The organism is Caenimonas koreensis DSM 17982 (assembly GCF_009646335.1).
GTDB lineage: Bacteria > Pseudomonadota > Gammaproteobacteria > Burkholderiales > Burkholderiaceae_C > Ramlibacter > Ramlibacter koreensis.
Genome location: NZ_WJBU01000006.1, coordinates 285480 through 334891, shown reverse-complemented (window position 1 = coordinate 334891; position 49412 = coordinate 285480). Strand labels below are relative to the sequence as shown.

The 49412-nt window shown below is 63.8% G+C and carries 44 protein-coding genes (1 of these 44 only partly in view); 11 read left to right on the top strand and 33 right to left on the bottom strand.

Features of this window, described 5'->3' with window-relative positions:
* Nucleotides 1-158: 158 nt before the first annotated feature.
* Entirely contained in the window at nt 159-908 is a 750-nt protein-coding gene (locus tag GHT07_RS08265; protein ID WP_153584588.1) for a hypothetical protein, read from the top strand.
* Between the two features lie 48 nt (nt 909-956).
* Here the strand turns inward: GHT07_RS08265 and GHT07_RS08260 are convergent, their stop codons facing one another.
* From GHT07_RS08260 to GHT07_RS08235, 6 genes are all read right to left on the bottom strand, one after another.
* A complete protein-coding gene (locus tag GHT07_RS08260; RefSeq protein ID WP_153584587.1) occupies nt 957-2102 on the bottom strand; it encodes an acyltransferase family protein in 1146 nt (381 codons plus the stop codon).
* Between the two features lie 11 nt (nt 2103-2113).
* The gene (locus GHT07_RS08255; RefSeq protein WP_153584586.1) at nt 2114-2983 is read right to left on the bottom strand and encodes a sterol desaturase family protein; all 870 of its coding nucleotides are present in this window, start codon (nt 2981-2983) and stop codon (nt 2114-2116) included.
* A gap of 383 nt (nt 2984-3366) precedes the next feature.
* Nucleotides 3367-3984 carry a type IV toxin-antitoxin system AbiEi family antitoxin domain-containing protein gene (locus GHT07_RS08250; protein WP_153584585.1) on the bottom strand — a complete coding sequence of 206 codons (618 nt, stop codon included), beginning with the start codon at nt 3982-3984 and terminating at the stop codon, nt 3367-3369.
* 88 nt (nt 3985-4072) lie between these two features.
* Nucleotides 4073-4921 carry a fumarylacetoacetate hydrolase family protein gene (locus GHT07_RS08245; protein ID WP_153584584.1) on the bottom strand — a complete coding sequence of 283 codons (849 nt, stop codon included), beginning with the start codon at nt 4919-4921 and terminating at the stop codon, nt 4073-4075.
* Between the two features lie 36 nt (nt 4922-4957).
* A complete protein-coding gene (locus GHT07_RS08240) occupies nt 4958-5704 on the bottom strand; it encodes an SDR family NAD(P)-dependent oxidoreductase (protein WP_153584583.1) in 747 nt (248 codons plus the stop codon).
* Nucleotides 5701-6459: an SDR family oxidoreductase gene (locus tag GHT07_RS08235; protein WP_323740840.1), complete on the bottom strand. Its 759-nt coding sequence runs from the start codon at nt 6457-6459 to the stop codon at nt 5701-5703. Before GHT07_RS08235 ends, GHT07_RS08240 begins: the two co-directional genes overlap by 4 nt.
* A gap of 99 nt (nt 6460-6558) precedes the next feature.
* On the opposite strand from GHT07_RS08235, the gene GHT07_RS08230 reads away from it, so the two are divergent.
* Genes GHT07_RS08230 through GHT07_RS08220 form a run of 3 tightly spaced genes read left to right on the top strand, consistent with a single transcriptional unit; the run spans nt 6559 to nt 9869 of the window.
* On the top strand, nt 6559-7272 hold the full coding sequence (locus GHT07_RS08230; RefSeq protein ID WP_153584582.1) for a FadR/GntR family transcriptional regulator: 714 nt from the start codon (nt 6559-6561) through the stop codon (nt 7270-7272).
* 10 nt (nt 7273-7282) lie between these two features.
* Nucleotides 7283-8797, top strand: coding sequence for a UxaA family hydrolase (locus tag GHT07_RS08225; protein ID WP_153584581.1), 1515 nt, complete (start codon nt 7283-7285; stop codon nt 8795-8797).
* Nucleotides 8798-8807: 10 nt separating this feature from the next.
* A complete protein-coding gene (locus GHT07_RS08220; protein WP_153584580.1) occupies nt 8808-9869 on the top strand; it encodes a malate/lactate/ureidoglycolate dehydrogenase in 1062 nt (353 codons plus the stop codon).
* Nucleotides 9870-9877: 8 nt separating this feature from the next.
* Here GHT07_RS08220 and GHT07_RS08215 read toward each other — a convergent pair whose 3' ends face one another.
* From GHT07_RS08215 to GHT07_RS08190, 6 genes are all read right to left on the bottom strand, one after another.
* The gene (locus tag GHT07_RS08215) at nt 9878-10753 is read right to left on the bottom strand and encodes a class I SAM-dependent methyltransferase (RefSeq protein WP_194792881.1); all 876 of its coding nucleotides are present in this window, start codon (nt 10751-10753) and stop codon (nt 9878-9880) included.
* An 81-nt stretch (nt 10754-10834) separates the two neighbouring features.
* Nucleotides 10835-11521, bottom strand: a complete 687-nt coding sequence (gene pdeM / locus GHT07_RS08210; RefSeq protein WP_153584578.1) for a ligase-associated DNA damage response endonuclease PdeM — start codon at nt 11519-11521, stop codon at nt 10835-10837.
* 17 nt (nt 11522-11538) lie between these two features.
* Nucleotides 11539-12186, bottom strand: a complete 648-nt coding sequence (slmA, locus tag GHT07_RS08205) for a nucleoid occlusion factor SlmA (RefSeq protein ID WP_153584577.1) — start codon at nt 12184-12186, stop codon at nt 11539-11541.
* Nucleotides 12187-12265: 79 nt separating this feature from the next.
* Entirely contained in the window at nt 12266-13642 is a 1377-nt protein-coding gene (locus GHT07_RS08200; RefSeq protein WP_323740843.1) for a sensor histidine kinase, read from the bottom strand.
* Between the two features lie 11 nt (nt 13643-13653).
* Nucleotides 13654-14355 carry a response regulator gene (locus GHT07_RS08195; RefSeq protein WP_153584576.1) on the bottom strand — a complete coding sequence of 234 codons (702 nt, stop codon included), beginning with the start codon at nt 14353-14355 and terminating at the stop codon, nt 13654-13656.
* 37 nt (nt 14356-14392) lie between these two features.
* The gene (locus GHT07_RS08190; protein WP_153584575.1) at nt 14393-16861 is read right to left on the bottom strand and encodes a hypothetical protein; all 2469 of its coding nucleotides are present in this window, start codon (nt 16859-16861) and stop codon (nt 14393-14395) included.
* 112 nt (nt 16862-16973) lie between these two features.
* Between GHT07_RS08190 and GHT07_RS08185 the strand changes: the two genes are divergently transcribed.
* On the top strand, nt 16974-17384 hold the full coding sequence (locus tag GHT07_RS08185) for a GtrA family protein (protein ID WP_153584574.1): 411 nt from the start codon (nt 16974-16976) through the stop codon (nt 17382-17384).
* A gap of 33 nt (nt 17385-17417) precedes the next feature.
* Entirely contained in the window at nt 17418-18431 is a 1014-nt protein-coding gene (locus GHT07_RS08180; protein ID WP_153584573.1) for a glycosyltransferase, read from the top strand.
* On the opposite strand, the gene GHT07_RS08175 is transcribed toward GHT07_RS08180, so the two are convergent.
* From GHT07_RS08175 to GHT07_RS08150, 6 genes are all read right to left on the bottom strand, one after another.
* Nucleotides 18334-19431 carry an acyltransferase family protein gene (locus GHT07_RS08175; RefSeq protein ID WP_153584572.1) on the bottom strand — a complete coding sequence of 366 codons (1098 nt, stop codon included), beginning with the start codon at nt 19429-19431 and terminating at the stop codon, nt 18334-18336. The two genes, GHT07_RS08180 and GHT07_RS08175, sit on opposite strands and share 98 nt — an antisense overlap.
* Nucleotides 19428-20444: an NAD-dependent epimerase gene (locus GHT07_RS08170; protein ID WP_153584571.1), complete on the bottom strand. Its 1017-nt coding sequence runs from the start codon at nt 20442-20444 to the stop codon at nt 19428-19430. The genes GHT07_RS08175 and GHT07_RS08170 overlap by 4 nt, the downstream gene beginning before the upstream one ends.
* Complete coding sequence (locus GHT07_RS08165) at nt 20441-21763, bottom strand: UDP-glucose dehydrogenase family protein (protein WP_153584570.1); 1323 nt, start codon at nt 21761-21763, stop codon at nt 20441-20443. Before GHT07_RS08165 ends, GHT07_RS08170 begins: the two co-directional genes overlap by 4 nt.
* 76 nt (nt 21764-21839) lie before the next feature.
* Complete coding sequence (argB, locus tag GHT07_RS08160) at nt 21840-22730, bottom strand: acetylglutamate kinase (RefSeq protein WP_153584569.1); 891 nt, start codon at nt 22728-22730, stop codon at nt 21840-21842.
* A 56-nt stretch (nt 22731-22786) separates the two neighbouring features.
* Nucleotides 22787-23887: a glycosyltransferase family 4 protein gene (locus GHT07_RS08155; protein ID WP_153584568.1), complete on the bottom strand. Its 1101-nt coding sequence runs from the start codon at nt 23885-23887 to the stop codon at nt 22787-22789.
* A 76-nt stretch (nt 23888-23963) separates the two neighbouring features.
* On the bottom strand, nt 23964-24683 hold the full coding sequence (locus GHT07_RS08150) for a glycosyltransferase family 2 protein (protein WP_194792880.1): 720 nt from the start codon (nt 24681-24683) through the stop codon (nt 23964-23966).
* Between the two features lie 91 nt (nt 24684-24774).
* Between GHT07_RS08150 and rfbB the strand changes: the two genes are divergently transcribed.
* Genes rfbB through GHT07_RS08125 form a run of 5 tightly spaced genes read left to right on the top strand, consistent with a single transcriptional unit; the run spans nt 24775 to nt 29900 of the window.
* Entirely contained in the window at nt 24775-25848 is a 1074-nt protein-coding gene (gene rfbB / locus GHT07_RS08145) for a dTDP-glucose 4,6-dehydratase (RefSeq protein ID WP_153584566.1), read from the top strand.
* Nucleotides 25845-26774: a dTDP-4-dehydrorhamnose reductase gene (gene rfbD, locus GHT07_RS08140; RefSeq protein ID WP_153584565.1), complete on the top strand. Its 930-nt coding sequence runs from the start codon at nt 25845-25847 to the stop codon at nt 26772-26774. Before rfbB ends, rfbD begins: the two co-directional genes overlap by 4 nt.
* Nucleotides 26764-27657 (top strand): glucose-1-phosphate thymidylyltransferase RfbA, encoded by an 894-nt coding sequence (rfbA, locus tag GHT07_RS08135; RefSeq protein ID WP_153584564.1) that lies wholly within the window; start codon nt 26764-26766, stop codon nt 27655-27657. The genes rfbD and rfbA overlap by 11 nt, the downstream gene beginning before the upstream one ends.
* On the top strand, nt 27654-28214 hold the full coding sequence (gene rfbC / locus GHT07_RS08130) for a dTDP-4-dehydrorhamnose 3,5-epimerase (RefSeq protein ID WP_407646600.1): 561 nt from the start codon (nt 27654-27656) through the stop codon (nt 28212-28214). The genes rfbA and rfbC overlap by 4 nt, the downstream gene beginning before the upstream one ends.
* A 9-nt stretch (nt 28215-28223) precedes the next feature.
* Nucleotides 28224-29900 carry a M10 family metallopeptidase C-terminal domain-containing protein gene (locus GHT07_RS08125; RefSeq protein ID WP_153584562.1) on the top strand — a complete coding sequence of 559 codons (1677 nt, stop codon included), beginning with the start codon at nt 28224-28226 and terminating at the stop codon, nt 29898-29900.
* Nucleotides 29901-29942: 42 nt separating this feature from the next.
* Here the strand turns inward: GHT07_RS08125 and GHT07_RS08120 are convergent, their stop codons facing one another.
* The 15 genes from GHT07_RS08120 to GHT07_RS08050 all read right to left on the bottom strand — a co-directional run.
* On the bottom strand, nt 29943-31337 hold the full coding sequence (locus tag GHT07_RS08120) for a TolC family outer membrane protein (RefSeq protein ID WP_153584561.1): 1395 nt from the start codon (nt 31335-31337) through the stop codon (nt 29943-29945).
* Nucleotides 31338-31340: 3 nt separating this feature from the next.
* Nucleotides 31341-32732 carry an HlyD family type I secretion periplasmic adaptor subunit gene (locus GHT07_RS08115; protein WP_153584560.1) on the bottom strand — a complete coding sequence of 464 codons (1392 nt, stop codon included), beginning with the start codon at nt 32730-32732 and terminating at the stop codon, nt 31341-31343.
* Nucleotides 32733-32800: 68 nt separating this feature from the next.
* Nucleotides 32801-34528, bottom strand: a complete 1728-nt coding sequence (locus GHT07_RS08110; RefSeq protein WP_153584559.1) for a type I secretion system permease/ATPase — start codon at nt 34526-34528, stop codon at nt 32801-32803.
* A gap of 17 nt (nt 34529-34545) precedes the next feature.
* Nucleotides 34546-36366: a type I secretion system permease/ATPase gene (locus GHT07_RS08105; protein ID WP_153584558.1), complete on the bottom strand. Its 1821-nt coding sequence runs from the start codon at nt 36364-36366 to the stop codon at nt 34546-34548.
* Entirely contained in the window at nt 36363-36992 is a 630-nt protein-coding gene (locus GHT07_RS08100; protein ID WP_153584557.1) for a hypothetical protein, read from the bottom strand. Before GHT07_RS08100 ends, GHT07_RS08105 begins: the two co-directional genes overlap by 4 nt.
* A 77-nt stretch (nt 36993-37069) precedes the next feature.
* Nucleotides 37070-37360 (bottom strand): type II toxin-antitoxin system RelE/ParE family toxin, encoded by a 291-nt coding sequence (locus tag GHT07_RS08095; RefSeq protein ID WP_323740839.1) that lies wholly within the window; start codon nt 37358-37360, stop codon nt 37070-37072.
* Nucleotides 37357-37665, bottom strand: coding sequence for a CopG family ribbon-helix-helix protein (locus GHT07_RS08090; RefSeq protein ID WP_194792879.1), 309 nt, complete (start codon nt 37663-37665; stop codon nt 37357-37359). Before GHT07_RS08090 ends, GHT07_RS08095 begins: the two co-directional genes overlap by 4 nt.
* A 38-nt stretch (nt 37666-37703) precedes the next feature.
* Nucleotides 37704-38195, bottom strand: coding sequence for a hypothetical protein (locus tag GHT07_RS08085; RefSeq protein ID WP_153584555.1), 492 nt, complete (start codon nt 38193-38195; stop codon nt 37704-37706).
* Nucleotides 38196-38340: 145 nt separating this feature from the next.
* On the bottom strand, nt 38341-39930 hold the full coding sequence (locus GHT07_RS08080) for a M10 family metallopeptidase (RefSeq protein ID WP_153584554.1): 1590 nt from the start codon (nt 39928-39930) through the stop codon (nt 38341-38343).
* Between the two features lie 20 nt (nt 39931-39950).
* The gene (cysQ, locus tag GHT07_RS08075; RefSeq protein WP_153584553.1) at nt 39951-40751 is read right to left on the bottom strand and encodes a 3'(2'),5'-bisphosphate nucleotidase CysQ; all 801 of its coding nucleotides are present in this window, start codon (nt 40749-40751) and stop codon (nt 39951-39953) included.
* 4 nt (nt 40752-40755) lie between these two features.
* Entirely contained in the window at nt 40756-41241 is a 486-nt protein-coding gene (locus GHT07_RS08070) for a hypothetical protein (protein ID WP_153584552.1), read from the bottom strand.
* Nucleotides 41238-42065 carry a Stf0 family sulfotransferase gene (locus GHT07_RS08065; RefSeq protein WP_194792878.1) on the bottom strand — a complete coding sequence of 276 codons (828 nt, stop codon included), beginning with the start codon at nt 42063-42065 and terminating at the stop codon, nt 41238-41240. The genes GHT07_RS08070 and GHT07_RS08065 overlap by 4 nt, the downstream gene beginning before the upstream one ends.
* Nucleotides 42065-42820, bottom strand: a complete 756-nt coding sequence (locus tag GHT07_RS08060) for a hypothetical protein (RefSeq protein WP_153584550.1) — start codon at nt 42818-42820, stop codon at nt 42065-42067. The genes GHT07_RS08065 and GHT07_RS08060 overlap by 1 nt, the downstream gene beginning before the upstream one ends.
* 3 nt (nt 42821-42823) lie before the next feature.
* On the bottom strand, nt 42824-45643 hold the full coding sequence (locus GHT07_RS08055) for an O-linked N-acetylglucosamine transferase family protein (protein WP_153584549.1): 2820 nt from the start codon (nt 45641-45643) through the stop codon (nt 42824-42826).
* Between the two features lie 144 nt (nt 45644-45787).
* Nucleotides 45788-49412, bottom strand: partial view of a beta strand repeat-containing protein gene (locus GHT07_RS08050; protein WP_153584548.1) — the 3' portion only. Its footprint extends 1277 nt past the window's final position; the window shows 3625 of its 4902 coding nt (coding positions 1278-4902); the start codon falls outside the window, past its right edge; it ends in the stop codon at nt 45788-45790.

The following is a 49412-nucleotide window of genomic DNA, read 5'->3' as shown; positions in this document are numbered from 1 at the left end:
GCTTCTGCCTGCCGCAGAAAACCGATGATCTGTTCCTCTGTGAATCTGCTCTTTTTCATGTCCGCCATTCTCCGGGTTGACGGACTTCGCCAAGTTCAGGTTGGCACGGCAGGGCGGGGGCAGGTCAAACTAGCCCACGAAAAGTCCAAGTACCGCCTATGAGCTTCAAAAGATCCACCTCTCTGGTCTCACTGGCTCTGCTCGCGGCGCTATGCCCGATTGCGCCGATGACCGCATCCGCTGGTCAGGTTGCAAACATGATTCGCAGCGCGGAACGTGAGCCCGGGCCTAACCTTTCCAGTCGTGGCTCAAAAAATTGCTCAGCCGCAGCAACCGCAGCGGCGGGTTCCTCAGTGAGTCTCGAAAGAGCACAATCAATTGAGCACCTGATCAAGCAGGTCGAGGATGGGTTGTCCAAGGGGCTGACTTGCATCGAACCTGAGGAACTGCAGGCCAAGTGGGGGATTCCGGTGTGGGGTTTGTGGCGGACCGAAAGGAAGATGCCACAGACTTCCTACTTTTCGCCAACGCCCCCGAAGATTGAGGAAATCGCAGCACGGGTCGCTGCGAATCCGATGGAGCGATTCCTCGTCGAATGGAGGAGATCGCCTGCTCTGTCGTCGCAACGCCAGCCCGGCTTTGCCCTCATCATTACTCGCTTGTCGGCCGAGCCAGCAGTGGTCGGATCGGGCGACCTTATCTCGCTGGAGCGATTGAAAGCAATCTACGGCGAACCAACCAGCTTCTTAACCACATATCCGCACGTCACCTGCAATAGCCCGTGTCCACCGTCCGGTCCGTATCCTTACTTTGAGGGGGTCTGGAAGAAGTCGAATCCAACGCGCCAGATCCGCATACAAACGACGCGCGACAGCAGCGTCAGTGTCGTCATTTTGCTTGTCGAGTAGTCGCGAGGCCAATGACGCTGGCGAGAGAATCCTGCGAGATCGACGCGCCTATGTCGTTGGCACACGGGCACTGGGTGAATTGAACAGCGCATGAAGCTGCTTTCGCGCCGGTGTTTCATACCACCGCACGACGAGCCAGCCCACCACGATCACTGCCGCCGCCGTGCCAATGATCAGCAGCGGTACAGGCAACAGGTAACGCGACTGCAACAGGTAAGCCAGCTCCAGCATCGGCCAGTGCAACGCGTAGATCGCATAGCTGAGCAAACCGAGCGCCACGCTTGCCGACTCGATTCGAGGCGACGTTTTGGGCAAGGACGCGAGCAGCGCGATCGACACGGCGTTGGCGGGCACCACGAGCCAATACAGGCCCAGTGGCTGCAGCTGCGGCAGTGAGCCCAGCAAGAGCGAGAAATTCAGCACGCCAAGGCACGATGCAACGCCCACCCAGATCACTCGCCTGGACGGCCGCCACACATTGCGCTGCCGCGCCAGCGCGAGAGAAATGCCGATCATGAACTCAGGCAGGCGCGCCAGCGGATTCGTGTAGAGCGACGCATGCACCAGCGACCAGTCAGCCGCTTCGCCGAGCTGGCCGTTCGTCACGACAAGAATGATTGCGCCTTCGAGCAGCCACAGCAGGGCCGCCGTCACCCACAACATCGCCGGCGATGTGATGCGACGCAGGGTGATCACCAGCAAGGGCAGCAGCGCATAAAAAAACACCTCGCAGTAAATCGACCACAGCGGGCTGTTCACCAGGTAGCGCGCGGTGGTATGCGCATCGAACGGCGAGATGAAGGCAAGTGTCTTCGCGAACACCGCGAGCAGGTAGCCATTGCCCAGGTTCTCAGGCAGGTCGAAACTGCTGAAGCCAGGGATGCCGAGCGCTGCGAGACCTTGCCTTGTCATTGACGGATTGCCGATCCACAAGACGACAACACCAAACACACAGGCGAGCAGGTAAAGCGGGTAGATGCGAACAAACCGTCGCAGGTAAAACTGGCGCAGTGTGGGCGCGCGCAGTTCGACGTCGTGATAAATCGTGGCGAGGATGAAACCGCTGAGCACGAAGAACCAGGACAGGCCCGCAGGCGCCACGCTCACCCAGAGCGGGCCACCGAAGTAGAGGCTGAGGTGCCCCGCCAGCACGAAGCACGCGGCGACCAGGCGCCCTGAGTCAAGCGCCCACATGCAGCGTCATTTCACGAATTGCGGGCTTGCGCCGGTGGCTCGGCCTCGTGGCCAGCGCCTGCTGCGGCGTGGGGCGCCGCAAGCACAGGCGCCGTGGACTTGCCCGCGAGCTTTCGGCCGAGCACCCAGAAAGGCATCAGCTGTTGCTGCACGTAGTTCGTGGGGAACTGCGGATCGCCGAAGTCTTGCGCGATCTTGTCCTTGGGGTAGTAGGCCGTGCCGAAGAGGTAGTCCATGAACGTGAAGTCGCGCGAGAAATTCATGTCGTGCGCTTCAGGTGCGTTCGAGTGGTGCCACGCATGGAACTTCGGGCTGCCGATGAAGTAAGCGACGAAGTGCGGCGTGCGGATGTTGCTGTGGCCGAAGCGGTCGACGAACCCCTGGAACAGCGACAGCGCAATCACCGCTTCCGCACGCGCACCAAGGAACGTCGCGGCGATGAAGTACGGCGCGCCGAAGAAGATCACGTCGAGCAGGTGAAAGCGCGTCGTCATCAGCGAGTAATAGGTCGTTGAGCTGTGATGCACGCGGTGGAATTCCCACAGCCACGGCACGGTGTGCATCAGCCGGTGCGTGAAATAGAACACCGCTTCATTGATGATCGCCAGCACGACGAAGTTCAGCCACAGCGGCTGGCCTTGCAGCCAGCCAGTGCCGGGCAACTTCATCGCATAGGGCACGGCGAGCGCCACGAGGCCACCGACAAAGAACGCACGAATCCACGGCTCGAACATGTGGAACAAGTCGGAGATCCACCCGCGGCTGAGATACGGAATCTTGCGCGTGGGAAGCAGCCGCTCCAGCAGGAACACCAGCGCAATCCACCCGTACGTGTTCAACAGGTCGAGGTAGCGGATGAGTTCTTGCTGGGGGATGTTCACGCGGGGATTCAGGCGTTGGTGTTGTGGCGGAAAGGGCTGTACGAGGGCAGATGCGCTCGAAAGTTCATTATAGGAAGGCGGGCTTTTCCCTTGCCGTCCTAGGTTGGCTCAAAGATACCGGCACTCAACAGCTTCTCTCGCACAAGATTCACCACTTCGGTAAGTGGCGGCGCCACCAGGCGGGACTTCTTGAGAAAGGCCGTCCATTGGCTCTGCTTGAGGTTGTCTTGTGAAAACTCATCTGTCAGACCAGTCGGCACTGCTGTCGGAAGGTCCAGTTTGCGACGCTCGAATGTCGCCTTGATTGCCTCCTGCAATTGAGCCGGATCAGCACCTTCCTCGCCGATTCTTCAGGCGAGCCCTGATAGACGCTGCAGACTTGCTCACGCCGTGAGCCCCTCCAGATAAGGTCGCATGACGTTCGTCACTCGATCGACGGCCGCGTACCGCCATAGCTCGTCCATCTTGAATTTGCGCTCGGCCCATCCTTCGCGCAGCGCCTCGATCGCTACGTCGTTGCCGATCTTGTTGCGGTACTTGAAAGCGTCGGCGATGGTCTTGGGCACGTTGAAGACTTTGACCTGGACGCCTTCAATCATGCGTTCCTCCACTCCTTGGCTGAGGGCTGAACTTGACATGCGAACGGTGCGAATCGCGGGCTGCTCGAAACGGGGCGCCGGGTGATTGTTCGGTATGGCCAGCCACACCTCAAACGGCGATTGCGTGCCAATGTCGTGCATCCGCAGTGCGGACAGCAGGCAAATCACACCTTGAGGTACCCGTAGCGCGACTTCGGCAATTGATCGATGTTCGCTGATGGAACTGCCAGGCAGGCTGTAGACGCCCCGGCCTACGCGTTCGAGTTTGCCGGTCGCGACGAGCCTGCCAAGCACGGCTGTCGGTATCGAGCGCTCCTGCACGTCACGCGCACGCAGAAGCGGTCGCTTCTTTGCGAGCGAGAGGACAAGTTGTTCGTGGGTACGCGTAGAGGCGGTGGCCATGGTCGAGTTTGTTGCATTTTTTATGCTTTTGTCAATAAAGACATAAAAATAGCAACAAACTCAGTTCCGCATCCGGATAGCCTTCAGATCAAGCCTTGAACGGCACCACTACCTGCCGCTGCTCGCCCAGCCCCTGAATCCCCAGCGTCATCACATCGCCCTTCTTGAGGTACATCGGCGGCTTCATGCCCAGGCCCACGCCGGGTGGTGTGCCGGTGGTGATGATGTCGCCCGGCTCCAGCGTCATGAACTGGCTCACGTAGTTCACGATGGCCGCCACGCCGAAGATCATCGTGCGCGTGTTGCCCGTTTGCGTGCGCTTGCCGTTGAGGTCCAGCCACATGTCCAGGCGCTGCACGTTGTCGATCTCGTCGGGCGTGACGAGCCAGGGGCCGATGGGGCCGAAGGTGTCGCAGCCCTTGCCCTTGTCCCATTGCGGGCCGCGCTCCAGCTGGAACTCGCGCTCGCTCACATCGTTGATCACGCAGTAACCGGCCACATGGGCCAGCGCATCTTTCTTCGACACATAGCGTGCGCGCGTGCCGATCACCACGCCCAACTCGACTTCCCAGTCGGTCTTGGTCGAGCCCTTGGGCAGCATCACGTTGTCGTTCGGGCCCTGAATGCAACTCGTTGCCTTCATGAAGACGACGGGCTCTTTCGGGATCGGCGCTCCGGACTCGGCTGCATGGTCCGCGTAGTTCAGGCCGATGGCGATGAACTTCGGCACATGCGACACCGGGCAGCCGTAGCGCGGCGTGCCACGCACGAGCGGCAGCTTGGCCGGGTTGACCTTGCGCAGCTTCGCCATGCCTGCAGCGCCCAGCTGTGCGGGGCCGATGTCGGGCACGACGCCGGACAGGTCGCGGATCTTGCCGTCGGCATCGATGAGGCCGGGCTTTTCCTTGCCCGGGTTGCCGTAACGAACCAGTTTCATTTGTTTTCCTCTTTGGTGTGATATTGGGTAAGTGGATCAGTACGTGGAGCGCCCGCCCGACAGGTCGAACACCGCGCCCGTGGAGAACGAGCAATCTTCGGTGCACAACCAGCCGACCATGGCGGCGACTTCTTCGGGCGTGCCAAATCGGCCCATCGGAATTTTGGAGAGCATGAAGTTGATGTGCTGCTCGGTCATCTGGTCGAAGATCGCTGTCTTCACTGCCGCCGGCGTCACGCAGTTCACACGCACGCCCGTGTCGGCAAGTTCTTTGCCAAGCGACTTGGTCAGCGCCATCACGGCGGCCTTGCTCGCGCTGTAGGCGCTGGCGTTCGGGTTGCCGTCTTTGCCGGCGACAGAGGCGATGTTCACGATGCGGCCGTAGTTGGCGTCCCGCATCACCGGCACGACTTCGCGGCAGCAATAGAACAGGCCATTGAGGTTCACTTCCATCACCTGTTGCCAGTCTTTCACCGGGTAGTCCCACACCTTAGTGTTGGGGCCGGTAATGCCGGCGCTGTTCACGAGTGCGTCGATGCGCGCGCTGATCTGAAGTGTCGCTTTGACAGCAGCCTGAACGGATGCGTGGCTCGCGACATCGACAGCAACGACGCCTGCCTTCGCGCCCAGTTCCGAAGCGGCCTTGTTGGCCGCCTTCTCGTCACGGTCCCAGAGCGTGACGCTTCCGCCTGACGCGATCAGCCGCTGCGCGATGGCATAGCCCAGGCCCGTCGCGCCGCCCGTGATCACCGCGTGGCGGCCTTTGAAATCAAGTTGGTTCATATCGTGATGCCGCCATCGGCTGCGTAGGCTTGTCCGGTGACAAACACCGATTCGTCGCTCGCGAGGAAGACAACCAGCGGCGCGATTTCATGCGCCTGCGCAAGCCGCCCCATCGGCTGCCGCGCGATGAATGCCTTGCGCGCTGCGACTGGATCTTCGTTCGCGTTGATGCGGTCTTGCAGCGAAGGCGTATCGACAGTGCCGGGGCAGATCGCGTTGCAGCGGATGCCGTTCGCCACGTAGTCGGCGGCCACACTCTTTGTGAGCCCGATCACCGCCGCCTTGGACGTGCCGTAGATAAAGCGATTGGGCAACCCCTTGATGCTGGAGCACACGCTGGCCATGTTGATGATGCTGCCGTGGCCCGCCGCCAGCATGCGGGGCAGTGCGGCCTGAATCGTCCAGAACTGTGCGCGCACATTCAGGTTCATCGCAAACTCGAGGTCAGCGTCTGTTGCCTGCAGCACCGTGCCGCCATGCACGAAGCCCGCGCAGTTGAACAGCACGTCAATCGCCGGCATCTGCGCGACGACGGCTGCAATGGCTGCTTTGTCGAGCACGTCGAGCCGCACTGCGTGAATGCCGCGCTCGCCCTCGTAGGCCTTGAGCAGGTCTTCATTGACATCGGTGGCCCAGACGGTCGCACCTGCTGCAGCCATGGCGAGCACGCTGGCGCGGCCTATGCCCTGGCCCGCGGCGGTCACAAGAACGGTTTTGCCCGCGAGGCGCGTGCTGGGTGTGGCGTCAGGGTTCACGATGATTGGTTAAGTGGTCAGGCCAATTAGGATGCATGGTGCCGTTGCAAAACGCATCCGGCTAAACCCGCCTTCTGCGCGCCTTTCACCACACACGCCATGCCGATCAAGACCGTCGAACCGCAGCGCCTTTACCGGCAGATCGCCGGGCAGCTGCGCGCGCTGATGACGTCGGGCGAATTCAAGCCGGGTGCACGCCTGCCTGCGGAGCGTGACCTGGCCAAGCAGCTCGGTGTGAGCCGGCCTTCCGTGCGTGAGGCACTCATTGCGCTCGAAGTGGAAGGCTGGGTGGAAGTGCGCACGGGCTCGGGCGTGTATGTGCTGGACCGCGCGGCGCGGTCGCGCTCGCGCGTCAAAGTGCCCGAGGCCGAATGGGGGCCGCTGGAGCTGATCCGGGCCCGCCGCGTGGTCGAAGGCGAGATCGCCGCCCTGGCTGCCACGCAAGCCAAGCGAAAGGACATGGACGCGATCGCCGCTGCGATACAGCTGATGGAAGACGACTCGCAACGCGGCGTGGCCCCACTGGCTGGCGACAGGGCGTTTCACACCGCCATCGCTCAGGCCTGCGGCAATGTGGTGCTGCTCGAAACCGTGCAGACGTTCTGGGGCGCGCGCCGCGGCCCGCTGTTCGAGCGGCTGGGCGACCACTTCGAGTCGGTGCCGTCGTGGCGCAAGGCCATCGGTGAGCATCAACAGGTGCTCACCGCCATTCGCGATCACGACCCCGAGGCGGCACGCGCCGCGATGCAACAACACATGGACAAATCACACGCGCGCTTTTCTGCAAGCTGGCGCCGCGCCAACCAATCATGACGCCCCTCTCATGACACCATTCATCCGACTCCACCCCGCCGACGACGTGCTCATCGCACGCAGGCAGCTCGTAGGCGGCACGACCGTCGAAGACATCATCGTCAAAGGACTCATCCCCGCCGGCCACAAGATCGCCACACGCGCCATTGCCGCTGGCGAGCCCGTGCGGCGCTACAACCAGATCATCGGCTTTGCGAGCAAACCTATCGCGCCCGGCGAACACGTTCACACGCATAACCTGGAGATGGGCAATTTCGAGCGTGACTACGCTTTTGGCGCGGATGTGAAGGCCGCACCAGCGAAGCGCGAAGCGACGTTCATGGGCATCAAGCGCGCGGACGGCCGTGTGGCCACGCGCAACTACATCGGCATCCTGTCGAGCGTGAACTGTTCGGCGACGGCGGCGCGCGCGATTGCCGATTACTTCTCGCGGCAGAACCATCCCGAAGCGCTCGCGGAATTCCCGAATGTCGATGGTGTGGTGGCGCTCACGCACGGCACCGGCTGCGGCATGGACACCGAAGGGCTCGGCATGCAGATCCTGGAGCGCACGCTGGCAGGCTACGCAACGCATGCGAACTTCTGGGGCGTGCTGGTGGTGGGGTTGGGGTGCGAGTCAAACCAGATCAATGCGTGGCTCGCGCATTCGAGCTTGCGTGAAGGCGAGACGCTCAAGGTCTTCAACATCCAGGACACCGGCGGTACACGCAAGACCGTGGAGAAAGGCATCGCGCTCATCAAGGCGATGCTGCCGCAGGCGAACGACGTGAAGCGCGAGCCATGCAGCGCTTCGCACATCACCATTGGTTTGCAATGCGGTGGCTCGGATGGCTACTCGGGCATCAGTGCGAACCCGGCGCTTGGTGCAGCTGTCGATCTGCTGGTGGCGCATGGTGGCACGGCGATTCTTTCTGAAACGCCGGAAATTTACGGCGCGGAACACCTGTTGACGCGGCGCGCGGTGAATCGCGAAGTCGGCGACAAGCTCATCGCGCGCATCAAATGGTGGGAGCACTACACCGAGGTGAACGAGGGCGAGATGAACAACAACCCATCGCCAGGAAACAAGGCGGGCGGGCTCACGACCATCCTCGAAAAATCGCTGGGCGCGGTGGCCAAAGGCGGCACGACCAATCTGCAAGCGGTGTACGAATACGCAGAGCCTGTGACGGCGCATGGCTTCGTTTACATGGACACGCCCGGCTACGACCCCGTGAGTGCGACGGGCCAGGTTGCGGGCGGCGCGAACGTGATCTGCTTCACCACGGGCCGCGGCTCTGCCTACGGCTGCGCGCCCTCGCCTTCGCTCAAGCTCGCGACCAATTCGGCGCTGTGGCAGCGGCAGGAAGAGGACATGGACATCAACTGCGGCGAAGTGATCGACGGGCAGGCCACCGTGCAGGAGATGGGCCAACGCATTTTTGAGATGGTGCTGGCAGCGGCCTCAGGCGCGCGCACCAAGAGCGAGCTGCATGGCTACGGCCAGAACGAATTCGTGCCGTGGCAAGTCGGTGCAACGATGTAAGGGAAATCGAATGACGAAGATTTTTCAGGCGAGCGACTTGCGTGAGAGCACCAGCGCCGTCTTGCGCGGCGCAGGAAGCAGCGAAGCTGAAGCGAAGCGTGTGAGCGACAACCTCGTGTACGCCAACCTCAGCGGGCACGACTCGCACGGCATCGGCATGCTGCCGCGCTATGTCGATGCTGTGCTGGAAGGCGGGCTGAAACCCAACGCGAGCGCGAAGGTGCTGCTCGACGTGGGCAGCATGCTCACCATCGACGCCCAGCGCGGCTACGGCCAGGTCGTGGGCGAGGAAGCGATGGAGCTGGGCATTGCACGCGCCCAGCAAACGGGCAGTTGCATCATGGCGCTGTCGCAGGCGCATCACCTCGGGCGCATCGGGCACTTCGCGGAGATGGCGGTCTCGCGCGGGCTGGTGGCCATGCACTTCGTCAACGTGCTGTCGCGCCCGGTCGTCGCGCCGTATGGGGGTGCGGACGGACGCTACGGAACCAACCCCTGCTGCATCGGCATCCCGATGCAAGGCCGCGATCCGTTCGTGCTCGACTTCGCAACCAGCCGCGTTGCACAGGGAAAGATGCGCGTCGCGCACAACGAGGGCCGCCGCGTGGAAGAGGGCTACCTGATCGACGAATTCGGCAACCCGACCACGGACCCGGGCGTGGTCGTCGTGCCGCAATCGAACGGCCTGTTCGGCGCGCTGATGGCGTTCGGTGAACACAAGGGCTACGGCATGGCCGTGGCTTGCGAGCTGCTCGGCGGTGCACTCACGGGCAGCGGCACCTGGCACCGCACGGCGGATGCGAAGCGTTCGGTCATCAACGGCATGCTCGTCGTGCTGATCGACCCGGCGAAGCTGGGCACGCAGCAGGCATTCGAGCAGGAAGCCGCTGCGTTCGTGGACTGGCTGCGTCAAAGCCCGCCCGCGCCAGGCTCCGACAAAGTGCGCATCGCCGGCGAGCCGGAGCGCGAGGCACGTGCCAGCCGCGAGCGTGATGGCATCGCGGTGGACGACTCAACGTGGGGCGAAATTGTGGAGGCCGGCCGCAAGGTGGGCGTGACTGTCGCGGCGTGAAGCAGCGCTCAGTCGGCCTGCTTCGCAAGCACCCACACGGTGATGTCGGAGGGCAACAGCTTCATGAACGGCAACAGCGCCAGGATGCCGGCAGTCATGACGGCAGAACGCAGCTTTGACACATTGCCCGCGTAGTTGATCCGGTCGTAGAGGCCCTTGGCCACGATGGATGGCAGTGCACGCTCGGCCACCACCTTGAAGCCAGACGCCGCGGCAATCCGGTGCATCGACTTCGTGTTGAAGTAATACAGGTGCGGCGACGGCATGCCGACCTGCCACATGCGCTCGAATGAAGCTTGTCGGCCGGCCCGGGTGAACACCCGCGACAGGCGGTAAAAGAATCCGCGGCTGTCGGGCGCATTGACCACCACGACGCCATCGGCCGGCAGGCGCGCCGCGCACTCTTTCAGGATGTTCGTCACGCCGGGGATGTGTTCGAGCACGTCGTTGAACACGATGACGTCGAACTGCTCCTGCGCCTGCAGCGCTTGCGGAAAGTAGCCATTGCGCACGGGAAGATGGCGTGCCAGCGCACGCTTGGCAATTGCGGCGTCCGGCTCCAGCCCCAGGACGTCGTAGTGCGCTGCGGCCTGCTCAAGAAACCATCCGTGCGCGCAACCGACATCGAGCAAGCGGGGCTTTGCACCGGCCTGCGCGGGCCTGGCCGTGCGGCCCCTGAGCCAATCGAGCAAGACGCCGAAGTTGTGAACGCGGATCGGCTTGAGCGCCTTTTCACGCTCCGCTTCATCGATGGATTCGATCTCGTTGATCTGCGGCTGCAGCGTGGAGTGCTCGAGGCCGCAAGTGCCACACACAAAGTGCCACGTCTCGAGCCCGGCTGTCAGGGCGCCGTTGCAGGCGTCGCACCGATCCACATTTTTCACGTCACGACCGCCATTGATGACCTCAGATTCTTCGCGCTTGTCCAAAACGGACCACGGATGATAGCCAGTCCACGCATCAGGTCAGCCCAGCGGCAAGGCAGGAATCGCACGCACGACATCACCCGCCACCGGAAATATCCGGTCGCCCGCGCGTGGCTCGATACGGTGCATGCCCGTGAAGCTGCCGAAAGCGGGCAACACGCCAACAGCATGAGCCGGCAACGCACCGCTGTCGTCGCCGAACCAGAAGCACGCGAGCCGCAGCCGCTCGAACGCGCGGCCCGTCACGCTGATACAGGGGTGCCAATGGCCTGCCATGACATACGCGCCCGCCACGGGTTGCGGGTGGTGGCACAGGGCGAACGGCCCCAGCATCAGCGGCTCATCAACAACGTCGAAGGCGAGCGACGCCGGCGGGTCGCCAGCGCGGTCGTCGTGGTTGCCGCGCACCAGCGTCAGTGCGATGTCGCGGTGGCGCTCGCGCCATTGCGCAATGTTGTCGAGCGTGCCCGGTGCATGCGAGCGCTTTGCGTGCAGGAAGTCGCCCAGGAAAACAATGCGCCGTGCCTGCGTTGAATCAAGCAGGGACGAGAGCACATCGAGGTTCTCGCTCGTCGTGCCGCTGGGCACCGGCACGCCGAGTTTGCGAAAGCTCACCGCCTTGCCGAAATGCGCGTCAGCAATGAGCAGGCTCTGGTGGGCGGGAAGGTAAGCGGCGCCGCTGGGATGCAAATCGACATCGGCACCTGCGACAGTGATGCGCAGCAACTGGGAACCCGTTGGCGCTAGAGCATCCGGGCGAGCGACGCTTCCAGGTGTTCAGACGGTGCGCGGCGGAAACCCGAGCGTGCAAAACGCTGCAGCCGGCCCACCACAAAGGCCGTCAACAATGACGCCCGAACTTGCGCGTCCACGCTGGGCGTGGCCGAGCCTTCACCGTCGGCTGCGGTGCGCAGGCTCTGCTTGAGGGTCGACTCGATCTTGTCGAAGAACTGGTTCATGCGCTGCTGCAGGCGTTCGTTCTCGAACACCAGCGCGTCACCGACCATCACCCGCGTCATGCCCGGGTTCTTCTCGGCGAACTGCAGCAGCATCGCCACGGTCTTGGCGGCCTGGGCGTTGCCTGCGGCCTCGCGCTCGGCGATCTGGTTGACCAGGCTGAACACGCTTTGCTCGATGAATTCGATCAGGCCCTCGAACATCTGGGCCTTGCTGGCGAAATGGCGGTACAGGGCGGCTTCGCTCACGTCGAGCCTGGCAGCGAGCGCTGCCGTCGTGATGCGTTCGGCACCGGGTTGCTCGAGCATGGTGGCGAGTGCCTGCAGGATCTGAACGCGGCGCTCGCCCGGCTTGGGGCGCTTGCGCGCCGGCGTGGAGGCCTCGGGCTCAGCGGGAGCGTCTGGGCTGGGCGGTAACTGCTGGGCTTCGGCCATGGATTGAAAGTAAGTGTGTCCTGCAAATTCTCGCACAGGCCATCCTAGGGGTTTTCTCGGTGGGGGGCTGAGTAGGTGCTTACCCCGCGAGCAACAGCGTCACCTTGAGGCCGCGCCCGTGCGCACCCGAATCCAGCTCCAGCTGGCCCCCGTGCGCGCGTGCGATCTCATCGGCAATGGCAAGGCCCAGGCCGTTGCCTTCGCCCTGCGTCCCGCTCATCCGGTAAAAGCGTTGCGTGACCTGCGCGCGTTGATCCGGCGGCACGCCGGGGCCGTCATCTTCGACTTCCAGGAAGGGCCGGCCGTCGCGTTGCCCGCAACGGATCGTGACGGTGCCGCGAGGCGGCGTGTATTTCACCGCGTTGTCGACAAGGTTGGCGAGCAGCTCGCGCAGCAGCCATTCATGGCCCCAGGCCTGCACGGGCTCTGCGTCGAGCCCGAGGTCGATCTGCTTGGCCGCCGCCGCGTCGAGGTGGACTTCGAGCAGCGACGCGCAGAGCTCCTTGAGCTCGACGGGCCGCATTGGCTGGGCCGCGATGGCGTGTGCGTCGGCGCGCGACAACGCCAGCAACTGGCTTGCCAGCTGGGACGTGCGCCTTGTCGCGTTTTGCAGCTTGTGCACCTGCTGCGTCGGCAGCTCGATCGTCTGCCGCGGCGGCGTCTGTGAGTCAGCAGCCTGCGCCCATGCCTCGACCTGGGCTTGCAGGCTGGCCAGCGGCGTGCGCAACTGGTGCGCGGCGTCGCCAATGAAGCGCCGCTGGCTCTCGGCCTGCGCATTGACCAGGCCGAGCAGCCGGTTCAGCGACTCGACCAGCGGCCGCACCTCATCCGGTGACCCACGTGCGTCAAACGCCGTGAGGTCGCGTGGCGATCGCCGCTCCAGCGCGTCGCGCAGGTCCAGCAAGGGCTTGAGCGCGCGCTGCACGGTCCAGCGCACCGCAAACACTGCCAGCGCAGCCAGCACGAGGTTGGGCAGCAGCGCCTTCAGGACGATATTGCGCCCCCATTGCTGGCGCGGGTCGGATGCGTCCGCCAGGACAATGACGACGTTGCCAAGCACCGACGCCTGGCGCTGCCGGACAATTCGCCACGTGACGCCGTCGTGTTCCGCGTTTTCGAAGACGGCTTCGGTGGTGTCTGGCGCCTGCCCGACAAGCCATTCCTCGCCATGCACGAGCCTGCCCGACTCATCGATGATGGCAATGCTCGAGGTGGCGGGCGACTCCAGGAATCTGGCAATAGCCGGCGCCAGCAAGAACACCGGGGAGTCCGTCTGGCGGTTGCCTGGCGAGAGCAATGAGTCGGCCAGCAGCGGCACCAGCGCGGCGAGCCGCTGGTCCTGTTCGAGCGCCACACTGGCGGCGGCGCGGTAGTCAAGCCATGCGCTGAGCAGCGCGAGCGCCACCACCGGCGGAATCAGCATCATCAGCAGCCGCGTGCGCAGCCCGGACGTCACGCTTCGCAGATTCACTGGCCAGCTGCCTGCGCCAGTTCGAGTCGATAGCCGAATCCGCGAATGGACCGTAGCGTGACGCCATACGGCTCCAGTTTGCTGCGCAGCCGCGAGATATACACCTCGACGGCGTTGGGCGTTATTTCCTTGTCCCAGCCTGTGAGCGCCTGCAGCAGCTTGTCTTTGCTGGCGGGCTTGGGCGCGTTGATCAGGAGGTATTCGAGCACTGTCCATTCACGCGGGCCGACATCCAGCGGTGTCGAGTGTCCGTCGCGCCTGGCGCTGGCTTGCCGCTGGGCCGTGTCAAGTTCGATGGGGCCGAAGGACAACACGGCGGTTGTTGCGGCTTGCGACCGGCGCAGCAACGCGCGCAGCCGCGCCAGCAGTTCGGGCAGCTCGTAGGGCTTGATCATGTAGTCGTCGGCGCCAAGATCGAGCCCGCGCACGCGGTCTTGCAGGGCGTCGCGCGCCGTGAGGATCAGCAGGGGCAGATCGGGGCACTTCATCTCGGGCCGGCGCACGCGCCGGGTGAGCTCCAGGCCGTCCATGTCCGGCAAGCCGATATCGATGATGGCGGCGTCGAAGGTCTCATTGCGCAGGACCTCTTCTGCACGTTCGGCGCTGCCGACCCAATCGACAGCGTAGCCCGCGTCAGTCAAGCCCAGCTTGATGCCGCTTGCCAGCATCACGTCGTCTTCCACCAGAAGAAGGCGCATCGAGTGTCTCCAGTGCCCTTGTTGCTAGCCCTTGTTACTACGGCGTGCCCTTCAGGGAATTCATTCGTACGGTCAGCGGGCCGCCCGCCTGGCCCCACGCGTAGAGCATGCCATACACAGCTCCCGATGGCGCGGTCACCTCCTGCTCGTTCACGCTCCAGTTCGGGCCGCATACGTAGGTCTTGGCCGAGGTCGTGAGGATCTTTTGCGAGGCATCGACCCAGTTGATCTGCAGGCGGCCCGTGGTGTCTGGCGCATCGCAGCGCACCGACACGGAGTTGAGGTACTTGCGCCCGGGAACCACTGCGATCTTCTGGTACGCACCCGAGTTGGCGGAGAGTCTCAGGCCGGCGGAGTCGATCGTCGCGCCGGGTGTCAGGCCCCACGCCGCAGCGTTATGGAAGTCGGGGCTCACCGCCATCTCTTTCAGGTAGCGCAGGCCCGACTTCACACGCCGCAGCGACACGCCGCCGATGTTCGCCACCTCGTCGGTGACTTTGAGCAGGGCGGGCGCACTGTCCACCCGGACCTGCGAGTCGAACACGACGAACTCCACGCCGCGCCGGCCGATCAGCTCGAGCATCTTGTCTTCAGTAGTGGCAGCAAGGAACTCGGCAGCAAATTTGTGGTTGTACCACTGGGCATAGAGCGCATCCGAGCGCAGGCCCGCCGCGCCGAGATACGCGATCCACATCACGGGTGACGCAGGCGCGTTGAGGGCGTTGATCGACTGCGCCAGCAGGCGCTCGGGCCTGCGGCCTTCGAGCAGTTCCGTGCGTGCGGTCTGCGACAGCATGGCCCGCCAGGGAAGGTCGAGGTAGGCGGCGCCGCTGTGGAAGTACGCGATGTTGAGCGCCACCGCAGCAGTCGCCGCACCAGCCCACAGCGCGCCGCTCCAGGCGCGTTCCATCAGGTGCGTGAGGCCGACGCCCACCACGGCCATCAGCACGACAACGCAAGGAAAGATGTAGCGCAGGTACGCGGTCTGCTGGAACACCGTTGCGACACCACCGATGCCAACCACCAGCAAGACGCTACTGCGCCAGCGGGTGGCCTTCACGGCAACGGCCGCGATGGCGCAGGGCACCAGCAACAGCAGCCACTGGAAGCCCGAGGCGCCGGGCTTGGCCTCCAGGTAGCGCGCTGATTCGACCAGCATGCGATAGAGCGTGTCCCAGCGCAGGTAGCGCTCGAAGGGTGGCGGCTCGAAGTTCTCTGGCGGAAACAGCGGCGACTTGAAAACGCCGTTGAAAAACGGGAAGACGGGGTTGGCCGTGATCACCCATGCCGTCAGGTATGGAATGCCGCCGATGACGATGCCGATCAGCAGTGCCTTTGCGAGCGTGCCGTTGTGCGCGCGCCCGAACCAGGTGGAACGCCGCGCGAGCATCACGATTGCAAGCGCCGGCAGCAGGGAGAGCGTGACAGCTTTGGCAGCCAGGGCCAAGCCCAGCAACAGCCCGGCTGCAGGCAACAGCCCCCGGGCATCCGGATCATCGTCACCGGGCTTGCTGTCGAGCAACTTGAGCACGGCGAACGTGCCAGCGACCATGAACGCCGACCAGCCGGCTTCGATGAACAGCGTGTGGCTTTCAGTGAACGTCAGCGGCGTGACCAGGAAGAGCAAGACGGCCCAACGGGCGCCGCCGGACGAGCCGCCCGCCCACAGCACCAGGTCGCGCACCATGCGCGCCAGCACGAGCACGAAGGTGACGTTGACCAGGCGCGCCGCCACCTCGCCACCGAGCATGTCGACGATGGCGTAGATCCAGTCGACCAGCGCGGGCATCACGGCCCACACATAAGTGTCGACGTCGAAGTTCCACATGTGGCCGGTTCGCATCCGCTCGGCGATGAACAGGTGTACCGCGAGCGCGTCAGAGCCGATCTCCGGTGCGAAGGCAACCGCGTAGTGGACCAGTGCTGCCGTGACGATCGCGGCTTCAAGCACGCGCTGGGCCACCGTAGCGCGCGGACCACCACCGCGAAGGAAGTCGCGCGCTGCGTGGAACCAGCCCACGCAGCGCCTGCGGTCAAGAACGAGTGTGAGGGCAAGGGCCAGGCCATACACACCGGGGTAGTTCACCGGCCAGTGCGCAAGCAGGCCCGAAGCCGTACCCAGCGAGCCCGCACCCGTGACGAATGCAAATACAAATCCCTGCGCAAGCTGCGGTGCGCCGAGCGCGCGAAGCAGGTAGCCACCCACCACCACGGACGCGGCGACGAACAACAGCACAGCCAGCACCGCGCCTGCCTGGCCAGCCGCAACGGCGAACACGGCGGCCAGCGCAGCGGCTACCACGGCAGGACGCAAACCGGTTGCCACTATCGCGAACAGCGACACCGCCATGACAGCGGCCCACACGTACAAAGGATTCGCGGGGCCAGTGACGGGCCAGCCGATCTGCGGCAGGCCCCGCACCGTGAGGACCACGGCTGCCAGCAGCAGCGCAAGCGCGCCCCACCTCACGTAACGCCACGCTTCGTGCACGGTGTTCAACGGCACCGCCCGCTATGATCGGCGCAGATTCGCAGGCAGGCGGCAACTCGGTCTCGTGCAGGAAACATATGGTGAAGTGTTCAGTTTGCGGTGGCGCAATTATCAGTGGTCGTCGGGCGTGAAACAGGCGGCGCTGAAGTTCGCCTTCTACCTCGGCGTGCAGCTGGCTGGCTATGCGATCGACATGGGCAGCTTCCTCATCCTGCTGCATGCGTTTGACATCACGCCGCTGCCGGCCAACATCGTCGGCAAAGTCATCGCAGGCACGTTCGCATTTCTCGTTCATCGCAAATACACGTTCCCGGTGGCCACTGAAGGCGATGCGCGCAGGCAGGCCGTGCTGTATGCGGCGCTCGTTGCGTTCAACATCCCGCTGTCGTCGGCGCTGCTGGCCGGCATGCTGCAGCTGATCGAGTTCGTCCCGCTTGCCAAATTCGTCGCTGACATCAGCTGCATCGGCCTGACTTACTGGCTGAGCAAGCGGTTCGTGTTCAGTGCCGCAAGGCGCAAGAGCCGTCCCCTAGAATGACCCGCGACTCCAACCGCGCCTGCCGACTCAACCATGCCCGCTTCTCCCAACGCCGACGGACCTATCGCCGTGGTCATCCCCTGCTACAAGGTGCGCAAGCACGTGCTGGGCGTGATCGAGGCGATTCCGCCCGAGGTCGCACAGGTGTGGGTGGTCGACGACGCGTGCCCCGAGAACACAGGTGACTACGTCCAGGCGCAGTGCCGCGACCCGCGTGTGCAGGTCGTGCGCCTGCCGGTCAATGGCGGTGTGGGCGCTGCCGTGATGGCGGGCTATCGCGCGGCGCTCGCCGCCGGCGCAGCCATCATGGTGAAGATCGACGGTGACGGGCAGATGCCGCCATCGCGCATCCCGCAGTTCATCACGCCCATCCAGCAAGGCCTGGCCGACTACACGAAGGGCAATCGCTTCTTCGACCCCGAAAGCCTCTCGGAAATGCCGGGCGTTCGTCTCTTCGGCAACCTGATGCTGTCGTTCCTGACCAAGTTGTCCAGCGGTTACTGGCATGTGGTTGACCCGACAAATGGCTACACCGCCATCGACGCACGGCTGGTCGCACGCCTGCGCATGGACAAGATCGCGACGCGCTACTTCTTCGAATCCGACTTGCTGTTTCGCCTCGGCACCTTGCGCGCCGTGGTGCTCGATGTGCCGATGCGCGCCGAGTATCCGCATGAAGAATCTTCGCTGTCGATCAAGCGTGTGATCGGGCCGTTCCTGCTGGGCAACCTGCGCAACCTGGCCAAGCGCGTGATCTACATGTATTACCTGCGCGACTTCTCGCTCGGCTCACTGCTGCTGCCGATGGGCCTCGTCCTCACCGCCTTCGGCCTGCTCTTTGGCAGCTTCAAATGGACGCACCTGATGACGCTGGGGACGACGGCTTCCGCTGGCACCGTGATGCTCGCCGCACTGCCGCTGATCCTGGGCATCCAGATGCTGCTGACATTCATCCAGTTCGATGTCCAGAACGTTCCGCGCACGCCGGTGGGTCCTCTCCTGGGGGCGATCGACGATGCGGCGTGGCGGGAGCAAACCGGCGCTTGAGCGCGAGCGCCGGTTTTTCGACCAAGTGCCACGAGGCGATCGCCACGAGCAGGGCCATCGCTGCCCCCAGTAGCGTGTTCATGGCGTTGCTGGAGTCGCCACCCATCGCGACCAGCGCCAGTTGCTGTGCCGGCCAGCCGTACAGATACACGCCATACGAGTAGTCACCCACGCGGTTGAAGCCGTCCAGGCCCGGCGCAAAAGCCAGCGTGAAGACGGCGTAGGGCAACAGCACTTCAAACAGTACGGTGAATGCCGGCGTGTTGCGCACCAGCAGCGTGGCCACCACCAGCGCCACAAGGATGCGCCAGCTCACAGGAACCCGGTCGCGATTCATCCACGCGAGCGAGCCGAGCATGAACATCAGCGATGAGTGCAGGTGATATTTGTAGGGCGAGTCCGCACCGACACTCGCGTGCAGGTAGTAGCCGACGGCCACCGCCATCACCGCCAGCGCGTTGAACCACGCGCGGCTGCGCAGCAAGCCCAGCAGCGCAGCCGCGAGCACTGCGAGATACAGCCTCACTTCAAGCGGCAGCGACCAGAGCGAGCCATTCACCGCCTGCTGCGGATGGCTTGCAAACACCCCCGGCAAGTCGTACTGCGCGCGCCACGCGGTCGCGTTGTTCCAGAAGTAGTCCCATGTCTCGAGCGACCAGTAGTGCGTCGACGCCGAAAGCGCAGGGCCTAGCGCCAGCACGGTGAGCAAGCAGCACACCACCAGCGCCGGATAGATGCGCAGCAGCCGCGACGCCATGAAGTAGCGCAGCCCGCGATCGCTCATTGCACTGCCCGTCACGAGAAAGCCACTGAGCAGGAAGAAGACGTCGATGGCCAGGGCGCCGGTGTAGTGGCCAGTGAACTGCGCGAATGGCTCCGGTGGCGCGAAGCCCGTGATGGCCGGGGCATGCGCATAGATGACCACCAGCGCAGCCAGCAGGCGGATGAGGTTGAAGTTGTTGCTGCGCCGCGCGAACAGGGCGCCCAGCGTCGGCGTCATGACCGGGCGAAGCGCTTGCCGTAATACGCCACAAACCAGTCGGTGAACTGCTTGAGTCCATCTTCGAGCGGCGTCGCTGGCTGAAAACCGACCCAGGCCTCGATGGCGGATGTGTCGGCGCAGGTGCTGGCGACGTCACCGGCCTGCATGGGCAACAGGTTTTTCCGGGCGGTGCGGCCGAGTTGTTGCTCCAGCGTTGCGATGAATTCCATCAGCGGCACGGGCGTGCGGTTGCCTATGTTGAAGATGCGCGCAGGCGCTGCACTTGGCGCGTTGTTCCGGGTGTCGTTGGCGTCGTCAGCAGTGGGCGCCTTGTCGAGCACGCGCACGACGGCCTCGGTCACATCGTCAATGTAGGTGAAGTCGCGCGACATCTGCCCCTGGTTGAAGACGTCGATGGGCACGCCTTCCATGATGGCTTTGGCAAACAGCGAGCACGCCATGTCGGGCCGGCCCCAGGGACCATAGACGGTGAAAAAGCGCAAGCCCGTCGTCGGCAGGCCGAAGAGGTGGCTGTAAACATGCGCCGAGAGCTCGTTGGACTTTTTAGTCGCTGCGTAGAGGCTCACCGGATGATCGACAGGGTCAGTCTCCGCGAAGGGCTGCTTGACGTTGCCGCCGTACACGCTCGAGCTGCTCGCGTACACCAGGTGGGCGATGCGTGCGTGGCGGCATGCCTCCAGGATGTTCGCGAAACCCACCAGGTTGCTCTGCACATAAACCTGCGGATTGCGCAATGAATAGCGCACACCCGCCTGCGCGGCCAGGTGCACGACGCGATCGAAGCTGCCTGCGGCAAACAGCGCGTCAAGCGGCGCCTGGTCAGCAATGTCAACGGCTTCGAAACGGAAATTCGCGTGGGACGCCAGCCGCTCCACGCGGTCTTGCTTGAGCGTGGGGTCGTAGTAGTCGTTGAGGTTGTCCAGCCCGGTCACTTCGTCGCCGCGCGCGAGCAGGCGCTCGCACACATGCATTCCGATGAAGCCGGCCGCGCCGGTGACCAGGACCTTCATCGGCCGATGGCGTGATATTCAAAGCCGCGGCCGCGCAGCAGCGCAGGGTCGTACAGGTTGCGGCCATCGAAGATGACGGGTGCCTTCAACGCGGCAGCAATCGCATCGAAATCGGGGCTGCGGAATTCTTTCCACTCCGTGACGATGACGAGCGCATCGGCGCCCGGCAGCGCAGCCATGGCATTGTCGGCATACGTGAGACCCGGCTTCACGCCGATGGCGCGCTGGGCCGTTTCCATCGCGGCGGGGTCATACGCCACGACTTGCGCGCCCGCGCCGACCAGTGCCTCCACCATCGCCAGGCTTGGCGCTTCACGCATGTCGTCCGTGTTTGACTTGAAGGCCAGGCCCCACAGCGCAAATTTTCTGCCGGCAAGCTGCTCGCCAAAGCGCGCGCGGATCTTGGCGGGCAGCACGCGCTTTTGGTGGTGGTTGGCCTGCTCGACGGCAGCGAGCACATGCAGGTCCATGCCGGCATCGTCGCGCGCCGTCTTCAGCAGCGCCTGCACGTCCTTGGGGAAGCACGAGCCGCCGTAGCCACAGCCCGCATAGAGAAAGTCGTAGCCGATGCGCGGGTCGGAGCCAATACCCTTGCGGATCGACTCGATGTCCGCGCCCAGGCGCTCGGCAAGATTGGCGAGTTCGTTGATGAAGCTGATACGCGTGGCAAGCATGGCATTGGCCGCGTACTTGGTCAGCTCGGCGCTGCGCCGGTCCATCAGCACGAAGCGGTCACGATTGCGCTGGAAGGGCGCGTACAGCTCGCGCATGATCGTGATGGCGTGATCGTCGTCAGTGCCGACCACCACGCGGTCCGGCCGCATGAAGTCTTCAACGGCGGCGCCTTCCTTGAGGAACTCCGGGTTGGAGACCACCGCGAAATCAATCTTCGCGTCGCGCCTGGCGAGCTCCTGCGCGATGGCGGCCGTGACCTTGTCGCCCGTGCCGACCGGCACAGTGCTTTTATCAACCACCACGCGGTAGTCGGTCATGTGCTGGCCAATGGCGCGCGCCGCAGCGAGCACGTATTGCAAGTCGGCGGAGCCGTCTTCACCGGGGGGCGTGCCGACGGCGATGAACTGCAGCAGGCCGAACTCGGTGGCTTCCTTCGCGTCAGTCGTGAACGACAGCCGCCCTGCCTGGATATTGCGCTCGACGATCTCCTTGAGGCCCGGCTCGAAGATGTGGATGTGCCCGTTGCGCAGCCCCTGGACTTTGCCCTCGTCGGTGTCGAAACAAAGCACGTCGTTGCCGACATCGGCCAGACACGCACCACTGACCAGTCCAACGTATCCGGTTCCAATCACAGTAATTTTCATCGACGATTCTTTCAGTGGGTGGCTGCGGAACTGGCACTGCCAGACCACGGGCTGCGCCCCCTTGTGGGGCAGGCCATCAATGGCTTCGGATCATCGTGCCGTAGGCCTGATCGGTCAGGATTTCAAGCAGCATGGCATGCGGCACGCGGCCATCGATGATGTGCACCGCATTGACGCCGCTCTTGGCCGCATCCAGCGCGCCTGCGATCTTGGGCAGCATGCCGCCGGAGATCGTGCCGTCGGCAAACAGCTCGTCGATTTCACGCGCCGAAAGGTTCGTGAGCAGCTTGCCGTCCTTGTCGAGCACGCCTGCCGTGTTCGTCAGCAGCATCAGCTTTTCGGCCTTGAGCACGGTGGCGAGCTTGCTCGCGACGACGTCGGCGTTGATGTTGTAGCTCTCGTTGTTTTCGCCAAAGCCGATCGGCGAGATGACCGGGATGAACTGGTCGTCCTGCAGCGCCTTCACGACGGACGGGTCGATGCTGACGATGTCGCCGACTTGGCCCACATCGTGTTCCTTGCTCGGGTCCTGGTTGTCCACCATCTTGAGTTTTTGCGCGCGGATGAGGCCGCCGTCGCGGCCTGTCAGCCCCACAGCCTTTCCGCCCGCCTGGTTGATGAGGCCGACGATGTCCTGCTGGACTTCACCTGCAAGCACCCATTCGACGACTTCCATGGTCTCGGCGTCGGTCACGCGCATGCCCTGGATGAACTCGCCCTTCTTGCCCAGCTTGGTGAGCGCCGACTCGATCTGCGGCCCGCCGCCATGCACAACGACCGGGTTCATGCCGACCAGCTTGAGCAGCACGACGTCTTCGGCAAAGTCTGCCTGCAGCTCGGGGTCGGTCATGGCGTTGCCGCCGTATTTGATGACCAGCGTCTTGCCGTGGAAACGGCGGATGTACGGCAGGGCTTGTGCAAGGATCTCTGCCTTGTCACGCGGAGCGATGTTGAGCAAGTCGGTCATGGAAGAATTCTAGGTTGAGCGTCCGGCGTTGGGCGTTGGGCGTGACGGACCCACTGCTAGCGGCGAAGCCATTTGGGGACTTTGAACCGGATGATGCTGGTGTAGGCCCACACATAGCCCGTCACAAAGGCCAACGCACAGATCTGAAGCACGAGCGTGTTGTTCCAGAACAGGACAGCCGGTGTCACGGTGAGCACCGCAAAGCCCCACAGGTAGGGCGACGTGCGGTTGTTGCGTATGAGCATGCGGCGTGCCTCGTCGTCGTCGAACACGCGGCGCACGATCCGCCGGTAAATCAGCTGGTGGAAATGCAGCGCATCGGCCACGCCCGGCGAGATGCCGCGCGCCGCTTTGCGGTAGATGGAGAACATCGTCTCCCACACCGGGTAGAGCAGCAGCACGAGCGGGAACCACGGCGACACCTGCGGATGGCGCATGACAAGCTGGATGGAGCCAATCGCCATCACGACGCCCCACAGGTATGCCCCACCGTCACCGGCAAAGAGCAAGCCGCGCGGGTAGTTCCACACCAGGAAACCCGCAGTGCACCCGGCCAGCACCAGGATGGTGGCGGCGAGTTGCCTGTCTCCGACCTGCACGGCTACATAAGCGAGCGCAAAGCAGCACACGAGCGCAACGGTACCGGCCAGGCCGTTATAGCCATCGATCAGGTTGAATGCATGTGGCAGCCCGCAGATGGCAAACACCGCAAACGCGGCGCCGGCCCATGGGTACATGGCCAGCAAGGCATCGACGCCCGGCAGCCCGAGCCGGGGCACGCTCAGGCCCAGCAGCCACACCGCGAGAATCGCCGCTCCCGTGGTGAGCAGCAGCCGGTAGACAGCCCGCAGGCGCTGCGTGAGGTCTTCAATGGCGCCGGCAGTCACCGTGAGCAGCGCCACGGACCACAAGATGGCGGCCGTTTCAGTGGGAATGCGAAGCTGGTTGAGCAGGTGCAGACGGTCGGAGATGACCATCCAGGCCCAGCCGACCGTGCAGCCGGCCATCATGCCGACACCGCCCACGCGCGGAACATGGCCCCAATGGAAGCGCTGGACCTGGTCGCCATAGCGCTGCGAATGCGATTTTCCGTAGCGGATGAGCAGTGCGCAGGCCACGAAGGAGCTCGCACAGGAAAGGATCAGCAGGAACAACATGCCGCGCTATTGTCGCGGCATTTGGCCGACATTCGCTCGCATTCGGCAGCAACTGCGCCGCAGGGCCCCCAGTGGGCTAGCTGGCCGTCACATCCGCGAGGTAGCGGCGCAACACCGGGCCGGTCCACAGCCGCCACAGGCTGCGCAGGTGCCAGGCCAGGTGACGCACTTCACGGCCACTGCCTCGCATGGCCTGGTGCACCACTGCCACCTCGACGCGCCTGAGTCCGAGGCCCGCGATGCGCAGGCGAAGGCAGAAGTCGGTGTCTTCGCAATACATGAAGAAGCGCTCGTCGAAACCGCCAAGGCGCCGGTAGTTCTGTGCGGGAACAAGCCAGAACGCGGCGCTGACCCAGTCGATGCCGCGTTGCGGCTGCTTGAGCAGGCGCCGGCGCAGCAAGGCAATGGGCGTGACAGCCTCGCGCTCGTTGTCTTGCAGGCTGCCATCGGGGTTGAGGAGCACGGGGTAAGCCAGGCCCGTTCCAGGCTCGCAGGCTGCCGCGACGAGCGAGCGCCACAACTCAGGGCCGGCGAGCTCCACGTCGGGGTTGAGCACGCAGAAAAATTCGGAGAAGCAGTGTTCGAACGCGCCGTTGTGGTTGGCGCCGAAGCCGGCGGGCCGGTCATTGAACAGCTCGGTGAAACGGAAGGGCCAGCCCTCGGCCGGCTCCTGCAGCGTGGGCTCGGGGATGTTGTGCGTGACGATGACGTGCTCGATCCAGCCGCCATGCCCATCGCACAGCTCGCGCAGCAAATCCTGCACCATTGCCGTGTGCCCGTGACTCACAATGGACACGGCGATGCGCCCACGGCGCAAGGCTTGGTGCGAAGAGGAGGCACTTACAATCGGAGCGATCAATTCAAGCTACGCCAAAACAGGGAAACACATGATTCTAGTGACTGGCGGGTGCGGCTTCATCGGTTCGGCCTTTGTGCTGGGATGGCTGAACACCAGCCGTGAACCGGTGGTCAACCTGGACCTGCTGACCTACGCGGGTCACCCTGGCAACCTGGCCGCCGTCGCCGCCAACGAGGGTTATACCTTTATCCGGGGCGATATTGGGGATTCGGCGCTTGTCGAGCAGATTTTGACCCGGCACCGGCCGCGCGCCATCATCAATTTCGCGGCAGAAAGCCATGTTGACCGCTCCATCAGCGCGCCGCTGGCTTTTGCGCAGACCAACGTCCTGGGCACACTGAAACTTCTTGAAACCGTGCACGCATGGTGGCGCAAGCTCAGCCCGGCCGATGCGTCGGAGTTCAGGTTCGTCCATGTCTCCACCGATGAGGTTTACGGCTCGCTCGACCCGCATGACGCCGGCTTTACCGAGCAGCACCGCTTCCAGCCGAACAGCCCGTATTCCGCGTCAAAGGCGGCCTCCGACCACTTCGTGCGCGCCTGGCATCACACATTCGGGCTGCCCACGCTCACCACGAACTGCTCGAACAACTACGGGCCGCGCCAGTTCCCCGAAAAGCTCATTCCGCTGATGATCCACAACGCCCTGCGCGGCGAGCCGCTGCCCGTCTATGGCGACGGCCGGCAGGTGCGCGACTGGCTGCATGTGGACGACCATTGCACGGCATTGAATGCCGTGCTGGAACGCGGCCGACCCGGCGAGAGCTACAACATCGGCGGACGTTCCGAGCGCACCAACCTCGCCGTGGTCGATTCGATCTGCAACGCGCTTGATGCGCTGCGCCCGCGCAAAGGGGGTGGCCGCTACATCGAGCTGCTCTCCCATGTCCAGGACCGCCCGGGCCACGACAGGCGCTACGCCATTGACGACTCGAAAATTGCGAGTGAACTCGGCTGGCAGCCCACGGTGAAATTCGAGCAAGGCATCCGCGCCACCGTCCAGTGGTACCTCGATCACGAAGACTGGGTCGAGTCGGTCACCAGCGGCAGCTATCGCCAATGGGTTGAGCTGCACTACAAGAGCGCCGTGCCAGTCGCATGAATATCCTGCTGCTCGGAGCAAATGGCCAGGTTGGCTGGCAGTTGCGCCGCAGCCTTGCCGTGGTCGGCAACGTCACTGCATTGCACCGTGGCAGCACGCCGCTGTGCGGCGACCTGGCCCGCCCCGCAGAGCTTGCCCAAACCATACGGGCACTTCGCCCCGACGTGATCGTCAATGCGGCGGCCTACACAGCAGTAGACAAGGCGCAGGCCGAACCGGAAGCCGCATTCGCCATCAACGCGCTTGCCTGCGAAGTGCTGGCGCGCGAATCGAACGCGATCGGCGCCTGGCTGGTGCACTACTCGAGCGACTATGTGTTCAACGGCAGCGGCGAGCGCGCGTGGGCTGAAACCGATGCGACGGGGCCTGTCAACGAGTACGGGCGCGGCAAGCTCGAAGGCGAGCGCGCCATCGTCTTGGGCAACCCGAGGCATCTCGTGTTGCGCTGCAGCTGGGTGTTCGACACGTGGGGCCAGAACTTCCTGAAGTCGATTCTTCGCGCAGCCGCGCAACGCGAGTCGCTCAACGTCGTCGCCGACCAGTGGGGCGCACCCACACGCGCTGCGCTCATTGCCGACGTCACGGCACATGTCATTGGTCAGCTGCAGGTCAGCCGTGCGGGCATCTATCACCTGGCCGCAGCCGGCTTCACCAACTGGCATGCCTATGCGCAGCTGGCCATCGAAGAGGCCATCGCCTGCGGTGTGACGCTGGTCACGGCGCCGCAGCGGGTGAATGCGATAGGCTCCGCGCACTATCCCGTCGCGGCGCCGCGCCCAGGCAATTCACGCCTGGACACAACGAAGTTGCGCACCACCTTCGGGGTGGCGCTCCCGCCGTGGCAGGATGGCGTGCGGGCCGTGGTGGCCGAGCTGGCGGCAGGGGATCGCCGAAACGTGGAATCGGGACAAAAGAATGTCAATTGAGCGCGCAGAGCGAAAAGGAATCATCCTGGCCGGCGGCGCAGGCACACGCCTGCACCCGGCGACGCTGGCCATCTCCAAGCAGCTCTTGCCCGTGTACGACAAGCCGATGATTTATTACCCGCTTGCCGCGCTGATGCTCGCGGGCATCAGCGAGGTGCTGGTGATCAGCACGCCGCAAGACACCCCCCGGTTCGAGCAGTTGCTCGGCGACGGCTCTGCCTGGGGCATGCGCTTCGAGTACGCGGTGCAGCCCCGCCCCGAGGGCCTGGCGCAGGCCTTCCTGATTGGCCGCGAATTCCTGGCTGGCTCGCCCTGCGCGCTGGTGCTGGGCGACAACATTTTTTACGGCCACGACCTGGTCAAGCTCCTGCAGGCGGCCGACGCGCGGCAGGAAGGCGCCACGGTGTTCGCCTATCACGTCAAAGACCCGGAACGCTACGGCGTGGTGACGCTCGATGCAGCAGGCAAGGCGCTGTCCATCGAGGAAAAGCCGGCACACCCGCAAAGCCATTACGCCGTCACGGGGCTGTACTTCTACGATTCGGATGTGTGCGACATCGCTGCACGTGTAAAACCTTCACCGCGCGGGGAACTCGAAATCACCGCCGTGAACCAAGCCTACCTGGACCGCGGCCTGCTCAACGTCCAGACCATGGGCCGCGGCTTCGCGTGGCTCGACACCGGGACGCACGAAAGCATGCTGGAAGCCACGCAGTTCATTCACACGCTCGAGCGGCGGCAGGGCCTGAAGGTCGCCTGCCCCGAAGAAATCGCCTGGCGCAATGGCTGGATCGACCGCGACCGCCTGCTCGCCCTTGCGCAGCCACTGGCCAAGAGCAGCTACGGCACGTACCTGCAGAACATCGCGACCGGCGCGCTGTGATGCTCAAAGCCACGCCAACGCGCCTGCCCGAGGTGCTGGTGATTGAACCGCGCGTCTTCGGCGATGAACGCGGCTTTTTCTTCGAGAGCTACAACCGCGCAGCGTTCCGGCAAGCCACAGGCATCGATGTGGACTTCGTGCAGGACAACCATTCGCGCTCCGCCAAAGGCGTTTTGCGTGGCCTGCATTACCAGCTGCACCAGCCCCAGGGCAAGCTGGTGCGCGTGACGAGCGGCCGTGTGTTTGATGTGGCAGTGGACTTGCGCAAGAGTTCGCCAAACCTGGGCCGATGGGCCGGCGTTGAACTGTCTGCCGACAACAAGCGGCAACTGTGGGTGCCCGCAGGCTTTGCGCATGGCTTCCTCGTGCTGTCGGAGCATGCCGACTTTTTGTACAAGACCACCGACTACTACGCGCCTGCCCACGAACGCGCTGTCGCCTGGAACGACCCGCAGCTGGCCATCGAGTGGCCGCTGGCAGAGTTGACTCAGGCGCCAGCCGTATCCGCCAAAGATGCAGCAGCCGCACCCTGGGCAGCCGCCGAACTTTTCGATTGAGGGCGCGCGATGCAGTTGGAACGTCAGAGCGAAATTCCAGACACCGCGGACACCATTGCCGGCACGCCCGTCACCGGCGCCGCACCGCTTGCCGCCAGCACGATCACCACAGCAAGTGCCGGCACGGTGGTGGCCTATCCGTACACCGGCGACTACCGGGTCGACGTGCTGCTCGACAGCACGCCGGCCAGCGACTTTTCAGTGACCTCTCGCTGGAACTACGGCGTGCCATTGGGCACGCAGGGCTACACGATCACCTACAGCTTCATGAAATCGGTGCCCAGCTATGGCGGCAACGACAGCAGCACCGGGATCTCCGGCTCGTTCGGCTTCGAGGTCTTCACCAACGCCCAGAAGCAGGCGACGCGCGACATCTTCGCGCACCTGAGCGCCGAGCTCGGAATCAACTTCCAGGAGGTAACCGAGACCGGCGACACGATCGGGCAGATTCGCCTGGGCCAGAACAACCAGTCGGCGGCAGGCTCGGCGGCCTACACCTTCCTGCCCAACACCGCAGACGATGGCGTACAGGGCTACGGCCTGTCGGGTGACTTGTGGTTCGACTACACCTATGCGCCCAACCACGACCTGACCCCTGGGGGCGAAGGCTACGAAACACTCATCCACGAAATCGGCCATGCGCTCGGCCTGAAGCACCCGGGCAACTACAACGTGGGCGACGGTTCATCCTCCCAGCCGGGCAACTATCTCGCAGCGGCAGAGGACAACAGCTACTACACGGTGATGTCGTACACCTACGCGCTCGAAGGGCGCGACTGGTACGGCATCTACGACCTGCTGGCGCTCAAGACGCTCTACGGTGCAGACGCGGCTTACCAGGCAGGTGCAACGACCTATTCATTCACTGACGCCGACGGCCGTGCGCTGAAGATCATTGATGACGCGTCCGGCAGCGACACCGTGGATCTTTCTGCGCTGACGCTGGGCGCGAACATCGACTTGCGGCCCGGCGCTTTCAGCTCGATCGGACGCACCGAGCTGGGCACGCCTTCCGAGCGCAACCTGTCGATCGACCTGCTGACCTCCATCGAGAACGTCACGGGCACGAGCTACGCCGACCACATCATCCTGAGCAGCGGCACTGCCAGCGCCAATGGTGGCGCCGGGATCGACACGGTGGAATACCTGCAGGGCCGCGCTGCGTACACCATCGCGCCAAACGGCAACAGCATACAAGTGACGGCGGGCGGCGTGAACGACTCGCTCGTGAATGTCGAGCGCCTGCAGTTCACCGACGGCAGGTTCGCCTTCGACTTCGCAGGCAATGCGGGCCTGAGCGTCAAACTCATCGGCGCAGTGCTGGGCCAGGGCGCATCGCCGGACCCCTTCATCGCAGGCGTCGGGCTGTTCTACCTCGACGCAGGCACGCCCTACGAAGACCTGATGACCGGCGCGATCAACTACCAGCTGGGCGCCAGCCATACGCACGCCGCGTTCGTGAACCTGATCTACACCAACGTCGCAGGCTTCGCACCGGCGCCCGACCAGCTGGCCTATTGGGTCGGCGAGCTCGACGCGGGGCACTTCACTGAAGCCGGCCTCGCTGTTCTCGCGGCCGACACCTCGTACAACCTGGCCCGCGTGAACTTCACCGGGCAATCGTTGCAAGGGCTGGCTTACACGCCCTACGGCAGCAGCGGCGGCGAAACCAACCCGAACGCCTGAGCGAAGCAGCGGGCCGGCCGCTCAAACGCCGGCGCTACCGCTTCAGGGCTTGAGCCAGCTGTTGGCCTCTGCGATCGCGTCTTCGTCAGCAACGCCTGCAAGTGCCTTCAGCTTGATGCGCGACAGCACTGCCGTATAGCGCGCGTTGGCCAGGTCGCGAAGGGCCGTGAGGCGCTGCTCTTCGGCATTGAGCACATCCAGCAGCGTGCGCGCGCCGCCCTCGAACGAGCGGCGGTTCGAGGTGACCATCACATCCGCCGAGCGCGCAGCTGTTTCCAGTGCGACGATGCTCAATGTGCCTTCGGTCACGCCGCGATATTCCTTCTCGACGCGCAGGCCCAGGTCACGGCGCGTGGCTTCCAGCGCCTGCTCGGCACGCTCGATATCGGCCACGGTCTGGCGGACTTGCGAGCTGGTGAGGCCGCCAGAGAAGATGGGCACGTTCAGCTGCACACCCACCGACTTGCTGTTGTAGCTGGTGCCCACAGTGTTGATGCTGTCGCTCTTGCTCATGTTCCATTGCAAGATCCCGTCGAAGGTCGGCAGGTGCCCGGCAAGCGCCTTGTCGTATTCGGCGCGCGCAGCATCGCGCTGCGCCTTCAGCGAGATCAGCTCGGGGCTGGTGAGCTCGGCGCGCTCGCGCCAGTCTTCGAGCGATCCGGGCTGCGGCGCCTGCCGCAGCTTCACCTCGTCGATGGGCGCGAGTTTGGTGACCGGCTGGTTGATGATCACCTGCAGCTGGCGGCGCGTGTATTCGACGTTCTGGTTGGCCTCGAGCAAGTGCGCAATCGCCAGGTCAAGCCGCGCCTGGGCTTCATCGATGTCGGTGCGCACGCCCGCGCCGCCCGCAAAACGCTTCTTCGCAGCGTCGAGCTGCGTGCGGTAGCTGGTTTGCTGCTGCAACACGAGCGCGCGCTGGTCTTCGGCCAGCAGTGCTTCCATGTAGGCGCCGGTGACACGCGTTGCGAGGTTCTGCGTCTCCTTTTCGAGCGAAGCATTCGCATCGGCGACTTGCGCCTTGGCTTGCCGGTAGTCGGCCCACAAAGCCGGGCGAAACAAGGGCTGGCGCAGGATGAACGTTCGGGAATTGCTGTCGTAGAACTGCTCGGTGGTCTTGGGCACGCCCGCAATGTCGGGCTGCGTGCGGATCAGGTTGTTGCGATTCGCGCCGGCCTGGAACCCGATGTTGGGCAGCAACTGCGAGCGTGCTTGCGGAATGCGCTCGCGGCGCGCGTCGGCGCCGGCGCGCGCCGTGCGGATGATGGCGTCCTGCGTCAGTGCCAGCCGGTACGCTTCGAGCAAGGTCAGGGCGGGCGCGGATGCAGTTTGCGATGCAGTCGCAGACGCCGCTGCTGCTGGCGCGGCTTGCGCCATTGCGCTCGTCATGGGCGCGGCTGCCGCCAGGCACGCCATAAAAATGTGGGTCTTGGTGCGCATGGATCATTGCTCCTTCATGGCTGCTGCAAGGCGCTTGGTCAGCGGGTGCAGCATGTAAGCCAGCAGCGAGCGCTCGCCGGTCTTGAGAATCACATCGACGGGCATGCCAGGCTGCAAGACGCGCTTGCCGAGCTTCTTGTAGCCTTCAGGCGTGACCGTCACGCGCGCCAGGTAGTACTGCTGGTTCGACGCCTGGTCCACCAGCAAATCGGCGGAGATCGACACCACCTTGCCTTCCACCACCAGCGTCGGCGTGTTGGAAAAAGCGTTGAAGCGGATGTCCACCGGCAGGCCCGCGGACACGTGGTCAATCAGGTTGGGCGACACGCGCGTTTCGATAAGCAGCGGCTCGTTGTCCGGCACGATGTCCATGAGCTTCTGGCCCGTCTGGATCACGCCGCCCACCGTCTGCACTGCGAGGCCCACCACCTGGCCCGTGGCGGGCGCCTTGATGTCGACACGCGCCAGTTCATCCTGCAGCGAATGGAACTTCGCCTCGTCAGCCTGCACTTGCTGCGTGACGTCGGTGAGTTGCGACTCGACTTCCTTGCGGTAATCCTCGCGGCGCGAGATCGAGCGCTGGCGCAACTCGAGGATCGCGCGTTCGGCACGCTGGATGTTGCCCAGCACTTCTGCCATGGCGCTGTTCGACTCGGAAACCATTCGCTCGAGTTCGAGCTGGCGGTTGCGCGGCAGGTAGCCTTCCTTGACCAGGTCGCGCGACTGCGTGAGCTCCTCGTTGAGCAGCTTGATGGTCTCGCGGCGGCTGGCCAGCATGCCCTTGTATGAATTGACCAGTGCCTGCTGGCCTTCGATGCTTTCCTGGATGCCCTGCAGGTCGGCGCGAAGCTGCTCGCGGCGCGAGGTGAACAGCTGCTCCTGCGACACCATCTGGTTGCGGATGAGCGGATCGCTCGCAGCCTTGAGCAGATCAGGATGGAACGTGATCTTCGGCGCATTGACCTGCTCTGCCGACAGGCGCCCTTGCGAGGCGCGAAAGCTCATGTAGTGCTGGCGGATGCCTTCAAAGTCAGCCTTGGCGCGTGCGTCGTCCAGGCGAAGCAGCACCTGGCCTTCCTTGACGTGATCGCCCTCGCCCACCAGCACTTGCTTGACGAGGCCGCCCGTGGGGTGCTGCACCGGCTTGCGCTTGGTGTCCACGGAGATCATGCCCTGGCTCGGCACGCCTTCGTCGAGCGGCGCGAACGCGGCCCACAGCAGGAAGCCGCCGAAGCCGATGCCCAGCGCCCACAGGCCGAATTTCGCGGCGCCGATGGAGTCGCTGGACGCGGCAGCGGCTGCGGCGAGCTCGTTGTCTTCCTTGACGACGACGGCGTTCTCGGCGGCATTGCCGGGTACGGATGAAAGGCGGGAGAGGATGTCTGATTTGGCCATGGCAGTGAGCTCGGAAAAATTTTGTCGGGTAACAGGGTGCAGTCGATGCGGGTGGGCTTGAGACGGCCTCAGGCCGGCTGCGGAACGCCTGCTTGCGGCGGTTGTTGTTTTGGCGGCGGGCGCAGCGCGGCCATCACCTGTTCACGTGCGCCATCGACCTTGATCTCGCCGTCTTTGAGAACCATCACGCGGTCGGCGACCGACACAATGCTTCCGCGGTGCGTGATGAGAAAGACCGTGCGGCCTTCCTGCTTGAGCTGCTTGATCGTGCGCACCAGCGATGCTTCGCCCGCGTCGTCGAGGTTGGAGTTCGGCTCGTCGAGCACGATCACGCGCGGGTTGCCGTACACGGCGCGCGCCAGGCCGATACGCTGGCGCTGGCCGCCCGAGAGCATGCCGCCTGCCTCGCCTATCGACGTGTCGTAGCCCTTGGGAAAGCGCAGGATCATCTCGTGCAGGCCGGCACAGCGCGCAGCTTCGATGATTTTGTCGGAATCGGCTGCGCCGAAGCGCGCGATGTTGTCGGCGATCGAGCCTTCGAACAGTTCGATGTCTTGCGGCAGGTAACCCAGGTGCGGCCCAAGCTCGACGCGGTTCCATCCGTTGATGGGCAGCCCGTCGATCAGCACCTCGCCCGACACCTCGGGCCAGATGCCGACCATCACGCGCGCCAGCGTCGACTTGCCCGAGCCGGACGGCCCGAGGATCGCGGTGACAGTGCCGGCCTGTACTTCGAAGCTCACACCCTTGAGGATGGGCGTCTCGCGGCCCGTGGCCGTGGCGACGACATCACGCAATTGCATGCTGCCGTTGGGTGCCACGCGGCTCAGGTTCGGGTCGCGTTCGGGGTACTGCTGCAGCAGCTTTTCGAGGCGGTCGAAGGCAGCGCGCGTCATCGCGAGCATGCGCCAGGTGGACACGAGCTGGTCGATGGGCGACAGCGCACGCGTCATCAGCATGTTCGAGGCGATCATGCCGCCTGGCGACAAATCACCGTGGATCACGAGCAGCGCGCCCACGCCCAGTGAAATCGACTGCTGGCTGTAGCGCAGCAACTTGCTCCAGGCCTGCACGCGGTTGACGACGCCTTGCGACTCGCTCGTCTGGCCCAGCCAGCCGAGTTGCAGCTTGCGCCAGCGCGCACGCAGCGAATCAAGCATGCCCATCGACTCGATCACTTCCGCGTTGCGCAGCTTGCTTTGCAGGTAGCTGCTGACTTCCATGCCGGCTGCTTGCGCCGCCTCTGAAGGCTTGACCGTATGGCGGTGGCCAAACCAGGCTTGCAGGCCCTGCACGCATGCGAAGAACAGTGCCAGCCAGCCAAGCACGGGCTGCAGGAAGAAGATCACGATGATGTAGATCGGCGCCCACGGCGCGTCGAAGAACGCGTAGATGCCCTGGCCGGTGAGGAACTGGCGGATGGTCAGCAGGTCGCTGAACGAGCGCGAGGGGCTTGCCGACGATTGCGACAGGTATGACTCGAAGCTCGAATTGAAAACGCGCGTGGACAGTTGCTCGTCAAAGCGCACACCGGCACGCACCAGCACGCGCGAGCGCGACCAGTCGGAGATGGCCATGATGCCGAACAGGAACAGCGTGATCAGCGAGACGGCCAGCAACGTCAGCTCGCTGCGGCTGACCATGACGCGGTCATAGATCTGCAGCATGTAGATCGTCGGCGCCAGCATCAGCAGGTTCGACACGAAGCTGAAGAGCGCCACGATGTAGAACTCGCGGCGGAAGGCCCACAGGGCCTGCGTGAGTTCGCTGCGCTCGAAGAAGGAAGGTTGTTTCATGGTTGTTTTTGCTTCGATCACGGCGTGGTCATCAGGCGCGGGGCGCCGCCGCCCTGCTGCCTTTGTTGCTGCGCCTGTTGCGCCTGTTGCGCGGCCTTGGCCATGGCGGCGAGCACGTCGTCGCGCGGACCGAAGCCCTGCACCTGGCCGTCCTTGAGCACAAGCAGTTTGTCCACCACCCCCAGGATGCTGGTGCGGTGCGTGATCACGACGAACGTGGTGCCGCGCCCCTTCAGTTCCTTGATGGCCGACGCCAGTGCGGCATCGCCTTCGTCGTCGAGGCTGGAATTGGGCTCGTCGAGCACGACGAACACCGGGTCGCCATACAGCGCGCGTGCCAGGCCCACGCGCTGGCGCTGGCCGCCCGACAGGCGTGCACCGTCGCGGCCGACGGGGCTGTCATAGCCCTGCGGCAGGGCCAGGATGAATTCATGCAAGCCGACGGCGCTGGCAGCGGCCTGGACCTTCGCCATTTCGACTTCGCCAAAGCGCGCGATGTTCTCGGCCATGGTGCCTTCGAACAGCTCGACGTCCTGCGGCAGGTAACCCACGTGCGGGCCCAGCTCTGACTTGTCCCACGCGAACACATCCACACCGTCGAGTCGAACCTTGCCGCCCGACGAGGGCCACAGGCCGACGAGGCAGCGCGCCAGTGTTGTCTTGCCGGACGCAGACGGGCCGATCACGGCGAGGACGTCGCCCGGCAGCAGGCCGAACGCCACACCCTTGAGGATCGGCAGGGGCGAGCCCGGCGCCGCAGCGACGATGCTCTCGACCTGCAGACTGCCCTTGGGCGCAGGAAGCGTCATCGCTTCAGGCTTGGCCGGCAGCGCCGTGAGCAGCGCGTCAACGCGCGTCCATGAGTCGCGTGCAGCGATGAAGCCGCGCCATTGCCCCACGATGATCACGAACGGCGCAAGAATGCGGCCGCCCAGCACGGAGGCAATGATCAGCATGCCGCTGCCACCGTTGATCATGTCGTGCAGCAGCAGCAGCGCGGCCACACCCATCAGGCCGGAGCTCACTGTCTGCTGCAGGAACTTGGTCACCGCCTGGTAGCCGCCCGCGCGCTCGGAGGCGACTGCCTGCAGGCCCAGGAACTCACGCTGCTTTTCGATCCAGCGCTTATGGATGTCGCGCTGCATGCCCATCGACTCGATGACCTGCGCGTTGCGCAGCACACCGTCGGCGTATTGCTGCGCGGCGAACGAGCTGCGATTGGCAGCAATGAGCGGCGGCTTGGTCGCCCTTTCGTTCAGCACACCGATGCCCACCTGCACGAAAGCGCCGGCCAGCGCAACGCAGCCCAGGATGGGGCTGATCGCGAACACGAGAATCGTGAAGACCAGCGACACGGGCGACTCCATCACCGCCATCACCAGGGGTGAATAGAGAAAATCGCGGATGGTGCGGAAGTCGTTCATCGTCTGCTGCGTGCCACCGGGCAGGCGGCGCAGGTTGGCCGTGAACATCGCGTTGAACACGCGGTCGCCCAGCTTGGCATCGAGCGCGACGCCCGCGCCGTACATCACTTGCGCGCGAGCCCATTCGAGAATTTCCATCACGATGTAGGCACCCAGCACCAGCCCCAGCAGCATGGCGAGCGTGAAGTGGTTGCGGGTGGTGACGACGCGGTCGTACACCTCGAGCATGTAGGCCGTGGGCGCGAGCACGAGCAGCGCCGACACCAGGCTGAACATCATCGCCCGCTTGAAATACGGCCGCAGCGATGCCACGGCTTCAGCGAGCTCTGACTTGCTGGCTGCCTTTTGCAGGCTGCGCGCAGCGGCGGCCGCTGCTGCCGACGTCGCCGTGCTTGTTGTTGTTGCTGGCGTCATGCTTCCACCTTCACTTTCACGTAATCGGGTAACTGGCCGCGTTGCTGGGCCGAGGGCAATGCGCGTTCGTCGGGCTCGTCTTCATCGGGCTCCATGAACGAGAACAGCAGTTCAAACTTGTCGTCCTTGCGGCGCGAGAGGATCACTTCGCGCAGCTTGCGCTCGTGAAACAGGCTCTCGTCCGCCGGCTTGAGCGGCAGCTTCATGCGCATGCGCCCGTCGAGCGTGTACAGCGACATCACCCCCGCCTTCAGGCTGAGCGTGTGGCGGTCGAAGTAAACAGGATTGGTGTCCGCGAAGTGGATCAGCGGCAGCGGCTTGCCGGCCATGCGGCTCACGTGGAACGGGCTGTCCGGGTGCTGGAACACGACGCGCGAGGTGCGCGAGACGGCATAGATGGCGTTGCAGACCATCTGCGAACCAATGGCCGGGAACTGCTGGCGCAGCGAGCGGTAAGCCAGGTGGTGCAGCGTGACGCGATTCCAGTTGCGGTTTTGCTGCACGAGCGGCGCGAGGGTGTTGCACAGCAGCGCAAATGCCTGCTGCAACGCCACGAGCCGCACCACCTGTTCAGGCGTGGCATTCAGGGTGATACGCAGGGAATCCTTGCGCGGGGGCTCTTTCATATAGGAGATTGTACTTGGTTCCTATATGAATAATTCTGACCTTCGTTGCCCTGCCAGGCCGCCAGGGCGCCGACAGGTCAGGCATAGCCACCTTCCCGCTGGTGCCGCAGCGCCAAGATCGACACTGCATCGGCATCTTCGTCATAGAGGTACAAGGCAAGATATCCAGTCTTGCCACGCGAGATGACGAGTTCCCGGAAACCTTCACCGACGGGGCGCCCGATCGCTGGATGGGCCTTGAGGACTTCGAGCGCGTCGAATATCAGCTCGCCAGTTCGTATCGCCTCGTGCGGCATCGTGTCCAGCAGAAAATCGCAGAGCCGATCGATATCGAGCGCCGCTCGCTCGGCTATCAGCAGCCGCGTCACCTGGACGTTGTCCCCAGGGTCTTGATTGCCTTCTGCCGTGGGCGAGTGGCCTTTTCCCCGCTAAGCCTGGCTCGGGCATAGGCCAGGTATTCGTCGCCATCGTAGGCCTTGCCGCTCGCAATCATCTGGGCGCGGGACTGGCGTGCCGCTTCGACGAATGCATCGTGCTTCTCCCCTCGCTCCAGTGCGGCTTCAATCGCCTCGATCATCAACGCATGTGGCGATGTGCCGTTGTTGGCGGCCAGCCGATCGACGCGTGCCTTGGTGGCGTCGGAAAGCTTGACGGAAACAGAAACGGTTGCCATGCGTACTCCTGTAGGTATTACCATGGTAACACCTGACCTTAATCCACAGTCACTTCGGAAAGTCGGCGCGCGGCCGCTAGGTAGATCTTGTCAATGTCTGAGATCGCCATGCCAGGCACGTCAATCTTTGCAGTGATGAGCTTTCCGTTGTCAGCGCTGGCGAAACCTCGGCAGGTATTGCCAATATCAACATAGGCGCCGGCCTCGGCTTGTACTAGCCACGCCACGTCTCGAGCTCTCGTAGCTTTATCTGAAAAGTCCTTTCCATCCCAGTCTGGAGGTGGCTTCACACTGCAAGAGGTCGAATACGGTCGCTTGCTCCGCACGGCTGTTGTTCCTCGAATTGCCCAATATGGACTCGGCGCAGATTTGACGGTGCCGACGCCTGCTTGGGGGTCAGGCGCATCGAGGCCGAAGTTTGGAAGCAAATCGATTGGATAGCGTTCGTGGGCAATTCGAGGTTGGTACCACCACTCCGGGTTTAGTGGACGTCCGAGCCCCGTCGTGCCGAACTCGATGGACAGGATCACCTTCGGGACTGTGCCCTCGGGCTACGTACCCGCCTTTTCCATCGCACGCGGTTATTGACTTTGATCGACACGTTGCATGGCCAGTTTGATGCTGATTGCATGATTCCCGGGTTCTCGTGCGTGGTGGGGATAACTATCCCGACGACTAAAGCAGAAGACCCATGGAGAAGCTACTCACCCCCGTCAGCTGCAACTCGAAATCCGCCAGGCCGTCGCCATCCGTGTCGGCGGAAAGCACAGACCTTGAGAACACAAGCTCACCCGCATGGCCGGTGAACGCCTTGCCTGCGACCAGCGTGAAGGTCTGCATGCCCTCGATCAGTTCATTGGCGTCGATGGCGCGCAGGTCGATGCGGTCACCCTGCGCGTACTTGAAGTCGGTGATGGTGTCGCGGCCCTTCGAGCCCACGCCGGTGTCGCCCACTTCGAAGCGAAAGATGTCGGCGCCCGCACCGCCCGTGAGTCGGTCCGCGCCCGCGCCGCCATCGAGCAGGTCGTCGCCGCCGCTGCCGTTCAGCGAGTTGTTGCCCTGGTTGCCCATCAGCAGGTTGGCTGCGTTGTTGCCGGTGCCGCCAATGTTGCCAGTACCGGTCAGCACCAGTGTTTCGATCTCGCTCTTGAGCGTGAAGGTCACGGATGAATACACCGTGTCGTTGCCTTCGCTCGCCTGCTCGGTCACCGAATCGCGCGTGTTGTCGACGATGTAGGTGTCGTCACCCCCGCCGCCAGCCATCGCGTCGAAGCCGCCGCCGCCGTCCAGCCGGTTGTCTGCCGCGTTGCCCGTGAGGTTGTCGTTGCCGCTGCCGCCCGTCGCGTTCTCGACCACCACGCCGTTCGCGATGGTGAAGCCGCCGATCACACCGGCGCCGCGCGACACATAGCCACCTGCATTGGCGCCGACGAGCGGTGCGGCGTTGAGGTTGATGACGCAGGCTGCCGCGCTGCCAGCATTGCTGATCGTGTCGGCCCCGCCTGCGTCCCAGATGCAAGACCAGCCGGTGCCGCTCTGGTTGGCAGTGGGCAGCACATACACGTCGTCGCCGGTGCGCGTTGTCATGTTCGCGCCGTACTGCGCTTGCAACGCAGCGATGTCCAGCGCCATGAGCGTGGTCTGGTTGCCATACGCCAATGACTTGGGTGGCGCCACACTCCAGCCATCGTTGTAGCTCATGGTGGTCCAGATGCCCTGGTTCATTGCGTTCGTGCCGGTGCGCCACGGCGTGGACACGCCGGGAAAGCGCGTCGCGTCGTCTTCGTCGCCGCCATCGTGCGGATGCGCGAGGCCCATGCCATGACCCAGCTCATGGATGATGGTCACATAGCCGTCGCCGCCTGCGTCAAGGTAGGACCAGCTCGCTTGCTGCCAGCCGAAGTAGCCGTAGGCCTGCGCACGCCCTTCATCGGGCACGTCGTGCATGCCCAAGGTGTTGCGGCCCAGTGCCGCGGCGGGCGCGAGCCACCAGACGATGTTCGCTTCGGCCTGCGATTCGCTCGCAACGAACTGCAGGCTGCACACCTCGGAATAGTTTGCAAGCGCGCGGGTGAACGCCGCCTTCTCGCGATCGGACCATTCGGCGCCGGTGAACGCACCGATGTCGCTGTCGCCCGCCGCAACCGCGCCCGCACCGAATGAATAGGTGACTGCACCGCCCGTCCAGCCGCAGCCCCACAGCAGCGAGTCGATGTACACGTTGCCGTACCCATGGCCAGGAAAGTTCGTGCTCTGTGTTGCCAACGATGCCCTCCAGCAGGAAGTCAGGTCAATGCAGGATAGTCCAGCGCAGGGTCGCCCAGTGCAATGAAGTACGTGTTGAGCACCGGCAGCTCCACGCCGTAGCGAAGCGGCTCGCCTGCGGGGTTCAGTACGCGCCCGCCCGCTTGCTCCAGCACGGCCTGCGCGGCAGCGGTGTCCCACTGGCTGGTGGGGCCGTGGCGCGGATAGACATCCGCTGCACCCTCGGCGATGCGGCAGAACTTCAGCGAGCTGCCCGCGGCGACAAATTCGTGCGGCCGGTTCAAGCCCTTGAGCCACGCGTCGAGCGCGTCGGCGCCGTGCGAGCGGCTGCCGATCACGCGCAGTGTGTCGCCCGGCTTCGTGATGCGCGTGTGCAGAGCTTGCACATTGGCCTGGTGATTGGCGCCCTGCCCTTTCCATGCGCCCAGGCCTGCGGCGCAGAAGAACATTTCTTCGAGCGCGGGCGCATACACCACACCAGCGATCGCGCGGCCATCTTCGATCAACGCGATGTTCACGGTGAACTCGCCGTTGCGCTTGAGAAATTCCTTGGTGCCGTCGAGCGGGTCGACCAGGAAGAAGACTCGCTGGTCGCCGGACGCTGCAGACACCGATTCTTCCGACAGGATGAAAATGCCTGCAAATTCGCTTTCAAGGCGGCGGCGGATCACTGCATCGGCTCGCAGATCCGCCTGCGTGAGGGGCGACTTGTCGTCCTTCTGCCAGGACTCGATCGCACCGCCGTACACGTCCATGATTTCGCGGCCCGCCTCGGAGGCGATGTCGCACAGGTTGGCCAGTTGCTCGCGCGTCAGCTGCATTGCTTCATTCCAGTTCGGCCACGACAGCGTCGGGCCACAGTGATGGGGGCCAGCCGGCCTTGATACTTTTGCGATGGATGATGCCCAGCCACTTGCGCAGGTGCAGCGGGTCCATCTCCATCGTGACGTAGCGGTCGTTTTCGCCCCTGAAAACAAAACACAGCGGCGGGCCGAACTTCAGGTCGACCACTTCGACCAGCCATTCATTTGCGACGGGCAATGTGGAGATCGGCGGGCCTGCCTTGCCGCTCACCTTGTGCATCAATTCGCTGTAGCTGCGCCTGGCCTTCTGCTCGGCACTGGGCTTTTGCGACTGGGCAAAGTAGTCGCCCAGGGGCGTGAGCGCCAGGCGCAGCATGCGCTGCGTGAGCCAGAGCGCCTGCACCGTTCCGTCGTCCATCTGCGCAGCCAGCCGGAAGCGGTCCTGCACCGCCGCATAGACGCTGCTCATTCGCTTGACTTTATGGACCGTGGAGGCTTCGTCGCTCACGCTGGATGGTCCGCGGCGACACCGAGCATCGCCTTGAAGCGCGCGATCATCGGGTCGTTGTCGGCGCCCTGCTTGCGGATGTTCGGGGCGGTCACGCTTGCCTGCGCCGGGTCGATGCCGAGCACGCGCAACAGCTTGTGGCTCTCGCCCACGTAGTCGGCAACGACATCCTCGTAAGCGATCTCGACGAAGGGCTTGGCCAGATGGTTGAGCGCCACCCGCCATGCTTCTTCCTGGTCAACGAGGTCAGACAGTGCGCGCATGATCCGGCGTGCGTCGTACTCCACCACCGCCGTGCGACGCGGGTCGTCCTCGGGCATGAACTTGTAGTCGAGCGACGACCAGATCTGCGATTGCCTGGCCTTGTGCAACGACACCGCCTGGGCTACTTTGTCCCGGCGCGTGAGCAGCACGAACTGGTCGAACTGCCGCAGGAAGCGCATGGCCTGGCCCAGGCGCTTGGGCCATTGCGCGGCGATGTGCTCATAGTGGATCTTGATGCCGAAGACGCCGTTGGCCGACGAGCGGCGCTTTTCGAGCTGCGCCATGTACTGCTCGACTGGCATCTGCCGCGTGCCGTCGCCGAGCGACCGCATGAAGCCCGCGATGTAGCGCGTGTTGAGGTATTCCTGCGGGTCGCCGGCCAGCTGCGTGGCATGGAGCATGTCGCCGATCAGGTTGGAGCCGCTGCGCGGTGTGGAGCACAGCACGTAGCGATACGAAGCGCCCGCTTCACGGCGCGGAAAATCCCGCTCGGGCGACATCAGGAAGTCGATCTTGCGGATGTTGCCGACGTTGGAGGTAGCCTGGACAGCCGATGACATCAGTCTTCCTTGGTGGCCCGCCATTGGGCAAAGCCTTCAGCGTCCGGGTAGAAGATGCGATAGAGCCGCCGCTCCTTGCTGAAGATCAGTTGCAGCGCTTCCTGGTCGATCGGCACGTTGTCCGCCTCGGTGAGTGAGGCTGACGCGTTGATCCGTGGCGTGGCTTCGATCCAGGCCACTGCATCGTCGACATCGGTGACGCGGTTTGCCAATGGGCCTTGCACGAGCTTGACCAGGTCTTCGCGCAGGGTTTCCTGCTTGAGGACGTTGTTCATGAAGTAGTGCGAGCGGGTGAAGTCGTTCACGTCCTTGCGCGTCTTGAATGACGGCGCGGCGGCCTCGAAACCGGCAACGGCCAGGCGATAGAAGCGCCACGTCATCAGCCCCATCAGCTGCGCCGATGCGGTGGTGTAACCATTGCCCAGCGCCAGCGCGTGCTTGGGATCAAGCACGAAACGAAGCCAGTGCGAAAAACCTTCGGGACCCTTGGCATACATGTGCTGCAGGCCCAGCTTGGTCATGCGCTCCCACACGGTGCCCTTGCCATCGAGCCCATAGGCATAGAGCGAGCGATAGAGCTCCAGCGGCTCACGCACATTGATGAAGTAGAACTTGGCCGGGTCCCGTTGCGCCACAGCGGCATGCTTGTCGAATTTGACGAGCGGCTCTGCGGAGAACTTGCGCAGAAACTGCTCGACGAAGGTGCAACCGGTCTTCTGGTTCTGCAAATAGCAGTAGGTGCGGAATTCCAGCATGGGTCAGGCTGTGACGACGGGCCGCGGTGCTTGCGGCTGGGGGCGCGCCACGAATGCGATGGCCTCTTTCTTCCGGGCGGCGGTCATCTGCAGCCCGCAAAAACTGGCGAGCTCGTCAACCGCTTTGGCCGGGTTGGCGATCACTTCGCTGTAGCGCACGGTGATGAAAGGCGTGGTTGCCGCGACAAAGTATTCGAACACGTTGCGGTACACGACGCGCGCACCGGCAGAGCCCATCGTTGGCATCCAGCTGCGCCGCACGCGAGTGGCCTCGATGGCATCGAGCGGACGCACGACGGACACGACCTTGACATCAAATACCTGCGAAAGTTGCGGCAGCATGAGCGCAGAGAGTGCGTGCTTGAGCAGGACCGGTCCGGCGGACACGCCACCTTCCTTTTCCCAAAGGGGTTGGAGCGTGTTGTCGCGAAAGTCGCGCAATGCCTGCAAGATCTGCTTGGGCGTTGCCGTGAGCTCCATCGTTGCTTCCGAGGCGAGGGACTTCATCAGCTGCTGGAAGGCCTTCATCTCGTAGGTGGCGGGCGTCTTCGGGTCGTTCACTGCGAGGTACGGGCCGGGCGCGAACAAACCCGCCTTGGCCAGCATGCCAGCCACGGCCGAGGTGCCGCTGCTCCAAGGGCCGCAGACCAGTACGACCGGGATGCGCTTGGCATCCGGGTTGACGGCGGGATTGTCGGCCACGGTTGCAGGCTGTTCTGCTGCGGCAACCACCCCCGATGGTGTGGCGCCAGCACTTGGTGCTTGCGCCGGGGCTGCAACCTGCGCTGCGGCTGGCGCTGCAGCTGTCCCTGGCGCGGTCGCCGCCGTCTGCGCTTCGCTCTTCTTGCCCGGCCTGCGGAACGTCATGTGGCGCGGTGGCAGCCCCGCCAGTGCCCGCTGGAAAGCGTCGACATAGGCGGCTTCGAACTGGCGTGTCTTGCCTTGCGCGTCGAAGATGTCGGCCTTGCGGATGTTGTCGCGAATGAAAGCGCGCACTCGCTCCAGCTCTTTCGGGTCGCGCAGCAGGCGCACGGCCGTGCGCACGTAACCTTCGAGCGTGGGCTGCACCAGTGCTTCGAGGCCCGCAGCGCGGAGCAAGCCACCGCTGACGCGGCTTGCGAAGTTAGTGCCCGCCACTGCGACAACGGGCACGCCAGCGAAGAGTGCGTCGCTGGTGGACGTGTGCCCGCCGTAGGGCCATGGATCGACCATGATGTCGCAGGCACCCAGGCGTGCAAGATGCGCTTCCTGCTTGACGGCGGGGGCGGCCAGCACGCGCTTGGGGTCGACGCCGCGCATGGCGCACGCCTTGGCGATGTTGCGCCGCGCGACCGGGCCCGGGTCGAGCAGCCACAGCACCGCGTTCGGCACGGCCTTCATGATCTTCATCCAGGTGTCCCAGACTTCGCCGTGCACCTTGTTGATCGCGTTGAACATGCCGATCACGGGCACGCCTTCAGGCAGGCCAAGCTGCGCGCGTGACGGCACTTCCGGCACCTTCAGCGCGAGGTAATCGTTGACCTGGTAGATCTTGTGCAGCCGGATCACCTTCTCGGCGTACAACGCTTCGACGCCCTCGGGGACGCAATAGCTGTCGCCCACCACGTAGTCCACCACACGGCCACCGACGCTGCCCGGCCAGCCGAGGTAGTCGATCTGGATCGGCGCGGCGCGGTACTTGAGCACGCCCATGCGATTGGCGCGCGTGGGGCCGTTGAGCTCGATCAGCACATCAATGTTGTGCGAGCGGATCAGCTTCGCGCCTTCCTGGTCGCTCAGGCTGGCAACGGGGAAGATACCGTCGACATGCGAGACGATTTCCTTGCGCATGTCCGAGCCGTCGTCCCAGCCGCTGTCATACAGGAAGACCTCGAACTTCGTGCGGTCGTGATGGCGCAGCACACCGTTGATCAGGCGCGAAGTGGGGTGGTCGCGGAAGTCGCTTGACAGGTAGCCGATGCGCAGCTTGCGTCCGTCGAGCGGCCTGGCCGGCGGCGCCTCACTGATGGGGCCGGGAATGGATTGCTCTGACCAGACGTTCACCACCTGGATGTTCATCTTCTCGTCTTCGCACCACAGCAGGTTGGTGCGCGGGCTTTCACGCGCCTCTGCGCTTTGGCCCTCCTGGTGTGCCTTGCGCAGCTGTGCGCCGAGTTGGTCGATAAACGGGAAGTCCGCCACCTTCTGGGCGATGTACATCACGGCAGACGCCCATGCCAGCGGGCGACCCATTTCTTCGAAAGCCTTGCGCGCCGAATCGATGGCGAGCTGGTCTTCCCGGTAACGCACCAGCAGGTTCGCCGCAGCGATCACCTGGTCTGGCGCAGCCGTTGGGGATTCAACCACCTTCTTGGCCGCGACCTTGGCTTGCGGCAACTCGCCCAGGCGGTCCCACAGGCCGGACAGCATGATCCAGCCGGCGGTGAGTTCAGGGTCACGCTCGACAGCTTCCTTGGCGAGGTCCGCCGCGCCTGCCGGGTGATGCATCCGCAGCCGCGTGGCGGCCTGCACCAGCAGGCCTGCCAGAGTGGGCTTGTTGGGTCGCTCCGGTGGGAAATGATCGACAGCCTGTTGCAGCACCTTGATGGCTTCAGGCAGCTTTTTCTTGGCCGCGAAGTTTGCCGCGGCGTCGAGGATTTGATTGACGGTAACGCCCTTGGGATTGCCGGCAGGGACAGTTGCAGCGCCTGGGGCTGGGGCTGAGCCCGGCGCAGAAGCCGGCGCCTTCGCTGATGTCTTTGCTGCTGGTTTGGCGGCTTGCTTGCCCGCTGGCTTGGCAGCGGGTCGCTTCGGCTTGCTCGGGATCGGAGGAGGACGGGTCATCGAATGGGCGTGGCTTCAAGCACGGTGTTGCACAGCAGGACAAGATTCTAGGCGCGGCGCAGTCGAGCCATCGCGCCGTTGTTTCTCAAAAAAAGAAAAGGGGGCCGAAGCCCCCTTTTTTGAATCTCCTGAATCCTTGCGGATTTAGAAGACGATGCTGGCGACCACGAGGTCGGTAGCGTTCGGGTAGGCGGCGCCCACACCCGTCAGGGTGATGGAACCGTAGTCAATATCCACGAAGTCGATCACGACGTCGTTACCGACGATTGCGAACGTGATGTCTTCCAGCGAGTTGACGCCGTCCAGGTGGCTGAAGTCGATGCGGTCAGACCAGACACCGTCCACAGCTGCCGTAGCACCCGGGCGGAAGTTGTCGATCACCACGTTACCGACGACGTCGGTACCCGTCCCGTAGCCGAACTCGAAGCGCTCGCGCGATTCGTCGTTCGTGCCCGAGCCGGTATCCAGGTCGTTCGAGTAGTTCACGTCGCCGTGACCAATCAGGATGTTGACCATCTTGCCGGTGCTGTCGAAGTCGGCCGCCGAAGCGTCGACGTTCGCAGTGCCGTGCACGCCGCTGATATCCAGCGTGAAGGCAGAGTCGCTGTTCACGTTGATCAGCGTGATGTCCGCATCGCTAGCCGTCACCGTCAGCGAGGTCAGGTCAACCACGTCGCTGAGCGTCACCATGGCGTCGCTACCAGCCGTCACCGTCACGGTGTCGACGCTGTCGACATCGGAGACGTAGACGGTGGCATCGCTACCAGCAGTCACGGTCAGGGCGCTCAAGCCGCCACCGAACAGGCTCACGATGTTGACTGTGGCATCAGAGCCGGCATTCACCGTCACGTCGCCGCCGTCGCTCACCGAGTCCAGCGTCAGGTTGATGTCGCCAGTGGCGATGAGGCCAACCGCGCCGACAGAAGTCACGCCCGAGCCGTTGTTGGCGCCCGAGATATACATGTCGATGGAGCCATCAGCATTGATGTCGAAATCGCCGAAGGTGATGTCCGCATCGAAGTTCATGCCGTCGGTCGACAGGACAAAGACGTCGCCGTCAGACAGCGTGTCGATGGTGATGTTGCCGAACGAGATCGATGCAACACCGGTGTTGTCGCTCACGTAGATCGACACGTCGCCGATGGCCGAAGTGATCTTCACGTCGCCGAGGTCGACAGTGCTGTCCGTCGTTTCGGAGACTGACAGAGTCACATCGCTGTAGGCGTTGATCGTCAGGCTGGCGACGTTCACTTCCGTGTCCGACAGGCCGTAGATGCTCACATCGACAACATCCCATGTGCCGCTCGAGATCGTGACATCGCCCAGAGTGATTTGCGCGCCGTCATTGTCGGAGATGACCAACTGGACCGTATCAGTACCGTAACCGCTCGTCATGTCGACGGTGCCAACCTTGATGGTCGACTCGTCGTTGCCGGCGATCTGCAGCCACTGGCTGGCGTAGTCAGAGTCAAGCGACACGTTGCCCAGCGTCACAGCCGAGTCAACGTTGTTGAGGACCTGCATCTGAGCGCCATCAGCACCGGTCAGCGTGACATCACCGATCTTCACGATCGCGTCCGGACCCAATTCGTTGTCGGTGTTGTCCGAGATCATCAGGGACACGCTGTTGTAGCGCGATTCCAGATCCAGGGCACCCAACGTCACGGTAGCGTGGTTGTTGTGGACCACAGACATGTCGACGTCGCCGTCGGCAGTTGCGGTCACAGTGCCAACCAGCACCGTGGAGAAGTCGTTGTCGCTGACTTCGATGTTGACCGTGTTGTTGTTGTCGGCGTCGGTGGGCGACGTGACGGCATGGTCATCAATCACGACGTTGCCGACGGTGACCGTCGAATCCGAAGTGTCGTTGATGTCGAGCTCGGCGTGGTTGCCCGAACCAGCGAAGTCAACAGTCACGGTACCCAGCGTGGAGTACGAGATATCGACCGTTGCGTCTTCGCCAGCGTTCACGTCAACAACCGTGCTGCTGCGCAGGTTAGCGAGCGTCAGGTCAGCGTTGTCGCCGGTGTTCAGGTTGACCGTCAGCAGGCCTTGCAGCTGGTCTGCAGTGCCATTGCCATCGGAGTCACCGTCGAGGATCAGGTCGGCGGAACCGCCAGCGTTGGCCATCACGTGAACTGCAGCGTCGCCCATCAGCATGACATTCATGTCGTCGCTGATGTCCAACGTCAGGTCGGTCACGCCAGCCGCTTCCAGGGTGATCATGCCGCCAGCGGAATCGGAGCCGAAGTCGTCAGAGGACTGGATCGTCAGGGTGGTGCCCGTGCCAGCGATCGTCAGCGAAGCTTCGCCGGAATCGGAGAACACGTTGACATCGCCGAAGCCGATGTAGCTCACCGGGCCTTCGAGACCGCCCACGTTCAGCGTGCTGGAGGTGTCTTGGTGCAGTTCAATCGAAGCAGCAAATGTCAGGGACATCAGGTTGCCCGACAGCGGCAGAGCTTCGACGTCGAATGCATCCAGGTTCGTGTCATACAGCGTGGTGTACGAGCGCAGCGTCAAGGCGTTGGTGCCTTCGCCGAGCGCAACGCCACTGCCTTCAACAGACAGCGTGTCGAAGTTGACGGTCACGTCGTCGTCGCCGTCACCCACGGTGACGTTCACGAGGCCGTAGCTGTCAACGTCAACAACGTTGTTGCCTTCGCCAGCGTCAACGATCACGTCAGACGTGTCGCCATCGACTTCGATGTCGTCGCTGCCGGAACCAGTCGTCACCGTCAGGTCGCCGTTGTAGGCGTTTGCGTCAAGCGTCAGGTTGCCGGTGTAGGTGCCGCCGTTGATTTCGGACAGCGTGCCGTCCACAGCACGAACGTCGAACTGCAGGTCGCCAGCGCCGGTCAGGTCGATGGTCTGAACAGTGGAGCTGCCCATCAGGACAGCGTACGACGATGCCGTGACGTCCAGCGCCACATCGGACATGCCTTCGAGCGTCAGTTCGTTGATCGACGCGCCAGCCAATGTCAGCGAGAGGTCGCCATCCGAGTAGGTGGTGATATCGACAGTCGTGTAGTCATCAGACAGTTCGCCGATCGTCACAGAGCCGATAACGCCTGCGTCGATCGTCGCGTTAACCGCGCCTTCAACCGTGACGTGCTCAACATTGCCGCCATCGACGGAAATGTCGTCTTCGCCGCTGATCATGATCGTTGCGTCGAAGCCCCACGGCGAATCGCCCCACGGGCCGGTCCAGCCGTTCAGGTTCGTCACCATCACGTGCGTGTCATCCGAGCCGTAAACGTTTGCGGTCGTCACGTGCTGGACGTTGACGTCGATGTCGCTCACGCCGGTGACCGTCAGTGTTCCCACTTGGTCGGCGTTGATCGTCACGTCGCTGTAGCTGTTGCTGGTAACGGTGCCGGTGGTGATGTCGCCCACGTTGACGTAGACGTAACCTTCCGAGTTGCCACCGTTCGTGGTGACATTCAACGTGCCAATGTCGCCTGCGAAGATCGTCACGTCGCTCGTGGCGATAACGGTCATGGTGGCCGAATCGCATGCGCTGATGTAGACATCTTCGCCGTTCAACGCAGAGATCGTGCCGTTGCCGTTGTAGATGGCGACGTCGCTGCCACCAGCATTGTCGATCGCGATATTGGCGTTGTTTGTGTGGACGTACACATCGCCGCCGGCCTTCTTGACGTGCACAGTGCTTGCGTCAGATGCGGTGACGGAGACATGTCCGCGAGCCGTGGTCACTTCAATCGCGGCGACGGTGTCGTCCAAAATTGTGACGTCGTCAGCGGTCCCG

Coding starts and splice junctions, on each gene's coding strand:
- GHT07_RS08245 (WP_153584584.1), bottom strand. CDS start 4,921: ATGAAACTGGTTCGTTACGGCAACCCGGGCAAGGAAAAGCCCGGCCTC.
- GHT07_RS08090 (WP_194792879.1), bottom strand. CDS start 37,665: ATGGCAACCGTTTCTGTTTCCGTCAAGCTTTCCGACGCCACCAAGGCA.
- argB (WP_153584569.1), bottom strand. CDS start 22,730: ATGACCGACTTGCTCAACATCGCTCCGCGTGACAAGGCAGAGATCCTT.
- GHT07_RS08120 (WP_153584561.1), bottom strand. CDS start 31,337: ATGCGCACCAAGACCCACATTTTTATGGCGTGCCTGGCGGCAGCCGCG.
- slmA (WP_153584577.1), bottom strand. CDS start 12,186: ATGGCCGAAGCCCAGCAGTTACCGCCCAGCCCAGACGCTCCCGCTGAG.
- GHT07_RS08220 (WP_153584580.1), top strand. CDS start 8,808: ATGACGAAGATTTTTCAGGCGAGCGACTTGCGTGAGAGCACCAGCGCC.
- GHT07_RS08225 (WP_153584581.1), top strand. CDS start 7,283: ATGACACCATTCATCCGACTCCACCCCGCCGACGACGTGCTCATCGCA.
- GHT07_RS08155 (WP_153584568.1), bottom strand. CDS start 23,887: ATGTTGTTCCTGCTGATCCTTTCCTGTGCGAGCTCCTTCGTGGCCTGC.
- GHT07_RS08170 (WP_153584571.1), bottom strand. CDS start 20,444: ATGAAGGTCCTGGTCACCGGCGCGGCCGGCTTCATCGGAATGCATGTG.
- GHT07_RS08125 (WP_153584562.1), top strand. CDS start 28,224: ATGCAGTTGGAACGTCAGAGCGAAATTCCAGACACCGCGGACACCATT.
- GHT07_RS08060 (WP_153584550.1), bottom strand. CDS start 42,820: ATGCTGGAATTCCGCACCTACTGCTATTTGCAGAACCAGAAGACCGGT.
- GHT07_RS08105 (WP_153584558.1), bottom strand. CDS start 36,366: ATGACGCCAGCAACAACAACAAGCACGGCGACGTCGGCAGCAGCGGCC.
- GHT07_RS08180 (WP_153584573.1), top strand. CDS start 17,418: ATGCCCGCTTCTCCCAACGCCGACGGACCTATCGCCGTGGTCATCCCC.
- GHT07_RS08260 (WP_153584587.1), bottom strand. CDS start 2,102: ATGTGGGCGCTTGACTCAGGGCGCCTGGTCGCCGCGTGCTTCGTGCTG.
- GHT07_RS08240 (WP_153584583.1), bottom strand. CDS start 5,704: ATGAACCAACTTGATTTCAAAGGCCGCCACGCGGTGATCACGGGCGGC.
- rfbB (WP_153584566.1), top strand. CDS start 24,775: ATGATTCTAGTGACTGGCGGGTGCGGCTTCATCGGTTCGGCCTTTGTG.
- GHT07_RS08065 (WP_194792878.1), bottom strand. CDS start 42,065: ATGTCATCGGCTGTCCAGGCTACCTCCAACGTCGGCAACATCCGCAAG.
- cysQ (WP_153584553.1), bottom strand. CDS start 40,751: ATGCAGCTGACGCGCGAGCAACTGGCCAACCTGTGCGACATCGCCTCC.
- GHT07_RS08230 (WP_153584582.1), top strand. CDS start 6,559: ATGCCGATCAAGACCGTCGAACCGCAGCGCCTTTACCGGCAGATCGCC.
- GHT07_RS08165 (WP_153584570.1), bottom strand. CDS start 21,763: ATGAAAATTACTGTGATTGGAACCGGATACGTTGGACTGGTCAGTGGT.
- GHT07_RS08175 (WP_153584572.1), bottom strand. CDS start 19,431: ATGACGCCGACGCTGGGCGCCCTGTTCGCGCGGCGCAGCAACAACTTC.
- GHT07_RS08250 (WP_153584585.1), bottom strand. CDS start 3,984: ATGGCCACCGCCTCTACGCGTACCCACGAACAACTTGTCCTCTCGCTC.
- rfbD (WP_153584565.1), top strand. CDS start 25,845: ATGAATATCCTGCTGCTCGGAGCAAATGGCCAGGTTGGCTGGCAGTTG.
- GHT07_RS08100 (WP_153584557.1), bottom strand. CDS start 36,992: ATGAAAGAGCCCCCGCGCAAGGATTCCCTGCGTATCACCCTGAATGCC.
- GHT07_RS08110 (WP_153584559.1), bottom strand. CDS start 34,528: ATGAAACAACCTTCCTTCTTCGAGCGCAGCGAACTCACGCAGGCCCTG.
- GHT07_RS08055 (WP_153584549.1), bottom strand. CDS start 45,643: ATGACCCGTCCTCCTCCGATCCCGAGCAAGCCGAAGCGACCCGCTGCC.
- GHT07_RS08115 (WP_153584560.1), bottom strand. CDS start 32,732: ATGGCCAAATCAGACATCCTCTCCCGCCTTTCATCCGTACCCGGCAAT.
- GHT07_RS08195 (WP_153584576.1), bottom strand. CDS start 14,355: ATGCGCCTTCTTCTGGTGGAAGACGACGTGATGCTGGCAAGCGGCATC.
- GHT07_RS08265 (WP_153584588.1), top strand. CDS start 159: ATGAGCTTCAAAAGATCCACCTCTCTGGTCTCACTGGCTCTGCTCGCG.
- rfbA (WP_153584564.1), top strand. CDS start 26,764: ATGTCAATTGAGCGCGCAGAGCGAAAAGGAATCATCCTGGCCGGCGGC.